The organism is Clostridium sp. CTA-19 (assembly GCF_054767855.1).
In genome coordinates, this window is the sequence record NZ_BAAABH010000030.1 from 1 (window position 1) to 43,127 (window position 43,127).

A 43,127-nucleotide genomic window follows, 5' to 3' on the forward strand; every position below is an offset into this window, starting at 1 on the left:
ATGTAATAATAAAGATTTTAAATAAGCTATTCATTGAAAATTGATTTAGAAACTCTTATAGATTTTTGTTTGATTTTTTTGACCTAATCCAAGGACGGATTAGCCGGTGCACCAGACAAGGACGTCGCTTCTCCGGGTAGTCATAAAAAKCAGATAAAAATCTATTTAGAGTTTCTTTGAAATTTTCACAGACTAGCATTTTAAATTTTTCATTATTACTTTTTAACACTATAAATTTAGAATTTTTAGGCTTAGCTTTACCCCTATGCTTGTTTCACTATAAAATTTCTTAACAATCAATTTTTAGTTTAATATAAAAGTTTTATATTAATTTTAATTTAAAGTTTTTACTCTTATACATATTATTCTTTTATCAACTAAATATTTCCTTTACCCGTTAATTTAAATTTATTACTTAAATTAGAAAAAGGTTATATAAAGATATTTTTTCATCTTTATATAACCTTTTTCTTAGTAAATGCTTTTAAATTATAATTCTAATGCTATTTCCATCATATCAGTAAATGTTTCTTGTCTTTCTTTAGGATTTGTTTCATCACCTGTTAATACGTGATCTGATACTGTAAGTATAGATAATGCTTTAACTTTATTTTTAGCTGCTAAAGTATATAACTCTGCTGTTTCCATTTCTATAGCTAAAGTCCCATAATCTATCCATTTTTGTATTCCCATTCCTGTATCATCATAGAATAAATCACTGGATAATACATTACCAACTTTTATATTTAACCCTTTGCTTATCCCAAGCTCATAAGCCTTCTTCAAAAGTTCAAAATTAGCTGTAGGTGCATAATCCATTCCTTGAAATCTTCTTCTATTAATTCCTGAATTAGTTGAAGCGCTCATAGCCAAAACTATATCTCTTATTTTAACATCCTCATTTATTGCTCCACAGCTTCCAACTCTAATTAGTTTTTTAACTCCATAAGAATTTATAAGCTCATTAGCATATATAGATAGTGACGGAAGCCCCATTCCAGTTCCCTGTACTGATACTCTTTTTCCCTTATACATACCTGTATATCCATACATACCTCGTACATCATTATAACATTTTGCATCTTCTAAATAAGTATCTGCTATAAATTTTGCTCTTAATGGGTCCCCTGGTAATAGCACTATCTCTGCTATTTCCCCTTCATTAGCCATTATATGTAGATGTTTAGCCATATTAAACCCTCCCTAAAAAATATAATCTATTAATTATATATTGTTACTATTTATAAATTATAACATTATTGTATTTTTTTAAAAAGTTATTAGATAACTTTAAAGCTTGGATACCTAAAATAGTGAGACATGCTCCAAATTACTTAGAATTCAACACTATATTTTGTATAAAAATATTTTAAGTTATTGAATAAATTTAAATTAGAGCTTGTTTCTCTATATAAGTTAGTTAAAAGTTAAGAATTAAATGTCACCTTTTGAACCTTCCGTTAAAAGTGATAAAATTAACATTACTATGGCTATAGGTACTACCCCTACTAATATTAATTTTATATTTAAAGCTTTAAATCCAAATATAATTGGACTACCTAATGTATATACCCCAATTATAGATGATATTATTAATATGTTTATATTAAACCTTATTCCTTTTAATATTATTTTTAAAATATTATTTTTATTTTCTAATATATTTATCCTAATAAAAATTTCATTTTTACTCATTGCCATTGCTGTAGCTGTATTAATCATTTCAACACTAGTATTTTCTTTCAATTTAACTATACTATTACTGAAATAAATTATATTGTAAATTGTCAATAAAATAATTACTGTCTTTCTTCCACTACCTAATATAATAACTAAAATAGCTAAAACAGCTATATATGGTATAAAACTTATAAGTTCTATAAATAATTTATATACTTTATAAAATTTACTTCCAATTCTACTGTTAAAAATTATAAAAGCTATTATTGAAAAAACTATAGCTACTGTAATAGCTATAAATACCATACTTATAGTGTTTAAAAACAAATATTTCATACTATGTGGCATTGACCAAACTTCTTTTTTTACGACAATCATATCTATAAGACTAATAATTAAACCTAAAATTACAGATAAAAATAATATTATTCCATACCTTTTCTTAACCATCTCTCTACCCCTTTAAATAAGTTAAAGCCTTTATTATATCCTTTACATTAAGTGCCCCAACTACCTTTCCATTCTCTCCCAATACATCTAAATCATATACAGTCTTTTGAAGCATAAATGTTAATGCATCTTTTAATGTTTTATTTTGAGAAATTCTTTCCCTTACGTCTTTTCCTAGTTTTGGTATCATATAATCTTCAATTATCATATTAGATAGCATGTTAATATATAAATCAGCAGAACTTCCATCATTTAAAATATCTACTTTTGAATTAGACATTAATTTATCTGCTCTATCAAAACTCTTAAGTTTCCCCTCTTCTATAACAGCTACCCTATCTCCAATTTTTATAGCTTCTTCTAAATTATTCGTAGCAAATATTATTGTTTTACCTAGTTCCTTATGTAATTTTAAAAGACATTCTGAAAGCATAAGCCTAGATTCTGATTGTAAATTTTTAAAAGGCTCGTCCATAATAATAATATCTCCATCATTTAAAAAGGTTCTTATAAGACCTATCTTATGAATTTCTTCTGTATTTAATTGATATACTCTTTTGCTTTTATATTCATAATAATTTAAATCTAAAATAGAAAAATATTCATCTAATATAGTATCAATTTTTGTATTATCCCAATTTAATTTTTTAGGGACTATGCTTAAATTTTTTCTTATATCCATATTAGAAAATAATCCAACCTCTTTATTTATGTATCCTATACTTAATCTAAGAGTTTTTATATCAAAGTCGTTTATATTAACATCATTTATGAATATTTCTCCCAAATCTTCAATTACTATCCTATTTAACATATTTAAAATCGTAGTTTTCCCACTTTTACTTTGTCCTAAAATTACAGTTACTTCTCCATCTATAACATCTAAATTTAAGTTTTCAACAACAATTTCTTTGTTATATATCTTTGTAACTTGCTCAAATGAAATCATTTTAACCTCCTCAACTCCATTAAACACATTTTTTCTCCATAGCTTTTCACTCTATAATATTATATATATTTTTTCTCTTATTATATACCTTTCTTTCAATATATCGACATTTATTCATATATTATAATACTTTTTTAATTATAATCATAAAAAAACATAAAAAGCATATAACTTTTTATGTTTTTTCAAATTTAATCATATTTAAAATTTTATATAAACATTGATATAATTTTTATTATAACTAAATGCAAAGGATAAAATATATAAAATAAATACTTGGTAAATTTATTATTTATTCCTCTTTTACCATTATATAAAAGTATAAAAATTATTGAAAATACCATCATCCATTGAGGATCGAACAAGATTAATTGCTCATAAGCATTTCCGCTACCTATAGTTGAAAAAACACCAGTTACACATAATGAAAATAAAATATAGGCTACTGACATAATAAATTTTTTATCTCTTAAAAAATAGAATATTAAAGTCATTCCTACTCCAAATATTGAAGCTTCTGAAAAAAATGATGCAATAATAACTGCTAATGAACATATTATTCCTAAAATATATTTTTTGCTGTTTTTTGTATAGTCTATTACATACATTAATAATACAGCTAATGCTAAGGATAAGAATATATTGTTATGAATATGAAATACTACTCCTATTATTTGCATAATTAATGCAGATCCAAATAGTCTTCCCATATATTTAATTTTACTTTTAGTATGAAAAAATCCTTCTACTATAAAGTAAAAAAATATAGGTGAAACCACTCTCCCTATAAAATTAAACCACATAGGCATCCCTGAAAAATTACTTCCTACATGATCAAATACCATTAATATCATTGCTATAATTTTAATTGCAAATGCATCCATGAATATCCTCCTAAAAATTTATTTTCTTTAAGGATATTCTATTGCATTTATTAATTAACTCAAATTTAAATTACTTTCATTTAAATTACAATGTTGTAATAAATCAAACTTTAATGTTTCAAACCCTTATAAATTTTTAAAACCTTTCACAACTTCTATTTAAATTTATTCATTAAATCTTTGTTGTTATTTAATAAAATTCAAACTATCCATTATTAACCATGATGTTAATGGTAAAACCCCATATACAAGCAACATATGAATTTATTATACTTTGTTTTTTAATTCCTCAATACTTTTAAACCTCCAAAATAAAAAATACACTATATTTATTATAAATATTCCAGTAAATATTATTACAATTTGATTTAATATACTTATAGAATACATCATACTTGCAAATTTCATAAACATAAATGCATTTAAAAATGCTAATATATACGGTACAAAGAATATAAATGCCATTTCTCTTGATATTATTTCTTCTATTTCTTTATCTGTTGCACCAATACTCTTTAAATTTCTAAAATTAATTTTATTATATATAACTTCATTATAAAATCTAATATAAACTAAACTTAACGCCATAAAATAAATTAGTGTACAAATTAAGGTAGAGAAATATATGGATATTTTATTTGTAGATATAGAATCATAATATCTACTTACTCTTGATATCATATAAAATGTATCTTCTTTATCATATTTATAATATTCTTCTCTTATATTATCAATTATTTTAGTAGCTTCTGTCCATTTAGGCAAATCATATGCTATACAACTAAGATAGTTTAATTTTCCATTTAATTCATTAAACATATTTTCTGAAATAACATATAAATCATTAGCACTAATTGCATATGTTATATTAGGTATAGCCTTCTTATTTATACTTAACTTCTTACCATTAACCGGTACATAATCTTCTGTAATTTCCTCTTTAAATAAGGGGACACTATAAACCTCATCATCATTAACACTGATTTCAGACTTTCCATATTGCAGCGCTAATTTATTATAATCTTCATTACTTATAAATGAAATATGCTCATTTAAATTCAGTATCTTATATTTAGTTTTATAGTAACTAAAATCATTTTTTTCTAATATATTATCTAAATCTTTTTCAAAGGGAATTGTTTCACTTTTATTATTTATGAAAATGCAATATGTATAAGGAATTTCAACTTCTAAATTTTTTGCTACTACCATAGCATCCGTATATAGCATAGATATTATAGCAAAGGTTACAGTTAAAAGAATTGTTGCTAAAATTACTATATTAGACATATTAATGAAACGTTCTTTAATTGATGATAGTAGTATTATATTTTTACCTTTTATTTTTATAAAATATATTTTAGATAATAAATGTAAAAAATAAGGAATTAAATATTTTAATAATATGAAATTTATAATAGCTATGGTAAAAAATTCAATAAAAATGTAAATAGGGCTTATTTCAATATGTGAATTAAATTTATGTAATAATATCATAAGTATTAATATTATTATAGAAGTATAAATTTTCCATTTATTTAAAGCTTCAGTTTTTTTATTATCAATTAAAAGCTCATTACATCCTTTTTTTAAAATTTTGTTACAATTAATAGTGTAAGCTAAAATAAATATTATAGTATAAACTAAAACAGTTTCTATTATTGCATAAGTTGGAAAATAAAAATTCATACTTTCTATTTTGGTAATAGCACTAAAAATTATAAGAAAAAACTTTAAAAATACAACCCCTAATATAACACCAATAATTATTGCACTTCCACCAACTATTAAATTTTCTATCATAAAAAACTTATAGAAATCTTTATAGTCTACACCTAGTGCCATTAATACTCCAAATTCTCTTTTTCTCATATTTATAAATGTATTTAATGAATACATTATAAAAAATATAGATACTAAAATAACTTCAAATTTTATATAGCTAATATTAAACCGTAAATCACCCTGTACACTTTCTATTAATACAGGATGATTTATTATAGCTGAAGTTATAATGAATATAAAAACAGCTGCACAACTGCTAATTAAATAATATAAATATAATTTCAGATTTCTTATAGTACTTTTAAATAAGATTTTTTCAAAATTCATAGTCATTCCCTCCTAGAAAGGAAAGTACATCTAATATTTCTCTATAAAATTGCTTATTATTCTCTCCTTTATATATTTCATTATAAATTTCTCCATCCCTTAAAAATATAACTCTATTTGAAAAACTTGCAATATAAGGATCATGAGTAACCATGAATATAGTTGTATTCATTTGGGTTTGTATCTTCTTCATTAACTTCATTACATCATCACTGCTTTTAAAATCTAAACTTCCTGTTGGTTCATCTGCAAATAAAACTTTAGGCTCTGTAATTAAAGCTCTAGCTATAGCTACTTTTTGTTTTTCTCCTCCTGAAATTTCAAATATGTTTTTATGCAATATGTCTTTTATATTTAAAAATTCACTTAAAAATTTTAATTTAGATTTCATTTCACTATTCTTTTTATTTAAAAATGTTAATGGTAAAATTATATTGTCTTTTACATTTAAATAATCCAATAATCTAAAATCTTGAAATATACAACCTAAGTTATTCCTCCTAAATATTGTTATTTCTTCTTCTGAGAAATTACTAATATTTTTATTATATATTTTTACTTTTCCTGCAGAAGGTTTTGTCATACCATAGCAAATATTTAAAAAAGTACTTTTACCACTGCCTGAAGGTCCCATAACAGCTATGAACTCATTATTTTCTAAATAAAAGTTTAAATTTTTAATAGCAAATTCACCTTTTTTATAAATTTTATAAACCCCTTCTAGTTCTATTAAATTCAAGTTACCACCTCAAAACGTTATATTATAATAATAACTTTAGTTCCAATTCCTTGCTGTGACTCTATATATATTTGGTGATCTAATTTATTGCACACTTCTTTTACTAAATGCAATCCCATTCCTGTTGATTCACCATAAGTTCTTCCATTTTCACCTGTATAGAAAGCCTCAAAAACTCTTTTTATATCACTTTTAGATATCCCTATACCTTCATCTATGACTTGAATTTTTACTCTATCATTTTCCTTCTCAGCTATAACTTCTACAGATTTCCCCTTACCTTGTGAATATTTTATGCTATTTATTAATATTTGTTCTAATATAAATTCTATCCATTTTTTATCGCTATTTATAATTAACCCCTCTTCAATTCTAGTTTTAGGGAAAATTTTATTCTTTATAAAATAACTTTTTAAAGTATTTATAGCATTTTTTATAGGAATTTCTGCTGGAAATTGTTTTATTGAAAAATCATTTTTAAAATCTTCTATTCTAGCATTGTATAAAGCTAATTTTAATCCTCTTTCTAATTTATCAACTTCACTTTTTATATCTAATATAAATTCTTCTCTTTCATATTCTTGCATATATAGTTTTATTACTGAAATCGGCGTTTTCATATGATGAACCCATTGATTCATAAAATCTAACTGTTCTTTTTGCCTTTTTATTTGATTATAAACTTCACCTTGATAAAATCCGTACATTTCATTACTGATTCTATTTAATTCTTGTCCTAAATAAGAATCTCCAAACTCCGATACTAGTTCTTCAAAATTTACATAACTTTTAGACAATCCTTTATAAAATTTTTTATTTTTAAAATATCTACAAACCATATAAATTAAAACTACAAACATATTTAGAATAACAAAATACATTTTGTTATTTACAGTATTAAGTCCATCAAAAATTAAGTCACAACCAAATATTAATACAAAGCTAAATAAATATACCAAAACAAACCCTAAATTATCTTTTATAAACAGTTTCATCTAATTGCCTCCAACTTATATTAATCCTATATCCTGCCCCCCTAACAGTTTCTATAACATTTTCTATATTAAGCTCTAACAATCGTTTTCTTAATCTTGTTATATTTACATTTAGTGTATTATCATCTACAAAGGATTGATCATCCCAAAGTTTTTCTAATAATACATCTCTAGATACAATTTTAGGATAACTGCTCATAAGACAATCTATAAGTTCGCACTCCTTTTTACTTAATATAACCTTATTCTCCTTATATTCCAGTTCTAATCTTTCTGGGTATAGCATTAGTCCTTCTAAATTTACAATTCTTTCATTTGATGTTGATGCGTATTCTCCATATACTCTTCTTAAATTGCTTTTTATCTTAGCTCTTACAATTTCATAATTAAATGGTTTAACTATGTAATCATCTGCACCACTTTCTATAGCCATTATCTGATTCATATCACTGTCTCTAGCAGATATAAATATTATAGGACATAGTGATTTTTGTCTTATTTTACTACACCAATAATACCCATCAAATTTGGGTAAATTTACATCCATAAGAACTAAATTAGGATTTTCTCTATTAAAAATTTCCATAACTTCATCAAATTTTTCAACTTTTAAAACACTATATCCGTACCTTTCAATATATTCACTTAACAATGTTGCAATTTTTAAATCGTCCTCTACTACCATTATTTTATAAGACATACCATTATCTCCATTTCATAAATTTTATTTATAATAATATAAAAATACAATATTATTATAAATAAGGTATGTCTATTTTAAACATACCTTATTTATATTATCTATTATTTCCGTAAAATTATTTCAATAGTTTTTAATTTACTATTTTAAACCTTCCATCTATTCAGTTTCACTTATTATTTTATAATAATTTTTTGAAGTTATTATGTAATATATCATGTATATCACAATGTATGGAATTAATACTTGCAGTTCAATTAAAGCTGTATTTTGATTAAAAGCCTTTGCTATATATGAAATTGCTACAGCACTATGCACTATTCCTACAATTAAAGGAATTATAAACACATATGCAACCTCTTTGTATATTGTAGATTTTATACTTTTTTCACTAACTCCTATCTTTCTTAAAGATTTGTATCTACCACTTTCTTCTGTTGCTTCTGAAATTTGTTTGAAAAATATTATACTTCCCATTGCAACTAAGAATACTCCCCCTACAAATATTCCTATGAATAGCATTCCAGAAATAGATGTAGATTGTTCTTTAAAGTTTTCATAGTAAGATGAATATATAAATATATCACTTCTATCATCTTTATTTTTTAATACTTCTTCATTTACTGCATCATTAATCTTTTTATCTAACATTTCTATATTTTTATTATCGGAAAGTTGATATATATTTAATTTTTGTAACTCACCAATTTTCTTTACTTCATTATAATCTTTATCATTTAGTATAATGGTTTCAAATGACATATGCTCATTTATTAAATTATTTTTATAATATTTCTTTATAGTATAATTTTCAAAATTAATATTATCATTTGTTATATTTATTTCTTTAGGCTCTTCTTTATTAGATGCACTGTCTCCAAATTCATAAAAATATAGACATTCACCTGGTTTTAAATCAATGTTTTCATATTTTTTCTCTCTTAAATTATTTATCTTATCGAAATCACTTTCAGACATCACATTCAAATTTGACTGTTGTAAATCTACTTCACCTTCAACTTCAACATATTCAGCCTTTGTACTTCCTAAAAATTTAGTATTATTTTCTTCTTGTATAAATTTTGTAATATCACGGTCTAATGACTTACTATCTATAGATGTCATATATGAATATGGATACATATCATTAAACTTCCCGATAAACTTATCATAATAGCTTATACTTACACCCATAGCTGTTATAGTTGTTGCACTTAAAATCGCTATTAATGCTAATGCTCTAGAATTTCCTTTTATTCTAAACAGTAACTTAGATGTTACTATCATATTTAATCCTTTAAAATAAGATGTTTTATTTCTTTTTCTAGCCTTTATTAAAAATATTAATAAAGATGAAAATAACATAAAAGTTCCAACAGTTATTGATATTAATATTACTATCAATGATAACTCTGCATTTGAGGAATTTATTAAATTTAAATAGTTAAGATATCCAAACAAAATAAGTATTATTGATAATACTGCTTTTATCATTGATGCTTTTGGCTCAACTTCTCTTTTGCTTTCTGCTTTAAATAAATCTATAAGCTCAAATTTATAAATAGTTCTTCCACTAATAATAGAAACTAAAATAAAGATTATAATAAATGCTATAATTGTATTTATTATTCCTTTACTTGTTATTACTTTTCCAATAGGTATACTAAGTCCAATCATCTTTATTAGAACAATAGTTGCAAATTTCGCAAATATAGCTCCTAACAAAATTCCTATCACTAATGCTATAATACCAATAAAGAAAGTCTCTAAAAACAACATTCTACCTATACTCTCATTTTCAATTCCTAAAAGAGAATATAATCCAATTTCCTTTTTTCTTTTCTTTAGAAAAAAGTTATTAGAATACCATATAAACATTCCAGAAAAAAATAATATTATGTAAGATGACATTTTAAAACCTGTACTAAGTTTAACACTTTCTTGTAAAATACCATTTATTGTTTCATTAAACTCTAAAGATTTAAATATAAAAAATATTGATACTGATACTATTATAGAAACAAGATAAACAATATAATTTTTCAAATTCATTTTAACATTATTTTTTGCTATATTAAATATCATCTGTAGAATCACCACCAATTAAAGCCATAGTATCAATTATTTCCTGAAAAAATACTTTTCTTGTTGAAGATTTATGAATTTCTTTATAAAGCTTACCATCTTTTATAAAGATTACCCTTTTACAATAACTTGCAGCACCTGGATCATGTGTTACCATCATTATCGTAGCTTTTCTTTCTTCATTTAAACTTTCTAAGGAATTTAAAAGTTCTTTTGATGACTTAGAATCTAATGCTCCAGTAGGTTCATCTGCTAGTATAATAGATGGTTGTGATATTATTGCTCTAGCTGCTGCTGTTCTTTGTTTTTGTCCTCCTGAAAGTTCAGTTGGGTATTTATTTAATAGTTCTTCTATTCCTAACCTTTTACATGTTTCCATAACCTTTAACTCTATTTCTTTAACACTTACCTTACTTATAGCTAAAGGTAAAGCTATATTTTCTTTAACAGTTAATGTATCTAACAAATTAAAATCTTGAAATATAAATCCTAAGTTTTCTCTTCTAAACTTAGCTAATTCTTTATTATTTAAATCAGTAATATTTTTTTCCTCAATTTTAATTTGCCCATGAGATGGTTTATCTATAGTTGATACTATATTTAATAATGTACTTTTTCCTGCCCCTGATGGTCCCATTACACCTACAAATTCTCCTTCTAAGATTTGTAAATCTATATTTTCTAATGCTTTATAACTAATCCCTTTAGTTTTATATACTTTTGAAACATTTTTAATTTCTAATACGCTTTTCATTTAACCATTCTCCTTATAGTTATTTTAATGATGGATATAAAAATTTATATATTTTTTGTCTATTTTCAATTTTATCTCCATAGTATTTTTTTGCATATGACTTATCTTGTTCTTCAACTTCACCATTTCTACTTACCCAATTTGCCATCATTTCCTTAAAATCTTTACCATTAAAATTTTCTGATATATAAAATGAACCTAATCTTATATTATTCTCTGCCTTAGCTACATCTGCTTTGTTTTCAATTTTTATTCCTGCCTTTTTTGCTATTTCCATACCTGACTCATCTGTTATATTCATAAGTCCAGATGGTCTTCCTTTTTTATAAGGTGTTTCTCTGAAATTTGTTTCAAAGTGAATAACAGCCGCTATAACAGACGGATCTACTTTGTAATTTTCTCCACACTCCTTGATAACATCTATATTTGTTATAGGAAATAGCATTTCTCTTACAAATAGCCCAGAGCTTATTACTATTACAGCTAATGATAATAAAACTATTGTTACTTTCTTCATGTTTTTTATTCCTCCAAACTATACTAAAATTTTATTTAATAACTTAAAATTAATTTTTTAATTTATTACAAGTTTATTTTAATATGGATTTATAATTTTAAATATTGATTTATATTTCATAAATATTACAGCCTTGTAATGTTAATAAAAATAACCTTGCTAAAATTTAGCAAGGTTATTTTTACTACATATTATTTTATAATCTATATAATTCTTATTTTAATTTTATACTCCCTGTTCTACATTTCCATTTCTAATTTTAGGACCATTTCCATTACAACTACCTCTATTTTGTTTACAGTTTTCTCTATTTTGCTCACAATTCTCTCTATTTTGAGGACAATTTTCATTATCTCCTCCATAATAACATTGATCATTCGTGTTTTCTTCCACTGCTGGAGTTTCAGTCCCATCACTTATCTTAACCGGTGCAATTTCACTTTTTACTTCAGATTGCATATTTTGACTCTTAGTTTCAACATTATTTGATGTCCCTGCAAAAACCATTCCTGTAGCACCTAAAGTCATAGTTGTTGCCATAATTAATGATAATATTATTTTTTTCATTTTAAATTCCTCCTATAAGTTAAATTCATATTCTCTAATATAATATTACTTATAAGTTTTAATACTTTTTTGTTTAATTTGTGATGAATTTGTGAAAATTGTAATTAAAGCACTTTATCTTTAGGGATTATGAAATAAAATTCTACTCCAGATTCTTTCAAGTTTCTAGCACCATATGAAAATTCATGTTTTAATAATATTTCTTTTGAAATAGATAAACCAATTCCCATTCCTCCACTACTCTTATTTTTTAAATATCTATCCCAAACTTCACCTATAAATTCTTCATCTATTCCTTTCCCATTATCTCTTATGCTTATTTTCACATTATCGCTTACATTTTTTAATATTATTTTTATAGAATCTCCACAGCTATGTTTTATACTGTTATCTATTAAGTTATAAATTACTCTATATAAGTAAATTTCATCACCTTTTATAAAAATATCATTATTTAAGTTATTTATAACAGCTATTTCAAAATTATCATTACTCATAAAACTAATCTTTTTTACACATTCCTTTATAATATGAGTAATACTAATTCTTTCGAAATTCATATTAACTTTGCCCTCTTTTATTTTTGAAAGTTGTAATATTTCAGATACTAACCTGTTTAACCTATCAACTTCTTCAATTATGATTTCACTATATTCTTTTACCTCTTCTCCTTTTACTAATTCATCACCTATTGCCTCACTATAATTTTTAATAATACTTAGGGGAGTTTTAAAATCATGACTGACATTAGCTATAAATTCCCTTTGCAAATTATATTTATAGCTTATTTCCTTAGACATTTTTTTAATACTTTGTGCCAACTCCTCTATTTCATCTCCTGTTTTGACATTTATATGTACATCAAAATTTTCTTTTGCTATTTCATCTGAAGCCTGTTTTAAATCTATTATAGGCTTTGTAAATCTTCTTCCAAGATAAATAGCTAATGGATTTGATATTATAATAGAAACCATAAATATAATAGCTAAAATTAAATATATTAAATTTATATATTCTTTTGTATCATAATAACTTTTCATTACAACTATGTATCCAGAATCTGTAGGTTTTTTATATGTTAAATATTTTTCTCTTTTATTAGTAACTAAAGTGTCCTTTTCTTTCAACTTTTCTACATCTACTTTATTTAACCACATCATTTTCCCAGGTCCAAAACAATGTGAATTACCACCTTCACTAATTATTCCTAATACTAACGAACTACTATATGTTCCATACATTTTATATTCTGATTCTATTTGACCACTTATCTTTTCTAACTCATTATATTGTTGCTTTATGTATACTTTTCCTAAAAGAACTGTTGAAAAAATATATCCCAATCCCATAACAAGAACTGTGGATAATAAAAAGTATTTTAAAATTCTCTTAGTTATTTTATTCGTTCCTGTCTTCAAGTTTATAACCTACCCCCCACACTGTCTTTAAATTCTCATTAAAATATTTTACTTTTTCTCTTAAATTTTTAACATGAGTATCTATCGTTCTAGAATCTCCTATAAAATCATAACCCCATACCTTTTCTAAAAGTTGTTCTCTATTAAACACTATATTCATATTTCTAATCAAAAAAGTCATTAAATCAAACTCTTTAGGTGTCAAAGTTATAATACTACCAAACTCCTTTACTAGATGTTTTTCTACATCAACTATCAGATTATCAATCTTAAAATTTTCACATTTATTTTCCTTAATTGTATTAATTCTAAGCTTAACTCTTAATACAAGTTCCCTCATACTTATAGGTTTTACCATATAATCATCTGCACCTAACTCTAATCCAAATATTCTATCTTCCTCATCCCCTCTAGCGGTTATCATGATTACAGGGACTTTAGAATTTAATGATTTTGATTTTCTTAACAAAGACCATCCATCTTTTTTAGGTATCATAACATCTAAAATTATAAGATCAAAAGTTTCATTTTCTATAAGTTCATTTCCTTCAAAACCATCTTTTGCACATATAATTTCATAACCCTCTTTATTTAAATATAGTTTCATAACATCTCTAAGTTTTTTTTCATCTTCAACTATTAATATTTTACTCATAATGACACCTCACCCTTACTTACTATATAGTTTATAAGTAATTATACATATTTTTAATAGAAATTTACTTATTCTATTATACTTTTAACATTAAATTTATAATAGAAAATAGCTGTTTAAAACAACATCTTACTATTATTTTAAACAGCTACAATTAAATTATAAACTATTTATTGCATTTTCTATTCTATTTAATGCTTCTTCTATAATTTTTCTACTAGTTCCTATATTCATTCTTTGGAATTGTTCTCCTGCCTGTCCAAACATCTTTCCATTATTTAATCCTACTTTGCATTTATTTATAAAGAATTTATTTAATTCATCATTACTCATATTTAATTGGGAGCAATCTAACCATAATAAATATGTGCCCTGTGGTCTTTGAACTTTTATCTTAGGAATTTTATTTTCAAAATAATTTAGTACAAATTCTACATTTTCATTTAGGTAATCCATTAATTGATTATACCACTGTTCACCATTAACATAAGCAGCTTCTAAAGCTACTGCCCCCATTATATTAGGACCATGTATACAATGCTTATCTAATTGAATTTCAAATTGTTTTCTTAATTTTTCATTTTGTATGATTATATTAGCTGTTTCTAAACCAGCAATATTAAATGTTTTATTTGGTGCTGTACAAATAATTGAATTGTTTGCAAATTCATCATTTATTTGTGCAAATACAGTATGCTTATTTGGTTTATATACTATATCACCATGAATCTCATCGGAAACAACTAGTATATTATTTTCTATACATATTTCACCTAACTCTTTTAATTCCTTCATTGTCCATACCCTACCTCCTGGATTATGTGGACTACAAAGAATTATCATTTTTGTCTTGTCTGTAATTATTTCTTTTAAATTTTCTAAATCCATTTTATAATTACTACCATCATAAACTAACGGGTTTTCTAAAACTTCACAATCATTATTTTTTATTAATCTATAAAACGGATGATAAACTGGAGTCTGTAAAATAACTTGGTCACCAGGTTTTGTAAATGCTGCAATAATACTATTAACTCCTGGTACCACTCCTGGCGTAAATTTTATCCAGTCTTTTTCTATTTTCCATTGAAACCTTTTTTGCATCCAATTAATTACTGACTTATAGTAAGAATCTGGTGAATATGTATAACCAAACACTTCATGTTTTAATCTTTCTTCCATAGCTTTAACTATAGCTGGTTCTACCCCAAAATCCATATCTGCAATCCACATAGGAATTACATCATCTCTTCCAAATATAGCTCTGCGATTATCCCATTTAGCACAATTAGTACCTATTCTATTAGGAATTTCATCAAAATTATATTTCATACTAACCCCTCCAAAATTTGACCTTATTTTTATTTACTTTGATTATATGTCTATTTTCACATTATGTCTAATAAGTAAGTCTATTTTTCTATTTTAAAATAGAAAAAACTGATTAATTCAAATTCATAATAAACTTTAAACTAATCAGTTTGTCTAAATATATACTATTTAACTTTTTCTATAGATTCTTCAGCAAAAGTTTTTGTTACTATTTTTTCATATGGAGCTCTTTTATCTAATTCTTTTGCCATGTCCATTACATCCATCAATCTATTAAGACTTTCTTCTTCAAGTATTGGATTTTGGCACCAAGCATCTATTGATTTATATCTATTCACAACAGTTACTATATCCTCCATCTTCATATCATTGAAAAATGGTGCTATTGATTTTGCAATTTCTTCTGCACTATGGTTTTGTACGTATATTTGACCTTTGTATATTGCATTTGTAAAACTTTGTATTGTTTGTTTATTTTCTTTTATATATTTATTTGTTGCTGAATAAGCTGTATACGGTATTTCTCCTGACTCTTCTCCAATTGATGCAACAATATATCCTTGTCCTTGCTTTTCAAGAGATGTTGCTGATGGTTCAAATAATGTTACATAATCTCCTTCTCCTGCTGTAAACGAACCTGCCATAACATTAAATTGAATATCTGTTCTAACATTAACTTCTCCATTTTCTTTATTGGTTCCGATTTTTAAATTATTATTTTTGATTGTATACTCTAATGTCATTTCAGGCACTCCACCTTTTCTGCCACCAAGTACTTCTTTACCCTTTAAATTCTCAAATTTAAAGTTATCTTCCTTATCTCTTCCAACTAAAAAGCTACCATCTCTTTTAGTAAGTTGAGCAAAATTTATTGCATAGTCATTACTTCCTTGATTATAAACATATATAGATGCTTCTGGCCCCATCAGCCCAATTTGAACTTCATCTGATATTAATGCTGCCATAGTCTTATCAGCACCTTGTGCTGCTATAAGTTCAACATCTAATCCTTCTTCTTTAAAATAACCTTCATTTATAGCTACATATTGCGGTGCATAAAAAATAGAGTGTGTTACTTCTGCAACCTTTATTTTAGTAAACTCTTCATTCTTATTTCCACAACCACTAAAAAACATTGAACATATAAAAGCGCTGGTTAAAACAGCTATTAACTTTTTATATCTTTTCAATTTTTTTCACCTCATACATCTTTAATCTAATTAAGTCAAAAGAATCACTAATTATTATCCACATTTTGTTTTGACTTATAAATTTTTTCTATTACATTTACAACTTCGTACATTATAAGCGCACATACAGCTAATACTACAACACCCATCATAACTAAATCTAACCTAAATACTTGCCCTCCATATACTATCAAATACCCAATTCCGTATCTTGATACTAAAAATTCACCTACTATTACTCCTACCCAAGACATTCCTATATTTATTTTTATTATATTTATTATATTTCCTATATTAGATGGTAGAATTAATTTTGTGAGAATTTGACTTTTGGTAGCTCCAAAACTTCTAAGCATTTTTATTTTTTCTTCATCTGCATTAATAAAATAATTATATGCTGACAATATAGTTGTAACTACAGATATAGTTACAGCTATAACTACAATTCCTTTTATTCCAGCACCAGCCCAAACTATAAGAATAGGTGCTAATGCGGTTTTAGGAAGTGCATTTAGAACTACCATAAAAGGATCTAATATTTTCGCTACTGTTTTAGACCACCATAACATTATAGCAATTATAATTCCTAAAACTGTACCAATAGTAAAACCTAAAACTGTTTCCCATACAGATATGCCAACGTGTTTAAACAATTCACCATTAGAAACATATTCTTTAAATAAAACATATATATCTGATGGCTTACTAAATAGAAATGTATCTATAATTTTTACTCTAGCAAAAACTTCCCAAATTACTAACAACATAACTAGTAAAAACATCTGCCAAAATAATATTTTATATTTATTCTTTTTTCTTTCCTTTAAAAACTTTTCATATTCTGAAAGAGATGAATTATTTTTCATGAACATCCAACTCCCTCCAAAGATTATCAAAATAATCCTTAAATTCTGGTGCTTTCCTTGCTAAAAGCGGTGTTTTTTCATTAGATACTGTTAAATCTATATCATATATATTTTTAATATTTGCCGGCCTTTTAGATAAAACAGCAACTTGATCTGCCATTGATATTGCCTCAGATATATCATGTGTTACTAATATTGTTGTTTTATTTTCATTTTTAATTATTTTATATATATCGTCACTTACCATAAGCCTTGTTTGATAATCCAAAGCAGAAAAAGGTTCATCTAAAAGTAAAATATCTGGATCAACAGAAAGTGTTCTTATTAAAGCCACTCTTTGCCTCATTCCTCCAGATAACTCTCTAGGATATCTATTTCTAAATTCCCATAACCCATAATTTTTCAATAATTTATTTATCTTTTCCATAGCATCATCATTTAATTTTTTTTGTATTTCAAGTCCAATAGTTATATTATCAATTATGGTTCTCCATTCTAATAGATGATCTCTTTGAAACATATAACCAATTTTTCCTTTTATATTTATATCTCCTGCTGTTGGTTTTAACAAATTACTTAATATATTTAAAAGTGTTGACTTTCCACTGCCTGATGGACCTAAAATGGCTAAAATTTTACCTTCTTCTAAAGAAAAACTTAAATTTTCTAAAACCTTAAGTTCTCCATCTACAGTATAGAAATTCATTCCTATATTTTTCACATCAACAATAGAGGACACTTTCTCACCTCCAAACTATAAGCTTAGAAAATAACTATTTTATTTTTCATAACTCTATAATCTATATATTAATATGTTATTTACAAAATAGTTGTTTTGTGATAGTTTTATTACTTTTTTGCAATAAAAAAGAAGTAGTTTGTATAAACTACTTCTGTATTAACTGTTTTTTATTTTTAATATCTAATTTTTTATTTTTAAAAGGATTTTTACCTTTTCCTATTAGTTGAAAAAAATATATTATTTTAGAAACTGAAAATAATATGTCATTGCTTTTAGATATAGCTACCTTTTTACCCATAGCTTTACCGCCGACAGTCATAGCTGCAATTACAGCACTTATTGTAGCTGCAATTAATATTTGATTAAGATTAGGTTTTGCCTGCAATATTTTAGAAACTATTACTACACCAACAGAACCACTGATAATCCCTGCAACGTCACCTATAACGTCATTACAAAAGTTAGAAACTTTACTTGCATTTCTAATTAATTTTACAACTATTTTTGCCTCTGGAACACGCTTTGATGCCATAGAATGGAATGGAGTTTCGTCACCAGCTGTAACTGCTGTACCTACAATATCAAATACTACACCTAAAAGAATTATCCCAAATAATATTGCTAAAGCTACTAATATATTCACCTTAGATAATGTGGATTCTGATATTAAAGATACTGTTCCACTTATAACAAAAGTTGTTATAACGATTGTTATAAGCCATCTTCGCTCACCATTTTCCTGTTTTGAATTTTTATTTTTATTACTCGTGCCCAATTATATCCTCCTAATTTTTTATATACTTAATTATAATTTTCAATATACATAATTAAAGGATTAAAAAGTTAACTTTTAAATCTATTTATATAATACTCAAAATTACAATTACTTATTCTTATAAATTATTAATATTTTCAATTAAACAAGTGGTGACACATTAAGTTAATTTTACGGCTTAGGTCTAGCAGGATTTCCCATAAGATAACTAAAATGTCGCCATTTTAGCAGTTTCCTTTGAATATCTTATCTATGCTAACGCATAGGGCCAGATTACCACTTAGTCCGCACCACAATCCCTAATATGTCTCTTTTAGAACAGTCTAGGAGATTTCCTCAACAGTTGGGTATCTTTTTATCCTCTTTTGCAACATAGGTTTCAGTAAGCAATTAATAACACTTCTTGGCCTAGAATTGTTATCTCAACCTAACCTCCCCCTATATCACTCAAGGCAAGCTACACTGCACATAGCTAAACTCACCACATTACAGGTTTAATCCATTGCCGTACTTTAGACATCTCTTCTAAAGCACATACAATGGTCTCCACGGAAGTAGGATCAATGACCACATGCCTTTGCGTCTGTCCCACAACCTTAACTCCCAGCACCAGCCCAAAACTGGGCGTCTCAAGCCAGCACCAGGAACTTCATCGATATGCTCTTCAACGGATTTTTAGCCCCGTCTTCAAAGATACTTACCCGACTAGAATACTGCACCACTTATTATATTGTAATATATACTATAAAGTGTTTTTAACTAATTGTAAATGGCTTTTAACTTCGTATTTTAATTAAAATTGACCTTGTAATTTAACTAAACAATCAAATCTCCTTCAATCACACTATAGAATGTCCAAGCTTTCATTTTTAAGTTAATTATATTGTATTTACTAATTTAAAAATTTGTTATTAAATTTTTTTGAATTTTAGAACAATTTTTGTAAGTACTTAGTTTACTAGCATACCACTATTTCTCCAAATTTCTAACACTTAATTTTTTCATCTTTAAGATATAATTCCCATTTAAATAGCCACAAATTACATATCATATAATTTGTTTGTATTATTAATTAAATCGTCTAAATAAAAGTCTTGTCCTTCATATTCAACTAATGTTTTACTACCTTTAACCAGTATACAAGTTATTATTGATAAAATTCCTATAATAAATAATAACATCATTACATATTTAACTGAAATAAATTCACTTAAAATTCCTGCTACTAACGTCCCTAATGGTGCTAATCCCATAGAGAAAGTACGTAAAATAGATAGAACTTGCCCTCTTTTATTAGCTGGAATCACCAACATCTTAGTACTATCTAATATTACATTAAATATTCTATTAAAAAAGGCCATAGTAAACATTATGATCATCATTAAAACATAATTCTTCATTAATGGCAAAAAAAATATAGTTATAGAAAAAATAATTAAACTGCATACATATGCTTTAAATTTCAACTTTCTTTCTAATTTAATCATAGTTAATAAAGTACTTGATATAATTGCTCCAATTGAAAACACTGTCATTAAATATCCATATCCCTTAACGCCTAAAAAACTTATTTCAGTACAATAAACCTTTAACAACATCATTCCGCCTGAAAAGCAAAAGTTTAATATACTATTACATAAAAATATATTTCTTAAAGTTTTAAACTTCCATACAAATCTAAACCCTTCTTTAAATTCTTCTTTAAAATCTACTTTGAAATTCTTATTAACTGTAGATTCTACACTTATAAATATTTCTGTAAATGCTGAAAATAAATATGATAATCCATTAAACAAAAACAAATATGATGCTCCAAGTGTTATATATAAAACTCCTCCAATCCCATTCCCTATCATATTCATTCCTGATTGAGCTAAGCTAGTTGCTGAATTCGCTTGAACAAGTCTTGATTTCGGTACTATATCTGGTTTTATTGCCATAACTGCTGGATTAAAAAATGCAGCACATATACCGCTTATGACTGCTACCACAAAAGCCATCCATACCTCTATTACTCCAATAATTGCACTTATACCTACCACTGTAATTAATATACCTCTTATAAAATCTGTTATAACTATAACTTTTTTCTTATTATATCTATCCACAAGCACTCCAATAAAAGGACCTAAAACTATCCTTGGTAGCATAGTTAGTGTAGTTAAAAGTCCCATAATTGTAGTTGAACCTGTAACATCTAGTATCCAAAATTCTAATGCAAATATGTATAACATATCCCCTAAAGCAGATACCAATTGCCCCTGCCATAACAAAAAAAAGTTTTTATTCCAAAGTTTTTCTTTTTTTATTTCTAAATAAGTATTCCCCATTTTATTAGTACCTCTTTAACTATACATAATTATCATTTAAAATTTTTAATGCATATTATTTGTTTGAATAATTAACTCTTCTATGGAACATTCTTCCCCTTCATACTCTATCATTTTTTTACTACCTTTTATCAATCCACATCCTATTGTAAACACACACCCTATTGTAAACAATATAGCCATAGCATACCCTGCTGACATAAATTCACCTAAAACACCACCTATTAAAGTTCCTAATGGTGCTAATCCCATGGATAATGTTCCTGCAATAGCTGACACTTTTCCCCTCTTATTAGCAGGGATTACTAATATCATGGCGCTATCAAATAAATTATTAAATACAACCATAAAGAAAGCCATAAAAAACATTATTACTACCATCATTATATAGCTACCTGCTAAAGGTATTAAAAATGCATTTGCCGAAAAAAATAATAAACTAATTAAATATACTTTAAATTTATTTTCTTTTTTTATTTTAAATACAGATAATAAAATGCTAGCCAAAATTGCTCCTACTGAATATAAAGTCATTAGGTATCCAAATCTCTCTATTCCTAAGAACTCTACTTCTTTACAATATACTTTAAATAATATCATTGCTCCGCAAAAACAAAAGTTTAACATGCAAGCACAAGCGAATATATTTCTTAAAGTTTTAAACTTCCACATAAATTTAAATCCTTCCTTAAAATCTTCTTTAAAAGTTACTTTAGATTCTTTATTAACTATATGTGGAATTCTCATAAACATTTCAGTAATTGCAGAAAATAAATACGATAGTCCATTGAATAAAAATAAATATGGCGCACCAATTGTTACATATAAAACTCCACCAATTGCACTTCCTACCATACTCATACCTGATTGCGCTAAACTAGTTGCTGAATTTGCTTGAACCAATTTTGACTCATGTACTATTTCTGGTTTTATTGCCATTGCTGTTGGATTAAAAAATGCTGCACATATACCACTTATAACACCAACAACAAAAACCATCCAGACTTTTATGAACCCCATAATTGCAGCAACTCCAACAAATGTAACAAAAATTCCTCTAACAAAGTCTGTTATAACTATAATTTTCTTTTTATTCCATCTATCAACAAAAACCCCTGCAAAAGGGCCTAAAATTACCCTTGGTAACATTGTTAGTGTACTTAAAAGCCCCATAAGTCCAGTTGAACCTGTAATATCCAATATCCAAAACTCTAAAGCCAACATATATATGACATCACCTAAAACAGATACTAGCTGTCCTTGCCAAAGTAAGAAAAAATTCTTATTCCATAGTTTTATTTTTTCATTTTTAACTGGTTTAATTTCTCCCATATATCCATCCCCTATATTATAATTTTTTATATCTAGTATCCAGATAGGCCCTCTTGTCTACATTTCTTTTCTACTTTGTTAAAAGTTAAAATTCCAAGAAATAAAAATACAAACATTGATATAACTAATATTAAAAATTCATATTTTAAATCCATAAACGGAGTTTCTCCTATAATCAGCACCCTTGCACTATTATTCATATATGTTAATGGAATAATAAAACTTATAGGAAGTAAAAATCTTGGTAATACTTCTATAGGAAATGTTGATCCTGAAAATCCTTGAATTATTCCATCCGATACATCTATTACTGTATTTTCATTTTTTATTATAAGAACTAAACTTGCTACAATTAAACCTAATCCCATAAGTGAAAACAGAAATGGTATTAAAAATATTATGCATTTTAATAATTCCTTACTAAAGACATTGAAATTAAAAGCTAATCTACAAATAACACCAACAAGTATTACTTGAAATGTAGCAGTTATAAATTCAAATATAGCATTAGCTAAAACTAATACTATTCTATTTACCGGTGTTGTCCAATTTGATTCTAAAACTCCATCCCACATTTCTTCCTTCAAACTATACCCTATAGACCACATAGTATTTGAAGAGTAAACTGCTATCATAAAACCTATAACCATAAACCCTACATAATTATCACTTCCGGTAAATTCTTTAAAGCCAGCAGTTCCTCCAAATCCTTTAGCCATTAATATTTGTGGTGTCAACCATATTAATGGCATTACAAAAATCATCAATACATTTAATGGGTATCTAAAATATATTTTTGCCCTTATTATAATTTTTTGTTTTATAACCCTTAATACATGCTTAAAACTCATAAAAATCCCCCTAAAATCGTGATAGTGAACCTTCTTCTCTTACCTTTCTTTCTAATATCACAAATATTAACCTTCCAATAATAAAATATATTACTCCTAGTACTAGACATATCATTAATGGTTCTATTGTCTCAATTAGACTACTACCATTTAACATGACAGCCCTTGCAGCCTCAATTCCAAATGTAAATGATAATGATTTAGAAATTATTTGCATAAAATTTGGCATAACAATTATAGGAAAGGATATACCTGCAAATACCATAACTATTCCTCTTACTATATGAACAGCTACATTAGCTTCTTTAACCCATAAGACTAAACTTGCCAGTATGCTTCCAATCCCAATAACTCCTATTAGAATTACAACAAAAATTACTATCCATTGAAGTAAATTTCCTTTTAACTGTAATCCATATAAAACTTTATATTCTAAAATAGATATAAATACATATATAAATGATCTTATTACCGTTACAACTGAACCACCTATCATAATGTCAAATTTATTTATTGGACATATCCATAAAGACTCTAAAGTCCCTTTTTTCTGTTCACTTCTTAAAAATGATCCAAAACTCCATAATGTCATGTTTACCCACATATACACTAGTGAACCAATAAGAATATACCCTTTAAAATCTGAATAACCTGTAATTTTCACAAAATTACCAGCAAGACTTCCATCTTTACCAGACAATACTCTAGCATTTAATATATAAACCAAAGGAAATACTGCCGGCCAAATAATTAATCCTATTATCCAATCTCTATATCTTACGAGTTCTATTAATCCCTTTTTCCCTATTGCCATTATTACCTTAAGCCTTTTCATATTTACTCACCTACTCTCTTAAAGCCTTGCCTGTTAATTTTATAAAAACATCCTCCAAAGAAGGCTTTAAAACATTGATATTGCTAATGCTTGTATTAAATTTATTTAATATATTTAAAATAGGCTGTATTATATCTGTGTCATCATTATGGTGGATTAATATTTCATAAGTTCCTTTATTGGATAAATATGTGGAATTAACATTTTCTATTAAATTGATTAACTGTAATTCTTTTAACATTTCTTCTTTTACATTATCAACCTCAATTTTTAAACTGCTAATATCTGAGATGCTTTCTTTTAAATTATCTGGTGTATCAAGAGCAATAATTTCTCCATTATCAATTATTGCAATTCTATCACATAAAAAATCTGCTTCTTCCATATAATGTGTAGTTAATAAAATTGTTTTACCTTCATTTTTCAATGACAATATTATGTCTCTTAAGTTTAATGCAGATTGTGGATCTAATCCTAAAGTAGGTTCATCTAGTAAAATTATTGGTGAATCAGGTATGAGTGCCTTTCCCAATGCAACCTTTTGCTTCATACCTGTAGAAAATTTTTCCACCGTCATATCTGCTTTATCAATTATACCTAATCTTGTCAACATTTTTTCAGTTCTTTCTTTCCCCTCTTTTGAACTAAATCCATACAAACTTGCAAAATATTCTAAATTTTCTCTCGCCGTCAACTTCCAATATACACTTCTGTCCCCTGCTAAAATACTTCCTATCTGTGATAAGGCTTTTATTTGCTCTTTTTCACTATCTATTCCATTAACCATTATTGTTCCATCTGTTGGTCTTAAAAGTCCCATTATCATTTTTATAACAGTTGTTTTTCCTGCTCCATTAGGCCCTAAAAGTCCAAAAATCTCCCCTTTTTTAATATTAAAACTTACATCTTTTACAGCTTTAAATTCTGTTTTTTCAATAGTTTTAAAAAATTTTTTCTTCTTTACTATAAAAGTTTTCTTAACATTTTTTATTTGTACAATTTCTCCCATAAAATCCCCCTAAAATGTACCTTTTTATAAAATTAAATATTAGAATTTCATTTTAAAATTCTAATATTTAATTCTTTAAGCTAAAATTTTAATTTATATTATAATTTTTACACAGCTTCCGTCATGTTCTTCTATATCAACTATAACCATACCCTTACAACTTTTTTTCAAATCTTTAAATGCTTTTTTTAATATTCTTTTATCAATGTTTTTTAATATCTCTAATGATTCTTCATTTATTTTAGAGTGTGAATTTTTATTTTTCCTTCCATACTTTCCAGCTAATGATATGCAGTTTATAGCTATGGATATACAAAACATAGGAATTGGTATAATGAATTTTCTCCCCATATTTTCCTTTATAATTATTTTCATAGTTCTACCTACTTTATTACTTTTTAATTAACATTTTTCAAAATAAATTTATTTTATTTCAACTATTACAATATCGCCTTCTGCACTTTCAACTTCTACAATTCTTCCTGTAATTCCTTGATCTATAGCATTTCTTATTAAGTCCATATCCACCTTATCCTCAACTTTTGACATAGATGGAATTTTATTAGTTGCTGCTAACATTAACTTTATAAATTTTATAGGTATTTTTATTTTAACTTTGTCTCCATCATCAGAAATTACAAAAACATACAACATAATTTCACTGTTTTTAGGAGTTTCAGCTATAAATTTCTCCCCTTCTTCTTTTAACAGTTGTATTTGAGTTTCATCTAATTTTTTTGATATATTCTTATTATCATATTTATCTTTAATTTCTAAATTTTCCTCTTCACTATTTTTTAATGATGCTATAAGGCTTGCTCCAGTTTCTGCATCAATTTTTCCTTCTTCTATCATTTTTAAAACTCTTAAAATTTCTGTTTTCATATTTTCCTCTCCTTTTTTTGAATTTTCTGTATATTGTTTCAATAGGTTCTTATATATTTTTAAGAACCCTTTAATTATTTTAATAAATTCATTGCTTCTTCTGCTGTTATTTTCCCATTTTCAAGCATATCTAAAATTTCATTATTACTCGATGTTTTAACAAATTCATCTTCTTTAGGTACATTTAAATTAAGTGACTCAACAACATCATCCAATTTTCCTCTAACCGTTGGATAAGAAACACCTAGTTCCTTTTCAACATCTTTTATACTTCCTCTACATTTTAAAAAAACCTCTATAAAATTTAGCTGATCTTTTGAAAGAGATTCAAACTTAGAGAACATAAATTCATTTTCTATAACGGTGTTACATTTATTACACTTTAATTTAATAATTTTCAAACTATGATTACATACAGGACACTTACTAAGAACTTTATACATATTATAAATTCCTCCTTATATTAACAATTATATGCTAACCATTCTCTTTAGTAAACACTTTTATTGAATATTTTTATATTTAAATTGATATTTTAAATTTTATTCATAATTTTAATTAAATAAATTAATATATGTATTAATTTATTTAATTTTCTAACCAGATTTCTTTTAATGAATTTATTATATTTTTCAAGTTTATAACCTCAACTACTTTTACCCCACCAATCTCTAATACTTTATCATTAGCAAAAATTATAAACAATTCTTCTGAATTATTCTTTTTTAATATTACCAAATTATAATCTTCACATTGAATATCATCAAATCTTTCTTTTATATCCTCTATTATACTAACTACATCATTAATAGAAATCCCTTTTATTTTAAGTAATTTATCAAATAAACTCAATGCAACACTTTCTGAAAAATTAAATTCCAAACAATTACCAAAATTATATTTATATAATGTAAGTGTTGCTACAGAAACTAGTTTTCTTTCTAATAACAATTTTTCATTTATTTTAAAATTTTCTGGTTTAGATGAAAACATATTTGCCATATCATCTAAAGATACTTCATCTTTTAATGTTATTATTTTATTTATCCTCTCCAAAACCTCTTCTCGTGGAAAAAAAGTTTCTTGACCTGTAAAAGTTGCTATTTTCATAAACCATTCTTCTGGTATTACTTTTTTTCTTTTCCATCTATAAAGTTGTCCATAAGAAATTCCTGTTAATTCTAAAAGTTCTTTTTTTGAAATTAAATCTTGTTCCATATTAAAAACCTCCTTTTTATAGATGTTTATTTATTATATATACAGTATAGCAAAACATTGTTATACTGTATATGAATTTAAAATCTTACTAGACAGCAATATTCATCTATATCTTTAATTCTCTTATAAGATAATTCACAATATAAACACATAATTTTTATTAAAAATCATATTAAAATTTATAATTAATTTATTCTCCATGTTAAAATCCTCAGAAAAAGCCATCAGGATAATATTATTCTAATGGCTTAAAAATATTATTAATTTTCTAACTTAAAATATGATATGGTTTCTTTTATTGTTTCTGATAGTATTAATAATTCATCTGTACTTCGAGTTATCATTTCAAGTGATCCTGTTTGATCTGTTGTAGATTTATTAACTTCTTCTGCTAGTGCTGCAACTTCTTCCGCTACTGCTGCAACCTGATTTATAGAGTCCACAACATCTTTTTTAGTTAAATTAATTGTTCCAATTTCATTATTCATAATAGTCATAGCATCAAACATATTTTTTAAACACTTATTCATATTTAAAAAAGATTGCCTCATCATATTGAATGACTCTACTTGTTCTTTGCTTAAATCATTAGAAGTTTCAAAAGCCTTTTCTGTAGATTTTATTACTTTATTTATACCTGAAATTATGGATTGTATATTTTCAGTCGCATCTTCCGTTTCATGAGATAATACTCTAATTTCTTCTGCTACCACAGCAAAACCTTTACCCATTTCACCTGCTTTAGCTGCTTCAATAGATGCATTTAATGACAATAAATTAGTTTGCTGAGATATTTTATTTATCGTAACCACAATAGTTGAAATATCACTCATTTGTTCTATTAATGTTAATACTGAATTTTTAACTGTTTCAAAGCTATCTATAGAATTTTTATTAGCTTCTGCTAAAAACTTAATTTTTGATGTGCTATCATTTAATGAATCCATGACCTCTTTACCTTGTTCTTCCATTTGTAAATTTTTATTTGCTAACAATTCTATTTTTTCTTCTAAGGCTTGAGTTTTTAAACTTACTTTTTCAGCATCATTTGCTTGAACAACTATTCCTTGAGTTATTTCATCTATAGATGCCTTTATTTCAGCATTGGATTCTCTAAAATTTTCATTAATATTTTTTAATTCTGTTGATGATTTTTCTAATTGCTCTACAGATGAAAAAGAACTTCCTATTAGATTTTTTAAGCTTTCTATCATCTTATTTACATCATTAGCTAGTATTTCAATTTCATCATCACTATTAATCTCATTAACCTTTATAGATAAATCACCATCTGCTACTTTTTTTACTTTGCCGCTTAATAATTTTATAGGTTTGGTGATTTTTTTTCCAAACACATACATAACAAATATACCTATAAATATAACAACTATAAATACAATTAGTATTTTAACTACCATATTCATAACTGGAGCTAACATATCTTTTTTAGATCCACTTGAAAACATAATCCAGTCTGTTCCATCTATTTTAGAATATGCAGAAACTTTTTTTTCACCATTGTATTTATATTCAAATAAACCATTATCTTTTATATCTCCATTGTTTAATAATTCATTTAGTGCATCAAGATTTATACTCTTACCGATTAAACTCCTATCTTCATGGAATAAAACATTATGATTTTTATCAACTAAATAATTGTAAAATCCATCATTCTTAAATTTTTCCACTATTTCAGTAAAACTTTCCACTTTTATTTCTTTACATATAGTTCCATTAAATTTATTATTTTTATCTACTATGGGCTTAGATGCCACACATACTAAATTATCACTTATTAAAGATTTTTTCACTGAAGAAATATTTTTTTCATCATTATCCATAGTTTTTATAAAGAATTCTTCATTACTAATGCTTTCGCCTATAATACTTGGGTTAGTAGCAAGTAATATTTTCCCTTCTTTATTAGTTATAAATATTTCTTCTATAAAATTATTATTTTTTTTCTCATTATTAAATGTTTCTAATATCTCTTTATTTAAAGTTATTATCTTTTCATCAGTAGCTTGTCCGTTACTATCTATAACTAATTGAATATAGCCTTCTTGATAGCTATCTAATTGTCCTACTTCCTTGTCCATAAGCTGATGAATAGACTCACTAGCTCCTTTTACATTTGTAGTAAATATTTCTGTAACTTTATCTGAAAAGAAATTACTACTTAATCCTATAATTATAAAGCTAAATAGAAGTACAATTAGAATTATAATTATACTCATAATAAACATTAATTTACCTTGTATAGATTTTAATTTGTTTTTCATACTACTCCTCCTTAGCTAAGCTAATAAGTAGTTTTTATACAACCTATTAACAAATTAAAATTTTCATAGAACTATAGCCTTTTTAAATTATTCATTTAAAAACTTGAATATCTAAAATAGTAAAACATACTGGAAAATACTTAAAATTATATAGTTCTACATAATATAATATATACTTATTAAATAAAAAGTGGCACTATATAGAGAAAGTAAAATTTATGCTTAATGGTTTCCAAAAGACATAGTTTTTTTAAAATCATCTAGAAAAAATTCAATTAAAATAAATAGAAGACTTAAAATTAAATAAAACCGTAATTTTTAAACTACGGCTTTACCTATTACTAATATTTTTCAACTGGAAATTGAATTTCAGTAATATATTCATTATCTAATGATGTCTCGTGAACATCTATTTTATATATTTCAATTGGCTCACTTTTAATTTTATAATTATTTTCTTTTATAAATTCTAAAATCTTAGGTAAGTGTTCTTTATTTGTACAATATGATCCTCTATATGAATAAGTAACATAATATCCTTTTTCAAGTAAAAGATTATATGATTTTTCCTTGTCCTCTAACAAACAAAATACTGATTTATACTGATTGTATATGTTTTCTTTTAACTGATTTAAATCATATATAGCACCTATATTTTTGTTCCCTAAAACATAAAATTTTTCTTCAAATTTTTTCTGTAATTTTTTAACTAAAAAGTCTACATCTTCATCTCTAGATATATCTCCATTAAGCTTAAGAGCTTTTCTTTCATTCATATAGACAACTTTTATAGTATAAAGTTCACAACCATTTACTACATTATCTATATTGTTTAATCTATTAATTATATTTTCCTTTTGTTTACTTAAATCTTTTATTTGTTTGTCAATTATATGTATTTCCTCTTTTAAAACTTCCTTAGTAATTTCTATGTTTCTATTATCTATATAATCCTTTATTTTTTTCATAGAAAAATTTAATGTTCTTAATTCTTTAATTAAATTTAGTTTCCATATATCACTTATGCTATAAAGTCTATATCCATTAGTATCTCTTATAGGTTTTAAAATACCTAACTCTTCATAATACATAAGCGAATCTCTTCCAATTCCATATATTTTAGAGATTTCTCCAATTTTATAATAATCTTTCAAAATAACACCTCTTAACTATATCTCCTGTACTTGCTTGTACAATGTTTAGTTTTATATTTACTATATAAATTACTTTAATCTATACTTTAACTATTTTTTAATAACCACTCCACTTCTATTGTTATACACTTAAATATTATTATATTTAGGTAATCCTTGACCTTGGTATTATACCAAGGTTTATAATTTTATTATAGTATTATTTTATAATATTTTATTAAATTATAAATAAATTTAATAAAAAAATATTATTATAAAATTTAATAATTTTAAGGAGTGTTTTTATGTCTAATTCTGTTGATGCCGTCGCCACTAAGTCGGCACTAAGAAAAAAATTTTTGCATTACTTATTCCCCTCAGTAATAGCTATGTGGGTTTACTCAATCTATACTATGGTTGATGGTATGTTTGTTGGTAGAGTGGTTGGACCTATCGCTTTAGCTGCTGTAAATATTGCTATGCCTTATGTGAATTTTGTTTTTGCATCTTCTATGTTCTTTTCAACCGGTGCATCTACAATAATTTCAATTTCCCTTGGAAAAAATAATAATAAAGATGCTAATGAAATTTTCACCCTCAACCTTGTGGCTATGATTGTATTCTCACTAACTATTAGCATACTAAGCTATATTAACATTGACAAACTTGCATTATTTTTAGGTGCTACTGAAAACACCTTACCATTTGTAATTTCATATCTTAAAATTATAATTGTTTTCAACACATTTTTTATAGTTTCTTATTGTTTAGAAGTTCTTACGAAAACTGATGGCTATCCTTACTTGGCAATAATAGGAGTTGTTCTTTCTGCAATAACTAATATAGTTCTTGACTACCTATTCGTCATAAAACTAAACAGAGGAGTTGAGGGCGCTGCAGTTGCAACAGGTATTTCACAAGTAATATCAACAATATTTTTCTTTAGTCATTTTTGTAGAAAAGTTTCTAAACTAAAACTAACTAAATTTAAATTTAAATTTAACACTATAAAAAGAATAATACTTATAGGATTCCCTGATGCTATAACAGAACTTACATCTGGAGTTGTTATATTATTATTTAATCAAAGCATTTTAAAATATATAGGCGAAAATGGAATAGTAAGTTATAGCGTTATATGTTACGTTAGTACCTTAGTTCTAATGACAATGATTGGTATAACACAAGGAATGCAACCACTATCTAGCTTTTATTTTGGAAAAGAAGATAACACCAGTATTAAACAACTTTTAAAAATGTCCTTTAAAGCAATAACCTTTGCATCAATTTTAATATTTACTATATCTATAATATTTACTAATGAAATAGTAAACATTTTTATAAGTAAAGAAAACTTAGAGCTATTTTCTTACTCGGTAAAATCATTTAGAATATATTCTTTTTCCTTTTTAATTTTAGGTTATAATATATTAATTTCTGGATTTTCTTCTTCCATTGAAAAACCTATATATGCTACTATAATTTCATTATCAAGGGGACTTATATTGGTTTCTATGGTTCTTTTAGTAATGATTAATATGTTTGGTGGTTCTGGAATATGGTTTACAACTATAATTTCTGAAGGTTTATGTCTTGTAATTTCATTCTTTGTTATAAAAAAATCTTTAATTTATATAAATTCAAATGAACCTGATGATTCTCTAGAAATTGATTGTTCTTAACTTTCCTCAAAAAAACTATGAAGTTAGATATAATATCTAACTTCATAGTTTTTTATATTTCATATAGGGTTCCAAGTTAACTCTTAAATTTATTCATTTCAAAACTTGGATACCCAAAATAGTGAGACATACTCAGAATCACTTAAAATTCAACACTGTATCTTGTGTGAAAATATTTTAAAGTTATTGAATAAATTTAAATTGGAGCTTGTTTCCCTAACATACTAAGACAAATTTAAAATTGTAATATCTTTTTAATTAAATATATTATTTACACCAATCATTTAAATAATCTACAAATTTAAATTTTATAATTTCTAAATAAGTTTTACTTATAGGTATAATTTTACCAGATTCTAATGTTATTTCCCCTTTATTTATTTCTTTTATTTTCTTTATATTAACTATGTATCCTTTGTGACATCTTGCAAACTGATTATGTGGTAAAAATTCTTCAACTTCAGATATCTTACCATAGAAAGTATTACTAGTTGTATCTGTACATACAAACATCACCCTCCTAATACTTTCAAAATATTCTATCTCATCTAAAGGAACTTTTGTTATTACCCCTTTATACTTGCAACAAAAGTAGTCTTCCTCTTTTTTAGTTATTGAACAGATAGCTCTTTCAAAAACTAACTTTAACTTTTCCTTATTAACTGGCTTTAATAAATAATTTAATGCTCCAGTATCATATCCATCAAAAACATATTCCTTAGAAGAAGTTATAAAAACTAATATAAGTCTTTCATTATAACCCTTTATTAACTTTCCAATATCTATACCATTGGTGCTATTCATTATAATATCTAGAAATACTATATCATATTTATATGGATTATCTTTTATTTTTATTGCTAAGTCATCACCATTTTCAAATTCATCTATATTAATTTCTATTATAGACTTATTGCAAATTTCTTTTAATATATCTATAATTTCTTTCCTATGAAGCTTAATATCATCACATATTGCAATATTGTAACTCATAATTCCTCCTAAACCATTTGCTTTTATAACCTATTTACATACCTATTATACTATAACTTTTAATACTCAAGTAAAGCAAATTATTAATGATTCTATAGCGCGTAACTACATAATATCCCCTAAATTTATACCATAAATTTATTATATTTATTTTTAACTTTTTTCCAATTGTGACCTTTGAATATACTCTATTATACCTTTTTTTATTTCTAAAAAACATTTCACAAATGTAAATTATTATTAATTTATACTATAGACTTTTATCAAGTTGTTAACTATTTTCACATAAAAAAAAAGATATTCAAGATGAATCCTCTTTATTTTTTAAAACAACAAATTTAACGACAATTGTACTACAAAAATAACTAATTTTACATTTATTCTACAATAATTAATTATAACATATATTAAAATAGTTATATATATAAATTAACTTTTTATATATATATTTCCTATTTCTTATATCTAAATGAATTTTTTATCTATTACATAAATTATAGTATATATTAATTTTTTTATCTAATTCACTTAAATTTATATATCTTCTTTCCCTTAAAACTTCTTTTCCATCTATATAAAATACCACTGTAGGTATATCAAATATATCATATCTAGAAATAACTTCTTTACAATCATTTATTTCTATTTTAAAGCTTTTTAACTTTTCATAAGAATTAACTATTTTATCTACTTTGCTTTTTAACACATTACAAACTTCACAACTTTCATTTGAAAAATATAATATTACAAAATTATTTTCTTTTATACATCTTTCTATATCTAATATATTTTTTAATATTTTCATCATATAACGCTCCGTTCCTTATTTTATAAAATTTAATTAAGTCTATGTATTTTATTTTTTATGTTTTCTAAGACCAAATTTATGAATTTTACTTTTATTGATTTATTGCAAATATAACGTATTTTATCTTATATATAGGGATATAAACTTAAATTTATACATCAAATTTTTGTTATCAGTTAAGAAAAAATAAGTACAACTATACTTAAAATCTGATTAATAAAAGAAGTATAATACAATATTATACTTCTTTTATTATAAATAAAGTTAATTATATAGAACTTTTAATCTGTTTATTTTTTTTAAATCTAGAAAAATCATACTCTAAAAAAATAGCAGACATCAATATTATTATTGATCCAATTATTTGAATGCCATTTAACATTTCACCAAATATAAAAAATGCAAATACACTACCTAAAACTGGCTCTAAAGCAACTAATATACTAGTTAAACTTGTATCTATGTACTCAGTAGCTTTCACATAAAATGTATTTGATATAAATGTACTTAGAAAGCCGATTGATAAAATATTTAATATAACCACTATTGGATTATTATTAGTTATAACAGCTACTTTTATATCCTTAAAATTAGTAAACATAGCTAAAAACAATGTAGCTGCTAAAAATCCATATATCAACATTGTATCTTTTTTATATTTTTCTATATAAAATCTAGGAATAACAATCTGAAGTGCAAATAACATTCCAGTAGCTACCCCCGCAACAGCTCCTATGATATCTAATTTTACTTTTTCCCCACTTAAAATATTAGCTATACATAAGCACCCAATCATTGCAAAAATGATTACAAATACTTTTTTTACTGTTATTTTTTCTTTAAAAAATATTGCATTAAATATAGTTACCCATATAGAATTTGTAAACATTAGTACAGTAGCTATTGATATTGGAATTTTGGACACAGACAAGTTAAATGCAATAAAACACAATGCAAATGTACCAATTCCATAAAAAGAACATATTACTAATCCTTTTATATCAATTTTAAAAGCTTGCCTATTATTTTTTAATAGCCATAGTAAAAAGCATACTGTTGCTATAGACGCTCTAAAAAATGATATGCTTTTTTCATCTAACCCTGCAATACATAAATTTCTGCTTGTAATACCCATCACGCTCCAAAATAAAGTAGCTATTAATACTAAAGCAATACCCTTGTTTTTATTATTCATTTTAATCCTAGTTACCAAATCTTAAACCCTATGTTTTATTTTGGTAACCTCCTCCCCCCTAGTTTCTTATATTTTTTTCTTTTAAATTATTTACATTTTTTATTTTAGAGCATAGTAAAATTTTGAACAATATATAATTGAAATTTTAAATAAAAATATACGTTATTTTTTATTTAGATTTAAAGCTATAGGGAAACAAGTGCAAATATATTTAGTTAAGAATTATGAATTTAGGATGAAAGTGGCAACCACTTTCTGAAAATGATTTTAAAAAATCTATCAATATAATTTGCTTTACAAATTTATAAAAAGGTACGTTGAAAATTACTAGGAACGAAGTGAGTAGTAATAACCACAACTATTTACTCTTAACTTTTAACTAAAATAATCTGTTAGTTATTAAAAAAATATTAATTTGAGTTTTCTCATTTGATAAATGAATAACTTTAAGAGTCAACTTGAAACCCTATAAGATTATACTTGATAATAAATAAAGCTAGCCTCTGATATCTTATTTATGACGTAGATACCAATGACTAGCTAATTTCTTAATTATGAAATTATGTCTTTTGAATTGTTTTTATTTTTAAATGTTAAATGCCAACTTATTATTGTTGCAATAAATATTATTATTAAATATCCGTAAATTCCATAGGAAATAGTTGTTGCAATATAGTGTCCTCCCCATATTGCCCCAGTTATAATAAACGACAACATATACGCTCCTAGGGATTTTTTATTTTCACTTGGACTGTACTTCATAGAAAATGGTAATCCTACACCTATACATTTTAAATCTATTAATATCATTAATAACATAACGAAAATCATTATAATTAAATGTATAATAAATTTCCATTTGAAAATTATTAAGTATATTATCCCATCTAGAATAACTACAGGCATAATAAATTTATAAATACAGGCTTTTATTGAACCCTTATAAATCAAGTTATAATTTTCTATAGGTAATGCCTTATAAATCCATCCACCTTTATACTCCTTGGAAAATTGGATCATTGTTATCATTGGTGATACAAACATTATTAAAGCATAAAATGTAAAATAAGATTTACCTTGTGATATGCTTTGAATACTGCTTGCTATATTGCTTATATTTCCAATGTTTATAAGTAAAAATATCAAAGGAAATATAGCACCCATAGCTAATGATGGATAAACCTTAAGTTTAAAATCTCTTTCTTTACTTAACATTTCACAGGAAAAATTAAAGAACGCTCTCTCTGTTTTATTTTTACATATAAATTTACTTAACTTTAAAGTAAATTTCCCTTTTTCTTTATTAGATGTTTGCGAATTTTCATTTAATTTTATCAAATACTCTTCAAAGCTTTTTGCTGTTTTAAAATATAAAATTATACTTAATATTGGTACAATTACTGCTAATATTGCTAATATACTTATGCCTATATCTAATTGTTTATTTTTTGCAATTGATAATGGTGCTGAAAACCAAAGTGGTGGTAAAAAATAATGAGCTATTTTAGCAGTATACGCCCCACTAATGTTTTCAAAATCAAACAATCTTCCAATAAATTGATATCCTATCGTAATTATTACAGTTAAAAGTATTTGTATAAAATTTATTATATCCTTAAGTTTTTCACCATCAAAGTACTTTAGTACTAAATAATATACTAATGCTGTTATTGTTACAAGAAATAAATCTATAAAAATTACTTCTATAAAAAATACTATAAAAAATAAAATACCATATCTTAAAGATGCTATAAGAGAAAATCCACAAAGAGCAAGTGTAATTTCACAAATATATATAATTATATGTGTAAATTTTGCAGCATTTATAGTCCTTAAATCTACGCCTTTAGTTCCAATTAAAGTTTTATCTCTAACATCTAAGATAACAGTTGAAAAATCAGATATGAAAATAGATAAAATAAAAAACATAATCATTGAAAAGTACATACTCATTTTAGCCATTACATTTATATCTGGAATAATAACAAACATAAAAACTATACCTAAAAATAAATAATACTTCAATGCACTTTTAAACTGATTTTTTTCTTCTTTCTTATCATCATTAGTATTACTTAAAACCGTTGGAGTCTTTCTACTGTCTGTAGTAAGTTTCATTTTTAATATTAGACTCATCATATCATAATCTACACCTAATTTTTCGTAGACCCATTTAAATTTATCTATTAGTTTTAGAATTTTAAACTCCCACACAACTATACCTCTCCTTCAACTATAGATATAATTTTTTTTGCTGTCTCTTTATGCATACTAAATCCAGTTAATTCATTAAATATATTTTCTAATGAACCTTCATTTATTTGCAATTTTAATTCCTCAAATGTTCCATCTGCAATAACTGTACCTTCATTTATAAGAATTATTCTATCACTTATTTTTTCTACAACATCCATAATATGTGATGAATAAAATATAGTTTTTCCTTTAGATGCCAATTCTTCTAAAAGTTCTTTAACTATCATTATTATATTCGCATCTAACCCACTTAATGGTTCATCCCAAAATAATATATCTGGATTATGCAAAATACTAGCTATTATCATTACCTTTTGTTTCATACCCTTTGAAAAATTAGATAACCTAGAATTATAGGACTCCCCTACATTAAAAACCTCCATTAATTCTTTTGCTTTTTTATCTATATCATCATATTCCATACCATATAATTGACCTATAAATGTTAAGTATTCTTTTGCTGTTAAACTCTCATAAACATCTGCTACTTCTGGAACATAGCCTATTCTTTTTTTATAGCTTCCATCACTATTTTTTATGTTTTCTCCTAAAACTTTTATTTCTCCATCATAATCTTCTAATAATCCTAATATTAACTTAACAGTAGTGCTCTTACCGGCACCATTAGGACCTATATATCCTATGATTTCACCTCTATAAACTTCTATATTTACACCATTTAAAACATTTTTGCTTCCAAAGCTTTTTCTTAAATCTTTTATTTCTAAAGCACTTTTCGTTTCCACAATTATCCCCCTTTTCATAAAACTACATACTTACATTCTATTATATACATTTTTTGTTTACCTTTATATATAATCAACTTAAAATGCATTATTTCATACTTATCCTTAGTGTTTTTATAAAATTAAATAAAAAAAGAAATTAGAAATATTATACTAATTTCTCTTTTCTTATGTTTTTAATATTAAGCTATTATAAAATTTTTAAACATCCACAATCTTATCTTTAAATCCTATCTAGGATTATAAAATTATTAATCATTTTTTTACCAAAATAAGTTATTAACTACTAATATTATATCAATCTCAAACTTTATCATTTAATAAATAACTTTCAGTTCATCTTAAAACCTTATAATATGTAAAAATACTTGTATCTACGATATTCTTTATTAAAATACATTCTATAATAAAAGAGTTATTATTAGCGAAAGTAAAAAGTTTGTTGTTGCTGGTGGGTCAATATGTGAATCAGCATGACTATTTAAAGTCTTACCTACTATATCACCTACTATCGCTGCAACAATACCAAAAGCAGCGCCAATATAAATATTACCACTAGTAACGCCAGCCAATCCAGCCATTAAAGTTATATGATGTGTTACTGGTACTGCAAATCCCATCTGCGCAAAAATTAACGTAGCCGCACTAATAAAAAAACCTAATACTGCAATTCCTGTTGTTACTGCATAATATGAACTTACTAAACCAGCACCTAAACCTAATACTATTAAATAAATTATTTCTTTACCATTAGGACAATATTTTCTTTCTTTAATTTTTATATCTCCTAATATACCACTTTTACCAAATACTAATCTTGCAATGATCCCGGACACTAAAACTGTCAATGCGCCTGTATCTGCTGGAACATGTACAATTTCTAGAAATAAATAATTTAACACACATCCAATTACTCCAAATACACCACCTACTAATAAAATTAATGGATTTGAAAACTTATTAAGTGGTGTTAAAAGATCAGCTCCTGACTCAAGTTCACCAATTTTATGCGCAAAAGCTGCAGCTCCAACTCCAGCAGCAAAAGAAATATGTGGGCCTAGAAAAGCACCAAAAGCAACACCATCGACCATATTAATTGGACCTGTTGATACGGTGAGTCCCGTAAGTCCAACTATTCCTACAAGTATAAATGCTGGCAAAGCTCCTATTGCTGCTGCAAAGGCACCTCCACCAAATGCTGCTAAAATCATAAAAATATCCATGTATACTTCCCCCTAAAATTGAAATTTAAACTAAAATTATACTAATAATTTTTGCTTTAAACCTTTTCATTTCTGATTTTTATTTATTCCTATTATACTAAATCATAGAATTAAAAAGTTAAAATTTAATAATATTTAATATAATTTCAACTTTTTTGCTTATAATTTTCTATTCTTAATATATATTTTATAAATTATTTTAATTTTAATATTTTTCAAATTTCAATTCAATAATTCTCGCATATTTTAAATACCTATAGATATTTTTTTTCTATTTGTTTTTTCTATTTCTAAACTGGTATGTTTTTTGTTAGATTTTAATATATAGAAATCTATATTATTATTTTAATTTATTCATTAAAATTTTAAATATTTTATTAATGCTTAAATTTAATTAATTATGTAAAAATGCTAAATACATTTTTCATAATTACAGTTAATAACACTTTTAAATTAATGAATATATTAAAATTCTATATTGTTGCACTACTTTATATACAATTAGGAGGATTTAATATGAAAACTGAAGTAAGTATCAAAAAAATCAAATCAGATGCAGAAGAACTTTTTAGAAAAGGTGATTTCTTTTGTTCTGAAGCTATAGTTTATTCTATAAAAAATAACTTTGAATTAGACATGCCTGATGAAATGGTTGCTATGGCATCTGGATTTCCTGTAGGTATAGGACGTTCAAAATGTGTATGTGGAGCAGTTTCTGGTGGTATTCTTTGTCTTGGTTATTTCTTTGGTAGAACTAAAGGCGGAGACAAGAAAGTAGAAAATACTTTAAAACTTGCAAATGAACTTCAAGAAAGTTTTAGACAAAATCATGGTTGCTTATGTTGTAAGGTACATACTCAAGGTATGGATATGGGTTCTGGTGAACACAAGGCTCAATGTATATCATTTACTGGTGAAGTTGCAGAAAAGGCTGCTAGCATAATAGTTAGAGAACTTAATTTAAAAAATATTGATAAAGAGTAGGTATTAAATATGAAAAAATTTTTTAACTTAATACCACTCCCTATTGCTGGATTAATGCTAGCCTTAGCATCTACGGGAAATTTAGTTGCAAACTATAGTCCTATATATAAAAATATATTTGGAACTATTTCTGCAATAATTTTTATATGTCTTGTGTTAAAATTTTTTATTAATCCAAAATCTGTTATAGATGATTTAAAAAACCCAGTAATAGCTAGTGTAACCCCTACATTTTCTATGGGAGTAATTATTTTATCAACATATATAAAACCTTATTCTTACAAATGTGCTTTTATGTTTTGGATTTTAGGCATCATTATACATTTTGTATTAATGCTCTACTTTACTATAAAGTTTATTTTTAAATTTGATATAAAAAAAGTATTCCCAAGTTATTTCATAGTTTATGTAGGTATTGTAGTGGTAAGCTTAACTGCTCCAAATTTTAATGCTTTAACTTTTGGCAGGACTGTATTTTGGTTTGGGTTTATATGTTATTTAATTTTATTACCTATAGTTCTTTATAGAGTTTTAGTTATAAAGCAACTTCCTAAGCCTACATTACCGCTTATAACTATTTTTGCAGCACCAACTAGTCTTTGTCTTGCTGGATATATAAATTCATTTGAAGCAAAAAATTCTATTATAATTGGAATATTATTAGCTTTATCATTAATAACATTAATAACAGTAATTATTCTTTTACCTAAATTTCTTAAAATAGAGTTTTATCCAAGCTACTCAGCATTTACATTTCCATTAGTAATAAGTGCTATAGCTTTAAAAGCTTCAAATAAATTTTTAGGTTCAATAAATATGAAATCTAGCTTATTAAATTACATAAGCAAGGCTTCTGAATATATTGCAATAATTATAGTTTTATACGTTCTTATAAGATATGTACATTTTATATATGCAAAATTAAAAACTAAAACTAATTTAACCATAAATTCTTAAAAGTAGATTCAATTGAATCTACTTTTTTTCAAAAGAACAAATTTTTTCTTTCAATAGCTTAATTTCTTCTTCTTTTTCTTTTAAAACTTTATTATATTCACACTTTACACTACCTAAATTATCATTTAATAAATTAATAAATGAAGCCATTTCATCAGCACTTCCAGCAATACGATTAAATAATAATAAATTTGCTTCTAATACCTTAGGTATTTCTTTATGTGAATACCTAAGCTGGTGATCTATTTCCCCATATCCTTCTTCAAATATAGTTCTTACTTGAATTTCTGCTATAACCTTTTGACTAGTTGGATAAAATTCTATCAAATAGTGCACTGATCTGTATCCTGATTTTCTTGAATGAATTTGTATTCCCAATTCTTCAAATCTACTTGTATCATCGCCCTCTCTAACATTAGCTGTCATTTCTGTAACTTTCCATGTATTAAGTATAAATTCATGTATACTTTCCCACTCTTGCTTAAATATATGTATAGCCCTAATTCCTATTAAATCATTTATTTCATCTTTATAATTTTCTATAGTGAATTTAAACCCTTCACCATACTTTTCTTTTCTATCTCTTGTTTTTCTAATAATTTTTTCTATTAATCTTTCTGTATTTTTAACTCTAGCCTTAACAGTATGAACATTACATGCACTTTTTACTATATTAGAAATAAATTCTGCTTGTGTTTCATAATTTTCTCTAGATTTCATAAAATCGTTATATATTTCATTTAAATCGTTCCAATCAATATTGTTATTTTCAATTTCCTCTACTGCAAAAGGGTACTTTTCAAAAAAAACTTTTTTATCAATGTTATTTTTCATAGTCATAGCACTCTGCTACTCAAAATATGGACAAAAATACCCATATTGAGATTTTTCCTGTTTCAATGTACTCCATTTTGCCGAAGCTACTTTGGTTTATATAGCACTCCACAGGCTTAAATTCCCATTTAGCCAACGGTACATATATAAGTATCTATTTA

Annotated in this window: 40 protein-coding genes; 3 read left to right on the top strand and 37 right to left on the bottom strand. The window is 25.4% G+C overall.

Annotation, left to right across the window (positions count from 1 at the left end):
* Window positions 1–489 precede the first annotated feature (489 nt).
* The 30 genes from deoD to ACYUE0_RS14315 all read right to left on the bottom strand — a co-directional run bounded on the left by deoD (window position 490) and on the right by ACYUE0_RS14315 (window position 31,309).
* Window positions 490–1,191 carry a purine-nucleoside phosphorylase gene (deoD, locus tag ACYUE0_RS14170; RefSeq protein WP_061994701.1) on the bottom strand — a complete coding sequence of 234 codons (702 nt, stop codon included), beginning with the start codon at window positions 1,189–1,191 and terminating at the stop codon, window positions 490–492.
* A gap of 243 nt (window positions 1,192–1,434) precedes the next feature.
* The gene (locus tag ACYUE0_RS14175; protein WP_460271085.1) at window positions 1,435–2,130 is read right to left on the bottom strand and encodes a hypothetical protein; all 696 of its coding nucleotides are present in this window, start codon (window positions 2,128–2,130) and stop codon (window positions 1,435–1,437) included.
* 4 nt (window positions 2,131–2,134) lie between these two features.
* Window positions 2,135–3,079: an ATP-binding cassette domain-containing protein gene (locus tag ACYUE0_RS14180; protein WP_460271086.1), complete on the bottom strand. Its 945-nt coding sequence runs from the start codon at window positions 3,077–3,079 to the stop codon at window positions 2,135–2,137.
* A 209-nt stretch (window positions 3,080–3,288) separates the two neighbouring features.
* Window positions 3,289–3,969 (bottom strand): TraX family protein, encoded by a 681-nt coding sequence (locus tag ACYUE0_RS14185; protein WP_460271116.1) that lies wholly within the window; start codon window positions 3,967–3,969, stop codon window positions 3,289–3,291.
* A gap of 261 nt (window positions 3,970–4,230) precedes the next feature.
* Complete coding sequence (locus ACYUE0_RS14190; RefSeq protein ID WP_460271087.1) at window positions 4,231–6,075, bottom strand: FtsX-like permease family protein; 1,845 nt, start codon at window positions 6,073–6,075, stop codon at window positions 4,231–4,233.
* Complete coding sequence (locus tag ACYUE0_RS14195; protein WP_460271088.1) at window positions 6,065–6,814, bottom strand: ABC transporter ATP-binding protein; 750 nt, start codon at window positions 6,812–6,814, stop codon at window positions 6,065–6,067. The genes ACYUE0_RS14190 and ACYUE0_RS14195 overlap by 11 nt, the downstream gene beginning before the upstream one ends.
* A gap of 17 nt (window positions 6,815–6,831) precedes the next feature.
* Window positions 6,832–7,809: a sensor histidine kinase gene (locus ACYUE0_RS14200; RefSeq protein ID WP_460271089.1), complete on the bottom strand. Its 978-nt coding sequence runs from the start codon at window positions 7,807–7,809 to the stop codon at window positions 6,832–6,834.
* Window positions 7,787–8,509 (bottom strand): response regulator transcription factor, encoded by a 723-nt coding sequence (locus ACYUE0_RS14205; protein ID WP_199870606.1) that lies wholly within the window; start codon window positions 8,507–8,509, stop codon window positions 7,787–7,789. Before ACYUE0_RS14205 ends, ACYUE0_RS14200 begins: the two co-directional genes overlap by 23 nt.
* A 159-nt stretch (window positions 8,510–8,668) precedes the next feature.
* Entirely contained in the window at window positions 8,669–10,594 is a 1,926-nt protein-coding gene (locus ACYUE0_RS14210; protein ID WP_216449736.1) for an ABC transporter permease, read from the bottom strand.
* Complete coding sequence (locus ACYUE0_RS14215) at window positions 10,584–11,348, bottom strand: ABC transporter ATP-binding protein (protein WP_460271091.1); 765 nt, start codon at window positions 11,346–11,348, stop codon at window positions 10,584–10,586. The genes ACYUE0_RS14210 and ACYUE0_RS14215 overlap by 11 nt, the downstream gene beginning before the upstream one ends.
* 19 nt (window positions 11,349–11,367) lie before the next feature.
* A complete protein-coding gene (locus ACYUE0_RS14220) occupies window positions 11,368–11,865 on the bottom strand; it encodes a transglycosylase SLT domain-containing protein (RefSeq protein WP_216449746.1) in 498 nt (165 codons plus the stop codon).
* 225 nt (window positions 11,866–12,090) lie between these two features.
* Window positions 12,091–12,432 (bottom strand): hypothetical protein, encoded by a 342-nt coding sequence (locus ACYUE0_RS14225; RefSeq protein ID WP_460271092.1) that lies wholly within the window; start codon window positions 12,430–12,432, stop codon window positions 12,091–12,093.
* A 104-nt stretch (window positions 12,433–12,536) separates the two neighbouring features.
* On the bottom strand, window positions 12,537–13,850 hold the full coding sequence (locus ACYUE0_RS14230) for a sensor histidine kinase (protein WP_061994711.1): 1,314 nt from the start codon (window positions 13,848–13,850) through the stop codon (window positions 12,537–12,539).
* Window positions 13,831–14,505: a response regulator transcription factor gene (locus tag ACYUE0_RS14235; protein ID WP_460271093.1), complete on the bottom strand. Its 675-nt coding sequence runs from the start codon at window positions 14,503–14,505 to the stop codon at window positions 13,831–13,833. Before ACYUE0_RS14235 ends, ACYUE0_RS14230 begins: the two co-directional genes overlap by 20 nt.
* A 159-nt stretch (window positions 14,506–14,664) precedes the next feature.
* Entirely contained in the window at window positions 14,665–15,837 is a 1,173-nt protein-coding gene (locus tag ACYUE0_RS14240; protein WP_199870600.1) for a MalY/PatB family protein, read from the bottom strand.
* Window positions 15,838–16,001: 164 nt separating this feature from the next.
* Window positions 16,002–17,027 (bottom strand): ABC transporter substrate-binding protein, encoded by a 1,026-nt coding sequence (locus ACYUE0_RS14245; protein ID WP_199870612.1) that lies wholly within the window; start codon window positions 17,025–17,027, stop codon window positions 16,002–16,004.
* A 47-nt stretch (window positions 17,028–17,074) separates the two neighbouring features.
* Complete coding sequence (locus ACYUE0_RS14250) at window positions 17,075–17,899, bottom strand: ABC transporter permease (RefSeq protein ID WP_460271094.1); 825 nt, start codon at window positions 17,897–17,899, stop codon at window positions 17,075–17,077.
* Window positions 17,883–18,632 (bottom strand): ABC transporter ATP-binding protein, encoded by a 750-nt coding sequence (locus tag ACYUE0_RS14255; protein ID WP_061994714.1) that lies wholly within the window; start codon window positions 18,630–18,632, stop codon window positions 17,883–17,885. The genes ACYUE0_RS14250 and ACYUE0_RS14255 overlap by 17 nt, the downstream gene beginning before the upstream one ends.
* A gap of 148 nt (window positions 18,633–18,780) precedes the next feature.
* Window positions 18,781–19,410, bottom strand: a complete 630-nt coding sequence (locus ACYUE0_RS14260; RefSeq protein WP_460271095.1) for a hypothetical protein — start codon at window positions 19,408–19,410, stop codon at window positions 18,781–18,783.
* A gap of 1,040 nt (window positions 19,411–20,450) precedes the next feature.
* Complete coding sequence (locus tag ACYUE0_RS14265; protein WP_460271096.1) at window positions 20,451–21,740, bottom strand: MFS transporter; 1,290 nt, start codon at window positions 21,738–21,740, stop codon at window positions 20,451–20,453.
* 45 nt (window positions 21,741–21,785) lie between these two features.
* Entirely contained in the window at window positions 21,786–23,072 is a 1,287-nt protein-coding gene (locus ACYUE0_RS14270; RefSeq protein ID WP_460271097.1) for an MFS transporter, read from the bottom strand.
* 32 nt (window positions 23,073–23,104) lie between these two features.
* Window positions 23,105–23,923 carry an ABC transporter permease gene (locus ACYUE0_RS14275; protein ID WP_460271098.1) on the bottom strand — a complete coding sequence of 273 codons (819 nt, stop codon included), beginning with the start codon at window positions 23,921–23,923 and terminating at the stop codon, window positions 23,105–23,107.
* A gap of 10 nt (window positions 23,924–23,933) precedes the next feature.
* A complete protein-coding gene (locus ACYUE0_RS14280; RefSeq protein ID WP_460271099.1) occupies window positions 23,934–24,758 on the bottom strand; it encodes an ABC transporter permease in 825 nt (274 codons plus the stop codon).
* Window positions 24,759–24,768: 10 nt separating this feature from the next.
* Window positions 24,769–25,767, bottom strand: coding sequence for an ABC transporter ATP-binding protein (locus ACYUE0_RS14285; RefSeq protein WP_460271100.1), 999 nt, complete (start codon window positions 25,765–25,767; stop codon window positions 24,769–24,771).
* A 93-nt stretch (window positions 25,768–25,860) separates the two neighbouring features.
* Window positions 25,861–26,142, bottom strand: a complete 282-nt coding sequence (locus tag ACYUE0_RS14290; protein WP_460271101.1) for a hypothetical protein — start codon at window positions 26,140–26,142, stop codon at window positions 25,861–25,863.
* Window positions 26,143–26,190: 48 nt separating this feature from the next.
* Complete coding sequence (locus ACYUE0_RS14295) at window positions 26,191–26,652, bottom strand: SHOCT-like domain-containing protein (protein ID WP_460271102.1); 462 nt, start codon at window positions 26,650–26,652, stop codon at window positions 26,191–26,193.
* Between the two features lie 74 nt (window positions 26,653–26,726).
* On the bottom strand, window positions 26,727–27,095 hold the full coding sequence (locus ACYUE0_RS14300) for a DUF2089 domain-containing protein (protein WP_061994723.1): 369 nt from the start codon (window positions 27,093–27,095) through the stop codon (window positions 26,727–26,729).
* Between the two features lie 145 nt (window positions 27,096–27,240).
* Window positions 27,241–27,870: a DUF4004 family protein gene (locus ACYUE0_RS14305; protein WP_460271104.1), complete on the bottom strand. Its 630-nt coding sequence runs from the start codon at window positions 27,868–27,870 to the stop codon at window positions 27,241–27,243.
* A gap of 260 nt (window positions 27,871–28,130) precedes the next feature.
* Complete coding sequence (locus tag ACYUE0_RS14310; protein ID WP_061994725.1) at window positions 28,131–30,155, bottom strand: methyl-accepting chemotaxis protein; 2,025 nt, start codon at window positions 30,153–30,155, stop codon at window positions 28,131–28,133.
* A gap of 341 nt (window positions 30,156–30,496) precedes the next feature.
* Entirely contained in the window at window positions 30,497–31,309 is an 813-nt protein-coding gene (locus tag ACYUE0_RS14315) for a MerR family transcriptional regulator (RefSeq protein ID WP_061994726.1), read from the bottom strand.
* 284 nt (window positions 31,310–31,593) lie between these two features.
* On the opposite strand from ACYUE0_RS14315, the gene ACYUE0_RS14320 reads away from it, so the two are divergent.
* A complete protein-coding gene (locus tag ACYUE0_RS14320) occupies window positions 31,594–32,970 on the top strand; it encodes an MATE family efflux transporter (RefSeq protein ID WP_460271105.1) in 1,377 nt (458 codons plus the stop codon).
* Between the two features lie 267 nt (window positions 32,971–33,237).
* On the opposite strand, the gene ACYUE0_RS14325 is transcribed toward ACYUE0_RS14320, so the two are convergent.
* The 6 genes from ACYUE0_RS14325 to ACYUE0_RS14350 all read right to left on the bottom strand — a co-directional run bounded on the left by ACYUE0_RS14325 (window position 33,238) and on the right by ACYUE0_RS14350 (window position 40,191).
* Entirely contained in the window at window positions 33,238–33,963 is a 726-nt protein-coding gene (locus ACYUE0_RS14325) for a LytR/AlgR family response regulator transcription factor (RefSeq protein WP_061994728.1), read from the bottom strand.
* 478 nt (window positions 33,964–34,441) lie between these two features.
* A complete protein-coding gene (locus tag ACYUE0_RS14330; protein WP_460271106.1) occupies window positions 34,442–34,771 on the bottom strand; it encodes a thioredoxin family protein in 330 nt (109 codons plus the stop codon).
* Between the two features lie 268 nt (window positions 34,772–35,039).
* Entirely contained in the window at window positions 35,040–35,984 is a 945-nt protein-coding gene (locus ACYUE0_RS14335; RefSeq protein ID WP_460271107.1) for a DMT family transporter, read from the bottom strand.
* A gap of 534 nt (window positions 35,985–36,518) precedes the next feature.
* Window positions 36,519–38,180, bottom strand: a complete 1,662-nt coding sequence (locus ACYUE0_RS14340) for a hypothetical protein (protein WP_460271109.1) — start codon at window positions 38,178–38,180, stop codon at window positions 36,519–36,521.
* Between the two features lie 2 nt (window positions 38,181–38,182).
* Window positions 38,183–38,986, bottom strand: a complete 804-nt coding sequence (locus ACYUE0_RS14345; RefSeq protein ID WP_061994731.1) for an ABC transporter ATP-binding protein — start codon at window positions 38,984–38,986, stop codon at window positions 38,183–38,185.
* 383 nt (window positions 38,987–39,369) lie between these two features.
* Window positions 39,370–40,191: a hypothetical protein gene (locus tag ACYUE0_RS14350; RefSeq protein WP_082761138.1), complete on the bottom strand. Its 822-nt coding sequence runs from the start codon at window positions 40,189–40,191 to the stop codon at window positions 39,370–39,372.
* A 516-nt stretch (window positions 40,192–40,707) separates the two neighbouring features.
* Here ACYUE0_RS14350 and ACYUE0_RS14355 point away from each other — a divergent pair.
* A complete protein-coding gene (locus ACYUE0_RS14355) occupies window positions 40,708–41,175 on the top strand; it encodes a C-GCAxxG-C-C family (seleno)protein (RefSeq protein WP_061994732.1) in 468 nt (155 codons plus the stop codon).
* Window positions 41,176–41,184: 9 nt separating this feature from the next.
* Window positions 41,185–42,132, top strand: coding sequence for a TDT family transporter (locus ACYUE0_RS14360; RefSeq protein ID WP_460271112.1), 948 nt, complete (start codon window positions 41,185–41,187; stop codon window positions 42,130–42,132).
* An 18-nt stretch (window positions 42,133–42,150) separates the two neighbouring features.
* On the opposite strand, the gene ACYUE0_RS14365 is transcribed toward ACYUE0_RS14360, so the two are convergent.
* Entirely contained in the window at window positions 42,151–42,966 is an 816-nt protein-coding gene (locus ACYUE0_RS14365) for a RelA/SpoT domain-containing protein (protein ID WP_460271114.1), read from the bottom strand.
* Between the last annotated feature and the right edge of the window lie 161 nt (window positions 42,967–43,127).

Coding starts and splice junctions, on each gene's coding strand:
- ACYUE0_RS14205 (WP_199870606.1), bottom strand. CDS start 8,509: ATGTCTTATAAAATAATGGTAGTAGAGGACGATTTAAAAATTGCAACA.
- ACYUE0_RS14325 (WP_061994728.1), bottom strand. CDS start 33,963: ATGAGTTACAATATTGCAATATGTGATGATATTAAGCTTCATAGGAAA.
- ACYUE0_RS14220 (WP_216449746.1), bottom strand. CDS start 11,865: ATGAAGAAAGTAACAATAGTTTTATTATCATTAGCTGTAATAGTAATA.
- ACYUE0_RS14275 (WP_460271098.1), bottom strand. CDS start 23,923: ATGAGTTTTAAGCATGTATTAAGGGTTATAAAACAAAAAATTATAATA.
- ACYUE0_RS14295 (WP_460271102.1), bottom strand. CDS start 26,652: ATGAAAACAGAAATTTTAAGAGTTTTAAAAATGATAGAAGAAGGAAAA.
- ACYUE0_RS14180 (WP_460271086.1), bottom strand. CDS start 3,079: ATGATTTCATTTGAGCAAGTTACAAAGATATATAACAAAGAAATTGTT.
- ACYUE0_RS14225 (WP_460271092.1), bottom strand. CDS start 12,432: ATGAAAAAAATAATATTATCATTAATTATGGCAACAACTATGACTTTA.
- ACYUE0_RS14210 (WP_216449736.1), bottom strand. CDS start 10,594: ATGATATTTAATATAGCAAAAAATAATGTTAAAATGAATTTGAAAAAT.
- ACYUE0_RS14240 (WP_199870600.1), bottom strand. CDS start 15,837: ATGAAATATAATTTTGATGAAATTCCTAATAGAATAGGTACTAATTGT.
- ACYUE0_RS14310 (WP_061994725.1), bottom strand. CDS start 30,155: ATGAAAAACAAATTAAAATCTATACAAGGTAAATTAATGTTTATTATG.
- ACYUE0_RS14360 (WP_460271112.1), top strand. CDS start 41,185: ATGAAAAAATTTTTTAACTTAATACCACTCCCTATTGCTGGATTAATG.
- ACYUE0_RS14290 (WP_460271101.1), bottom strand. CDS start 26,142: ATGAAAATAATTATAAAGGAAAATATGGGGAGAAAATTCATTATACCA.
- ACYUE0_RS14365 (WP_460271114.1), bottom strand. CDS start 42,966: ATGAAAAATAACATTGATAAAAAAGTTTTTTTTGAAAAGTACCCTTTT.
- ACYUE0_RS14190 (WP_460271087.1), bottom strand. CDS start 6,075: ATGAATTTTGAAAAAATCTTATTTAAAAGTACTATAAGAAATCTGAAA.
- ACYUE0_RS14235 (WP_460271093.1), bottom strand. CDS start 14,505: ATGAGTAAAATATTAATAGTTGAAGATGAAAAAAAACTTAGAGATGTT.
- ACYUE0_RS14215 (WP_460271091.1), bottom strand. CDS start 11,348: ATGAAAAGCGTATTAGAAATTAAAAATGTTTCAAAAGTATATAAAACT.
- ACYUE0_RS14350 (WP_082761138.1), bottom strand. CDS start 40,191: ATGGATATTTTTATGATTTTAGCAGCATTTGGTGGAGGTGCCTTTGCA.
- ACYUE0_RS14250 (WP_460271094.1), bottom strand. CDS start 17,899: ATGTTCATGAAAAATAATTCATCTCTTTCAGAATATGAAAAGTTTTTA.
- ACYUE0_RS14200 (WP_460271089.1), bottom strand. CDS start 7,809: ATGAAACTGTTTATAAAAGATAATTTAGGGTTTGTTTTGGTATATTTA.
- ACYUE0_RS14320 (WP_460271105.1), top strand. CDS start 31,594: ATGTCTAATTCTGTTGATGCCGTCGCCACTAAGTCGGCACTAAGAAAA.
- ACYUE0_RS14285 (WP_460271100.1), bottom strand. CDS start 25,767: ATGGGAGAAATTGTACAAATAAAAAATGTTAAGAAAACTTTTATAGTA.
- deoD (WP_061994701.1), bottom strand. CDS start 1,191: ATGGCTAAACATCTACATATAATGGCTAATGAAGGGGAAATAGCAGAG.
- ACYUE0_RS14355 (WP_061994732.1), top strand. CDS start 40,708: ATGAAAACTGAAGTAAGTATCAAAAAAATCAAATCAGATGCAGAAGAA.
- ACYUE0_RS14175 (WP_460271085.1), bottom strand. CDS start 2,130: ATGGTTAAGAAAAGGTATGGAATAATATTATTTTTATCTGTAATTTTA.
- ACYUE0_RS14265 (WP_460271096.1), bottom strand. CDS start 21,740: ATGGGGAATACTTATTTAGAAATAAAAAAAGAAAAACTTTGGAATAAA.
- ACYUE0_RS14305 (WP_460271104.1), bottom strand. CDS start 27,870: ATGGAACAAGATTTAATTTCAAAAAAAGAACTTTTAGAATTAACAGGA.
- ACYUE0_RS14280 (WP_460271099.1), bottom strand. CDS start 24,758: ATGAAAAGGCTTAAGGTAATAATGGCAATAGGGAAAAAGGGATTAATA.
- ACYUE0_RS14330 (WP_460271106.1), bottom strand. CDS start 34,771: ATGATGAAAATATTAAAAAATATATTAGATATAGAAAGATGTATAAAA.
- ACYUE0_RS14345 (WP_061994731.1), bottom strand. CDS start 38,986: ATGAAAAGGGGGATAATTGTGGAAACGAAAAGTGCTTTAGAAATAAAA.
- ACYUE0_RS14300 (WP_061994723.1), bottom strand. CDS start 27,095: ATGTATAAAGTTCTTAGTAAGTGTCCTGTATGTAATCATAGTTTGAAA.
- ACYUE0_RS14270 (WP_460271097.1), bottom strand. CDS start 23,072: ATGGGAGAAATTAAACCAGTTAAAAATGAAAAAATAAAACTATGGAAT.